This is a genomic window from Pseudarthrobacter raffinosi, from assembly GCF_023913835.1.
GTDB lineage: Bacteria > Actinomycetota > Actinomycetes > Actinomycetales > Micrococcaceae > Arthrobacter > Arthrobacter raffinosi.
The window spans coordinates 1-57671 of the sequence record NZ_JAMXBG010000003.1 but is presented as its reverse complement, the minus strand read 5'-3'; the positions used below and the strand labels follow the sequence as shown (position 1 = coordinate 57671).

At 66.1% G+C, this 57671-nt stretch carries 53 protein-coding genes and 1 pseudogene (1 of these 54 running past the window's edge); 37 read left to right on the top strand and 17 right to left on the bottom strand.

Features of this window, described 5'->3' with window-relative positions; translation table 11 throughout:
- On the bottom strand, nucleotides 1-422 hold the 5' portion of the coding sequence (locus tag NG697_RS03865) for a MarR family winged helix-turn-helix transcriptional regulator (protein WP_252613657.1). It extends 148 nt beyond the left edge of the window; 422 of the gene's 570 nt are visible here — the first part of the coding sequence; the start codon lies at nucleotides 420-422; its stop codon lies off the left edge, out of view.
- A gap of 41 nt (nucleotides 423-463) precedes the next feature.
- On the opposite strand from NG697_RS03865, the gene NG697_RS03860 reads away from it, so the two are divergent.
- From NG697_RS03860 to dapF, 6 genes are all read left to right on the top strand, one after another.
- A complete protein-coding gene (locus NG697_RS03860) occupies nucleotides 464-688 on the top strand; it encodes a DUF3046 domain-containing protein (protein WP_252602102.1) in 225 nt (74 codons plus the stop codon).
- A gap of 233 nt (nucleotides 689-921) precedes the next feature.
- Nucleotides 922-1980 carry a recombinase RecA gene (gene recA / locus NG697_RS03855; RefSeq protein ID WP_056342912.1) on the top strand — a complete coding sequence of 353 codons (1059 nt, stop codon included), beginning with the start codon at nucleotides 922-924 and terminating at the stop codon, nucleotides 1978-1980.
- Nucleotides 1981-2167: 187 nt separating this feature from the next.
- Nucleotides 2168-2671: a regulatory protein RecX gene (locus NG697_RS03850; protein WP_308293075.1), complete on the top strand. Its 504-nt coding sequence runs from the start codon at nucleotides 2168-2170 to the stop codon at nucleotides 2669-2671.
- 77 nt (nucleotides 2672-2748) lie between these two features.
- Nucleotides 2749-4296, top strand: a complete 1548-nt coding sequence (gene miaB / locus NG697_RS03845; RefSeq protein WP_252613656.1) for a tRNA (N6-isopentenyl adenosine(37)-C2)-methylthiotransferase MiaB — start codon at nucleotides 2749-2751, stop codon at nucleotides 4294-4296.
- A 3-nt stretch (nucleotides 4297-4299) separates the two neighbouring features.
- The gene (miaA, locus tag NG697_RS03840; RefSeq protein WP_252611211.1) at nucleotides 4300-5196 is read left to right on the top strand and encodes a tRNA (adenosine(37)-N6)-dimethylallyltransferase MiaA; all 897 of its coding nucleotides are present in this window, start codon (nucleotides 4300-4302) and stop codon (nucleotides 5194-5196) included.
- Between the two features lie 9 nt (nucleotides 5197-5205).
- The gene (gene dapF, locus NG697_RS03835; protein WP_252611213.1) at nucleotides 5206-6150 is read left to right on the top strand and encodes a diaminopimelate epimerase; all 945 of its coding nucleotides are present in this window, start codon (nucleotides 5206-5208) and stop codon (nucleotides 6148-6150) included.
- Here the strand turns inward: dapF and NG697_RS03830 are convergent.
- Nucleotides 6131-6745: a class I SAM-dependent methyltransferase gene (locus tag NG697_RS03830; protein WP_252611214.1), complete on the bottom strand. Its 615-nt coding sequence runs from the start codon at nucleotides 6743-6745 to the stop codon at nucleotides 6131-6133. The two genes, dapF and NG697_RS03830, sit on opposite strands and share 20 nt — an antisense overlap.
- A gap of 440 nt (nucleotides 6746-7185) precedes the next feature.
- Here NG697_RS03830 and hflX point away from each other — a divergent pair, with 440 nt between their 5' ends.
- A complete protein-coding gene (gene hflX / locus NG697_RS03825) occupies nucleotides 7186-8751 on the top strand; it encodes a GTPase HflX (protein WP_252613655.1) in 1566 nt (521 codons plus the stop codon).
- Nucleotides 8744-10801, top strand: coding sequence for an ATP-dependent DNA helicase (locus NG697_RS03820; protein WP_252613654.1), 2058 nt, complete (start codon nucleotides 8744-8746; stop codon nucleotides 10799-10801). Before hflX ends, NG697_RS03820 begins: the two co-directional genes overlap by 8 nt.
- 13 nt (nucleotides 10802-10814) lie before the next feature.
- Here NG697_RS03820 and lexA read toward each other — a convergent pair whose 3' ends face one another.
- Nucleotides 10815-11561, bottom strand: a complete 747-nt coding sequence (gene lexA, locus NG697_RS03815) for a transcriptional repressor LexA (protein WP_252611220.1) — start codon at nucleotides 11559-11561, stop codon at nucleotides 10815-10817.
- A gap of 349 nt (nucleotides 11562-11910) precedes the next feature.
- Between lexA and NG697_RS03810 the strand changes: the two genes are divergently transcribed.
- From NG697_RS03810 to NG697_RS03775, 8 genes are all read left to right on the top strand, one after another.
- Nucleotides 11911-12351 (top strand): LysM peptidoglycan-binding domain-containing protein, encoded by a 441-nt coding sequence (locus NG697_RS03810; protein ID WP_252613653.1) that lies wholly within the window; start codon nucleotides 11911-11913, stop codon nucleotides 12349-12351.
- A 78-nt stretch (nucleotides 12352-12429) separates the two neighbouring features.
- Nucleotides 12430-13548, top strand: a complete 1119-nt coding sequence (locus NG697_RS03805; protein WP_252602087.1) for a histidinol-phosphate transaminase — start codon at nucleotides 12430-12432, stop codon at nucleotides 13546-13548.
- 81 nt (nucleotides 13549-13629) lie between these two features.
- The gene (gene hisB / locus NG697_RS03800; protein WP_058932709.1) at nucleotides 13630-14256 is read left to right on the top strand and encodes an imidazoleglycerol-phosphate dehydratase HisB; all 627 of its coding nucleotides are present in this window, start codon (nucleotides 13630-13632) and stop codon (nucleotides 14254-14256) included.
- Nucleotides 14253-14984 (top strand): imidazole glycerol phosphate synthase subunit HisH, encoded by a 732-nt coding sequence (gene hisH / locus NG697_RS03795; protein ID WP_252613652.1) that lies wholly within the window; start codon nucleotides 14253-14255, stop codon nucleotides 14982-14984. Before hisB ends, hisH begins: the two co-directional genes overlap by 4 nt.
- A complete protein-coding gene (locus NG697_RS03790; RefSeq protein ID WP_167349814.1) occupies nucleotides 14985-15143 on the top strand; it encodes a CG2302 family histidine operon protein in 159 nt (52 codons plus the stop codon).
- A gap of 57 nt (nucleotides 15144-15200) precedes the next feature.
- Entirely contained in the window at nucleotides 15201-15947 is a 747-nt protein-coding gene (gene priA / locus NG697_RS03785; RefSeq protein ID WP_252611228.1) for a bifunctional 1-(5-phosphoribosyl)-5-((5-phosphoribosylamino)methylideneamino)imidazole-4-carboxamide isomerase/phosphoribosylanthranilate isomerase PriA, read from the top strand.
- 8 nt (nucleotides 15948-15955) lie between these two features.
- Nucleotides 15956-16852, top strand: a complete 897-nt coding sequence (locus tag NG697_RS03780) for an SseB family protein (protein ID WP_252564719.1) — start codon at nucleotides 15956-15958, stop codon at nucleotides 16850-16852.
- A 55-nt stretch (nucleotides 16853-16907) separates the two neighbouring features.
- The gene (locus tag NG697_RS03775; protein ID WP_252613651.1) at nucleotides 16908-18212 is read left to right on the top strand and encodes an MFS transporter; all 1305 of its coding nucleotides are present in this window, start codon (nucleotides 16908-16910) and stop codon (nucleotides 18210-18212) included.
- A 157-nt stretch (nucleotides 18213-18369) separates the two neighbouring features.
- Here NG697_RS03775 and NG697_RS03770 read toward each other — a convergent pair whose 3' ends face one another.
- Nucleotides 18370-18756, bottom strand: coding sequence for a DUF1844 domain-containing protein (locus NG697_RS03770; RefSeq protein WP_056342948.1), 387 nt, complete (start codon nucleotides 18754-18756; stop codon nucleotides 18370-18372).
- Nucleotides 18757-19008: 252 nt separating this feature from the next.
- Between NG697_RS03770 and infC the strand changes: the two are divergent.
- The 4 genes and pseudogenes from infC to NG697_RS03750 form a co-directional block, all read left to right on the top strand.
- A pseudogene (gene infC / locus NG697_RS21320) lies at nucleotides 19009-19593 on the top strand (translation initiation factor IF-3); the annotation flags it as partial.
- Nucleotides 19594-20324: 731 nt separating this feature from the next.
- A complete protein-coding gene (gene rpmI / locus NG697_RS03760) occupies nucleotides 20325-20519 on the top strand; it encodes a 50S ribosomal protein L35 (protein ID WP_009358635.1) in 195 nt (64 codons plus the stop codon).
- Between the two features lie 119 nt (nucleotides 20520-20638).
- On the top strand, nucleotides 20639-21085 hold the full coding sequence (gene rplT / locus NG697_RS03755) for a 50S ribosomal protein L20 (RefSeq protein ID WP_252611235.1): 447 nt from the start codon (nucleotides 20639-20641) through the stop codon (nucleotides 21083-21085).
- Between the two features lie 49 nt (nucleotides 21086-21134).
- Entirely contained in the window at nucleotides 21135-22028 is an 894-nt protein-coding gene (locus NG697_RS03750) for a TrmH family RNA methyltransferase (RefSeq protein WP_252602073.1), read from the top strand.
- Nucleotides 22029-22106: 78 nt separating this feature from the next.
- On the opposite strand, the gene NG697_RS03745 is transcribed toward NG697_RS03750, so the two are convergent.
- Entirely contained in the window at nucleotides 22107-22382 is a 276-nt protein-coding gene (locus NG697_RS03745; RefSeq protein WP_056342958.1) for a GlsB/YeaQ/YmgE family stress response membrane protein, read from the bottom strand.
- A gap of 203 nt (nucleotides 22383-22585) precedes the next feature.
- On the opposite strand from NG697_RS03745, the gene NG697_RS03740 reads away from it, so the two are divergent.
- Nucleotides 22586-23590: a cation diffusion facilitator family transporter gene (locus NG697_RS03740; protein ID WP_252611237.1), complete on the top strand. Its 1005-nt coding sequence runs from the start codon at nucleotides 22586-22588 to the stop codon at nucleotides 23588-23590.
- A gap of 59 nt (nucleotides 23591-23649) precedes the next feature.
- On the opposite strand, the gene NG697_RS03735 is transcribed toward NG697_RS03740, so the two are convergent.
- On the bottom strand, nucleotides 23650-24858 hold the full coding sequence (locus NG697_RS03735; protein WP_252602071.1) for an MFS transporter: 1209 nt from the start codon (nucleotides 24856-24858) through the stop codon (nucleotides 23650-23652).
- A 67-nt stretch (nucleotides 24859-24925) separates the two neighbouring features.
- On the opposite strand from NG697_RS03735, the gene NG697_RS03730 reads away from it, so the two are divergent.
- Nucleotides 24926-25378, top strand: a complete 453-nt coding sequence (locus NG697_RS03730) for a (deoxy)nucleoside triphosphate pyrophosphohydrolase (protein WP_252611239.1) — start codon at nucleotides 24926-24928, stop codon at nucleotides 25376-25378.
- 10 nt (nucleotides 25379-25388) lie between these two features.
- Here NG697_RS03730 and NG697_RS03725 read toward each other — a convergent pair whose 3' ends face one another.
- The 3 genes from NG697_RS03725 to NG697_RS03715 all read right to left on the bottom strand — a co-directional run bounded on the left by NG697_RS03725 (nucleotide 25389) and on the right by NG697_RS03715 (nucleotide 27845).
- Nucleotides 25389-26504, bottom strand: coding sequence for an Rv2578c family radical SAM protein (locus tag NG697_RS03725; protein WP_252602068.1), 1116 nt, complete (start codon nucleotides 26502-26504; stop codon nucleotides 25389-25391).
- A gap of 199 nt (nucleotides 26505-26703) precedes the next feature.
- Complete coding sequence (locus NG697_RS03720) at nucleotides 26704-27360, bottom strand: SIMPL domain-containing protein (protein ID WP_252611241.1); 657 nt, start codon at nucleotides 27358-27360, stop codon at nucleotides 26704-26706.
- 2 nt (nucleotides 27361-27362) lie between these two features.
- Nucleotides 27363-27845: a hypothetical protein gene (locus tag NG697_RS03715; RefSeq protein ID WP_252611242.1), complete on the bottom strand. Its 483-nt coding sequence runs from the start codon at nucleotides 27843-27845 to the stop codon at nucleotides 27363-27365.
- A gap of 202 nt (nucleotides 27846-28047) precedes the next feature.
- Between NG697_RS03715 and pheS the strand changes: the two genes are divergently transcribed.
- From pheS to NG697_RS03700, 3 genes are read left to right on the top strand one after another with little or no spacing between them, the layout of a single operon-like run.
- Entirely contained in the window at nucleotides 28048-29109 is a 1062-nt protein-coding gene (gene pheS / locus NG697_RS03710; RefSeq protein WP_104063385.1) for a phenylalanine--tRNA ligase subunit alpha, read from the top strand.
- 2 nt (nucleotides 29110-29111) lie between these two features.
- Nucleotides 29112-31655 (top strand): phenylalanine--tRNA ligase subunit beta, encoded by a 2544-nt coding sequence (gene pheT / locus NG697_RS03705; RefSeq protein ID WP_252613650.1) that lies wholly within the window; start codon nucleotides 29112-29114, stop codon nucleotides 31653-31655.
- A 12-nt stretch (nucleotides 31656-31667) separates the two neighbouring features.
- Entirely contained in the window at nucleotides 31668-32369 is a 702-nt protein-coding gene (locus NG697_RS03700) for a 4'-phosphopantetheinyl transferase family protein (RefSeq protein ID WP_252602062.1), read from the top strand.
- Between the two features lie 43 nt (nucleotides 32370-32412).
- Here NG697_RS03700 and NG697_RS03695 read toward each other — a convergent pair whose 3' ends face one another.
- From NG697_RS03695 to NG697_RS03680, 4 genes are all read right to left on the bottom strand, one after another.
- The gene (locus NG697_RS03695) at nucleotides 32413-33792 is read right to left on the bottom strand and encodes a M1 family metallopeptidase (RefSeq protein ID WP_252611246.1); all 1380 of its coding nucleotides are present in this window, start codon (nucleotides 33790-33792) and stop codon (nucleotides 32413-32415) included.
- Between the two features lie 52 nt (nucleotides 33793-33844).
- Nucleotides 33845-37801 carry a Pls/PosA family non-ribosomal peptide synthetase gene (locus tag NG697_RS03690; protein ID WP_252613712.1) on the bottom strand — a complete coding sequence of 1319 codons (3957 nt, stop codon included), beginning with the start codon at nucleotides 37799-37801 and terminating at the stop codon, nucleotides 33845-33847.
- A 187-nt stretch (nucleotides 37802-37988) separates the two neighbouring features.
- Nucleotides 37989-38951, bottom strand: a complete 963-nt coding sequence (locus tag NG697_RS03685; RefSeq protein WP_252611248.1) for a quinone oxidoreductase family protein — start codon at nucleotides 38949-38951, stop codon at nucleotides 37989-37991.
- 161 nt (nucleotides 38952-39112) lie between these two features.
- Nucleotides 39113-40204, bottom strand: a complete 1092-nt coding sequence (locus NG697_RS03680) for a fatty acid desaturase family protein (RefSeq protein ID WP_104063390.1) — start codon at nucleotides 40202-40204, stop codon at nucleotides 39113-39115.
- Between the two features lie 176 nt (nucleotides 40205-40380).
- Between NG697_RS03680 and argC the strand changes: the two genes are divergently transcribed.
- The 9 genes from argC to NG697_RS03635 all read left to right on the top strand — a co-directional run bounded on the left by argC (nucleotide 40381) and on the right by NG697_RS03635 (nucleotide 50097).
- On the top strand, nucleotides 40381-41412 hold the full coding sequence (argC, locus tag NG697_RS03675) for an N-acetyl-gamma-glutamyl-phosphate reductase (protein ID WP_252602056.1): 1032 nt from the start codon (nucleotides 40381-40383) through the stop codon (nucleotides 41410-41412).
- The gene (gene argJ, locus NG697_RS03670) at nucleotides 41409-42575 is read left to right on the top strand and encodes a bifunctional glutamate N-acetyltransferase/amino-acid acetyltransferase ArgJ (protein WP_252613649.1); all 1167 of its coding nucleotides are present in this window, start codon (nucleotides 41409-41411) and stop codon (nucleotides 42573-42575) included. Before argC ends, argJ begins: the two co-directional genes overlap by 4 nt.
- Nucleotides 42576-42619: 44 nt before the next feature.
- The gene (gene argB / locus NG697_RS03665; RefSeq protein ID WP_252611258.1) at nucleotides 42620-43579 is read left to right on the top strand and encodes an acetylglutamate kinase; all 960 of its coding nucleotides are present in this window, start codon (nucleotides 42620-42622) and stop codon (nucleotides 43577-43579) included.
- Nucleotides 43576-44850 (top strand): acetylornithine transaminase, encoded by a 1275-nt coding sequence (locus NG697_RS03660; protein ID WP_252611260.1) that lies wholly within the window; start codon nucleotides 43576-43578, stop codon nucleotides 44848-44850. The genes argB and NG697_RS03660 overlap by 4 nt, the downstream gene beginning before the upstream one ends.
- Nucleotides 44847-45884, top strand: a complete 1038-nt coding sequence (gene argF / locus NG697_RS03655; protein WP_252602045.1) for an ornithine carbamoyltransferase — start codon at nucleotides 44847-44849, stop codon at nucleotides 45882-45884. Before NG697_RS03660 ends, argF begins: the two co-directional genes overlap by 4 nt.
- Complete coding sequence (locus NG697_RS03650; protein WP_056343008.1) at nucleotides 45884-46420, top strand: arginine repressor; 537 nt, start codon at nucleotides 45884-45886, stop codon at nucleotides 46418-46420. Before argF ends, NG697_RS03650 begins: the two co-directional genes overlap by 1 nt.
- A gap of 107 nt (nucleotides 46421-46527) precedes the next feature.
- The gene (locus NG697_RS03645; protein ID WP_252613648.1) at nucleotides 46528-47733 is read left to right on the top strand and encodes an argininosuccinate synthase; all 1206 of its coding nucleotides are present in this window, start codon (nucleotides 46528-46530) and stop codon (nucleotides 47731-47733) included.
- A gap of 6 nt (nucleotides 47734-47739) precedes the next feature.
- Complete coding sequence (argH, locus tag NG697_RS03640) at nucleotides 47740-49179, top strand: argininosuccinate lyase (protein ID WP_252602035.1); 1440 nt, start codon at nucleotides 47740-47742, stop codon at nucleotides 49177-49179.
- Between the two features lie 150 nt (nucleotides 49180-49329).
- Nucleotides 49330-50097, top strand: a complete 768-nt coding sequence (locus tag NG697_RS03635) for a maleylpyruvate isomerase family mycothiol-dependent enzyme (RefSeq protein WP_252602033.1) — start codon at nucleotides 49330-49332, stop codon at nucleotides 50095-50097.
- A 2-nt stretch (nucleotides 50098-50099) separates the two neighbouring features.
- Here NG697_RS03635 and NG697_RS03630 read toward each other — a convergent pair whose 3' ends face one another.
- On the bottom strand, nucleotides 50100-50621 hold the full coding sequence (locus NG697_RS03630; protein ID WP_252602031.1) for a methylated-DNA--[protein]-cysteine S-methyltransferase: 522 nt from the start codon (nucleotides 50619-50621) through the stop codon (nucleotides 50100-50102).
- Nucleotides 50618-52141, bottom strand: coding sequence for an AlkA N-terminal domain-containing protein (locus NG697_RS03625; protein WP_252613647.1), 1524 nt, complete (start codon nucleotides 52139-52141; stop codon nucleotides 50618-50620). Before NG697_RS03625 ends, NG697_RS03630 begins: the two co-directional genes overlap by 4 nt.
- Before the next feature lie 78 nt (nucleotides 52142-52219).
- Here NG697_RS03625 and NG697_RS03620 point away from each other — a divergent pair, with 78 nt between their 5' ends.
- Nucleotides 52220-52870, top strand: a complete 651-nt coding sequence (locus NG697_RS03620) for a DNA-3-methyladenine glycosylase (RefSeq protein WP_252602025.1) — start codon at nucleotides 52220-52222, stop codon at nucleotides 52868-52870.
- Here NG697_RS03620 and NG697_RS03615 read toward each other — a convergent pair.
- A complete protein-coding gene (locus NG697_RS03615) occupies nucleotides 52840-53475 on the bottom strand; it encodes a GNAT family N-acetyltransferase (protein WP_252602022.1) in 636 nt (211 codons plus the stop codon). The genes NG697_RS03620 and NG697_RS03615 overlap by 31 nt on opposite strands.
- A gap of 155 nt (nucleotides 53476-53630) precedes the next feature.
- On the opposite strand from NG697_RS03615, the gene NG697_RS03610 reads away from it, so the two are divergent.
- Nucleotides 53631-55859: a HelD family protein gene (locus NG697_RS03610; RefSeq protein ID WP_252602019.1), complete on the top strand. Its 2229-nt coding sequence runs from the start codon at nucleotides 53631-53633 to the stop codon at nucleotides 55857-55859.
- Between the two features lie 79 nt (nucleotides 55860-55938).
- Nucleotides 55939-57252: a tyrosine--tRNA ligase gene (gene tyrS, locus NG697_RS03605; RefSeq protein WP_058929431.1), complete on the top strand. Its 1314-nt coding sequence runs from the start codon at nucleotides 55939-55941 to the stop codon at nucleotides 57250-57252.
- 17 nt (nucleotides 57253-57269) lie between these two features.
- Here the strand turns inward: tyrS and NG697_RS03600 are convergent.
- A partial coding sequence (locus NG697_RS03600; protein WP_252613646.1) for a hypothetical protein occupies nucleotides 57270-57671 on the bottom strand: 402 nt, incomplete at its 5' end.

The following is a 57671-nucleotide window of genomic DNA, read 5'->3' as shown; positions in this document are numbered from 1 at the left end:
TCCTGGACCTGATGCATTTTTTCCTCGCCCTTTTCGGTGAGGCGGATCGACTGCGCCCTTCCGTCCAGGGGGTCAGCTTCCTTGAACACCAGCCCGATGCTTTCCAGGAAAGCGATCTGGCGGCTGACGGATGGCTTGCCCACTCCGATGTTCAGGGCAAGGTCTGTCAACCGGATGGGTCCCTCGCGCCGGATGACCGAAAGCAGGCCGTAGGCTGCCGGTTCCATGTCCGGGTGCACCTGCCGCGAGAGCTGATGGGACACCGACCGGGCGCGCCGCCAAAAGAGACTGATTTGGTGTTCCACGGTGTTCAGGGCCTCATCGACGGTGTCCTTGTCGGTACCTGTCCCCGCAGGGGACGTTGCCGGAAGGCCGGTTTCGGGAAGGCCTGTCGCAGGAGGGCCGTCGGCAGGGTTGCTCATGGCAACAATTCTAGGGTCCGGGACCGTGAGAGACTCTATTGGTGCGGATCAGTGACTATTGGCGGCTTATGGACGACGAATTCGGGGCTGGCTACTCCCGGGTCTTGAGCAGCACCCTGGTCCTGGCCGGGGCCGGCGGGCGGACCGCCGACCAGGCCCTCGCGGCCGGAATGAGCCCCCGGCAGGTGTGGCTGGCCATCTGCGATGTCCAGGATGTGCCGCCGGAGCGGCGCCTGGGACGCGACGTGAAACCCCTGCGCGGCTGACGCCGCCACCAACCGGACAGCGTTCCCCGGGCTCGCGTGCGCCCTTTCTGCGCTGACACGCCGCCGGATCTGTTCGAATACCTGTTCGGGTAAAGCTATGCTTTTCGTAGTGGGTTATCCACATAGGCGATGTCATCCGGCCAGAATGTCAGCGGGTGCCATTAGCGTCAGAGATGACCAAGAAATGGCCGCTGAGGCCACTCCAAAGCGAGAAAGCATTAGAGGTGTGAACCATGGCGGCAGCCCCGGATCGTCAAAAGGCGCTCGACGCAGCGCTGGCACAGATTGACAAGCAGTTCGGCAAAGGCTCGGTCATGCGGCTGGGCGATGAAGTCCGTGCCCCCATCGAGGTCATCCCCACCGGATCCATCGCGTTGGACGTGGCCTTGGGAATTGGCGGCCTGCCCCGCGGCCGCGTCGTGGAGATCTACGGCCCGGAATCTTCGGGTAAGACCACCGTGGCCCTGCACGCCGTTGCCAACGCGCAGCGCCTGGGCGGCATTGCCGCCTTCATCGATGCCGAGCACGCCCTGGACCCCGAGTACGCCGCCAGGCTGGGCGTGGATACGGACGCCCTCCTGGTCTCGCAGCCGGATACCGGCGAGCAGGCCCTGGAAATCATGGACATGCTCATCGGCTCCGGTTCGCTGGACGTCATCGTCATCGACTCCGTTGCTGCCCTGGTGCCGCGCGCGGAAATCGAGGGCGACATGGGCGACAGCCACGTGGGTCTGCAGGCCCGTCTTATGAGCCAGGCTCTGCGTAAGATCACCGGCCGCCTGAGCCAGACCAAAACCACTGCCATCTTCATTAACCAGCTCCGTGAAAAGATCGGCGTGTTCTTCGGCTCCCCGGAGACCACCACCGGCGGTAAGGCCCTGAAGTTCTACGCGTCCATCCGCATCGACGTCCGTCGGATCCAGACGCTCAAGGAAGGTGCCGACTCCGTCGGTAACCGCACCAAGGCCAAGATCGTCAAGAACAAGATGGCCCCGCCCTTCAAGATCGCCGAATTCGACATCATCTATGGCCAGGGCATTTCCCGCGAGGGCGGCATCATCGACATGGGCGTGGAGCACGGCATCATCAAGAAGTCGGGCTCGTGGTTCACGTACGACGGCGACCAGCTGGGCCAGGGCATGGAGAACTCCCGCAGGTTCCTGCGCGACAACCCAGAGCTGGCGACCGAACTGGAGCGCCTGATCAAGGAGAAGCTTGGTGTCGGGGTAGTCAAGCCCGCCGAAGCCGATGCCAAAGACACGCCGAAGCTGAAAGCTGTTGACGGCTTCTAGGGACGCCCCTGACGTGACGGCCGGGCAGAGCGCCGGATGGCGTGCGGCCGGGCAGGACACCGGATCGGGGCGACGGCAGCGGAGACGGGGCGGACGCCCCGGCTTCGGGCCGGATGGACCCGATCCGGATGCTGCCATCGCCGGAGACGCCGAGGCAAACGCAGAGGCAGAACCGGATCCAGCGTCCGTGGCGCGGGCCATTGTGTTGCGGCAGTTGACCAGTTCGGCCAAGAGCCGGCTGCAGCTGGCGCGGAAACTGGCCGAGCGGAACATTCCGGAGGATGTGGCGGAAGCCGTCCTGGACCGCTTCCAGGAGGTCCGCCTCATTGACGACGCCGAGTTCGCCGACATGTGGGTGCGCAGCCGGTCGCAGTCTCGGAAGCTCGCCAAAGGGGCCCTCCGGCGCGAACTGGCGGACAAAGGAATTGACGCGGACACCGCTGCCGCCGCACTGGAACAGCTTTCCGACGCGGACGAGGAAGTGTCGGCCCGGCTCCTGGTGGAACGCAAGCTCCGGGCAGGCACGGATTTGTCGGACCGCGCCGAGCAGGACAAGATCACCCGGCGGCTGGCGTCAATGCTTGCCCGCAAGGGCTATCAGCCGTCGCAGGCGTTCCGGATCGTCGGCGAGGTGCTCGACGCACATGCGGAGACCCAGATAGACGCACCGGACAGCCTGCTGGATCTGTAGGCCCGGGGAAGCGGTGCCCCCGCCGATAAGGCAACCTGAGCGATCCCGCAACCGTAGCGACCCGGTACCCTTAACAGGTGAGTTTGACCATTCCTTCCCCCGCATCCGGTACCGCCCCGTCAGCCGACCCAGCCCTCCAGCAGCCCCGTACCTATCAGGTGCGCACTTTCGGCTGCCAGATGAACGTGCATGATTCGGAGCGGATGGCCGGCATGCTCGAGGAAGCGGGCTACGTACCGGCCAGCGGTGAACAGGCCGACGTCGTGGTGTTCAACACTTGCGCGGTCCGGGAAAACGCGGACAACAAGCTCTACGGCAACCTGGGCATGTTAGCGCCCGTCAAGGCCGCCAACCCGGGTATGCAGATCGCCGTGGGAGGCTGCCTGGCCCAGAAGGACCGCGAGACCATCCTGAAAAAGGCTCCCTGGGTGGATGCTGTCTTCGGCACCCACAATGTCGGAGCCCTCCCGGCACTGTTGGACCGGGCCCGGCACAACAACGAAGCCCAGCTGGAGATCCTCGAATCCCTGGACGTCTTCCCCTCCACCCTGCCCACCAAGCGTGACTCGGTCTATTCCGGCTGGGTCTCCATCTCGGTCGGCTGCAACAACACCTGCACGTTCTGCATCGTCCCGGCCCTGCGCGGGAAGGAAAAGGACCGCCGCCCGGGCGACATCCTGGCTGAAATCCAGGCCCTGGTGGATGACGGCGCCATCGAAGTCACCCTGCTGGGCCAGAACGTGAACTCCTACGGTGTGGAGTTCGGTGACCGGCAGGCGTTCTCCAAACTCCTGCGCGCGTGTGGGGAAATTAAAGGCCTGGAACGGGTCCGCTTCACCAGCCCCCACCCCGCCGCCTTCACCGACGATGTCATAGACGCCATGGCCGAAACCCCCAACGTGATGCCGCAGCTGCACATGCCGCTGCAGTCCGGGTCCGACAAAGTCCTGAAGGACATGAGACGGTCCTACCGTTCCACCAAGTTTTTGGGCATCCTGGACAAGGTCCGCGAGAAGATCCCGCACGCCGCCATCTCCACTGACATCATTGTCGGCTTCCCCGGCGAAACCGAGGAAGACTTCCAGGCCACCCTTGACGTTGTGGAGCAGTCGCGCTTCGCGACGGCTTTCACCTTCCAGTACTCGAAGCGTCCGGGTACTCCCGCGGCGGACTTGCCGGACCAGCTTCCTAAGGCCGTGGTCCAGGAGCGATTTGAACGCCTGACCGCACTGCAGGACAGGATCGCCGCCGAGGAAAACGCCACGCAGCTTGGCCGCCGGGTAGAAGTGATGGTCACCGCCCACTCAGGGCGCAAGTCCGAAGAAACCCACAGGCTGTCCGGCCGGTCCGAGGACCAGCGACTGGTGCACTTCTCCGTTCCCGAGGGGGCAGAGGTGCCGCGTCCGGGGGACCTGGTCACCGTCACCATCACCGAGGCCGCAGCCTTCCACCTCGTGGCCGACCCGTCGTTGCAGGACTACAGCCTGCGGCGTTCCCGCGCGGGGGACGCCTGGGACAGGTCCCAGGCAGATTCGTGCGGCGCTCCCGTGCCGGCTGCCGCAGGCGGCGCCGGCCGCACCGGAGTCTCGCTGGGGATGCCCACGCTGCCGGTACGGAGCCGCTGACCGGTGGTCCAGCCTCCGGTTATTGCTGTTGTTGGTCCCACAGGGTCAGGTAAGTCCGATCTAGCCGTGAATCTTGCCCTGGAGCTGGACGGCGAGGTCATCAATGCCGACGCCATGCAGTTCTATCGCGGGATGGACATAGGCACCGCCAAGATCACGCCGGCAGAGCGCAAGGGTGTTCCCCACCACCTTCTGGACATCCTGGACGTCACGGAGGAGGCCAGCGTTTCAGACTTCCAGCAGCAGGCCCGGAGCATTGTCAGCGATATCCACGCGCGCGGCAAGCGAGCCATTCTGGCGGGCGGTTCGGGTCTCTACGTGCGGGCCGCCCTCGACGTCCTCGAATTCCCGGGCACGGATCCTGTCCTCCGGCAGCGGCTCGAGGCTGAGCTCGATGAAGCTGGCCAGGATGCCCTCCTGGCACGGCTCCGGGAGGTGGATCCGGTGTCAGCGGGCCGTGTCTCCGATGCGCGCCGGATCATCAGGGCGCTCGAAGTCCATGAGCTCACCGGCCGGCCCTTCAGTTCCTTTATGCCCCAGCGGGAGTATTTCCAGCCTGCCGTCCAGATCGGCCTGGCCGTGGACCGCGACGTCCTCCGTGAACGGCTGGCACTGCGGGTCCACAACATGGTGGACCAGGGGCTGTTGGGGGAAGTGCGCCAGCTGGACACGGCCGGTCTCCGCGGCGGCAAAACTGCGCCGAGGGCCCTCGGCTATGCCCAGTTCCTGAAAGTGCTCGCCGGCGGTTCAACAGTTGGCGAGGCTGCCGAGGACACCATTGTGGCCACGCGGCAGTTCGCCAGGCGCCAGCTCACGTGGTTCCGCGCCGATCCCCGCATCACTTGGCTGGACTGGCAGGCGCCGGACCTTGCGGCCCAGGCCGTGGCTCTCAGCCGGTAATCTAGGACCATGGACGCAACTCCCGCAGAGACCACAGAGCCCGTCTTCCACACCTTGGGCGGACTCCGCTTCTCCAAGGGACACGGCACCGGCAACGACTTTGTGCTGGTCGCCGACCCAGACGGCGTCCACACCATCGACGCCGGCCAGGTAGCCGCGCTCTGCGACCGTCACCGCGGGATCGGCGGCGACGGACTGATCCGGGCCGTCCCCTCCCGGTACCTCTCCGAAGGTCGCGAGCTGCTGCTGAGCAGCCCCGAGGCCGAATGGTTCATGGACTACCGCAACGGCGACGGGTCGCTCTCGGAAATGTGCGGCAACGGGGTCCGCGTATTTGTGCACTTCCTGCGTGCCGAGGGCTTGGTTGACCTGCCCGACGGCGGCGCGCTCACCATCGGGACGCGCGGCGGCGTCAAGACCGTGGTCCGGACAGGGGACAGCTATGCGGTGGACATGGGCGCGTGGGAATTCATTTTCCCCGGCGACGCGACCGCGAAAGCCATGGACTCGCTGGTAACCGCAGACGGCCTGGAAGTGCCCCGCCCGGCCCTGTCAGTGAGCATGGGCAACCCGCACACCGTGGTGGCACTGGCTGAACTGTCCGAATTGGAAGCCACCAGGCTCTACACTGCTCCGAAGGTCGATCCGGTGCCGGCCAATGGAACCAACGTTGAATTCGTCGTGCCTGCCGAACCGCTGGTCCACAAGGGGATCGGCACCATCACCATGCGCGTCCATGAGCGGGGTGTGGGCGAGACCCAGTCCTGTGGAACAGGCGCGTGCGCCGCCGCAGTGGCCATCCGGCACTGGGCCGGGGCGGAAGCGCCGGACTCCTGGCAGGTCAACGTGCCGGGCGGCGTGGTCGGGGTCAAGTTCTTCGCCGGGGCGGGCGGGCACGAGCACGTCGAGCTCAGCGGGCCCGCCGTAATTGTGGCTACTGGGACGCTTTCCTGACCCGAAGGATGCGGAAGGACTTGGACGTGGACTCCCGGCTCACGGCGAAGGATGCATCCAGTTCCGTCGCGAGCCAGCGCTGAAGCGAATCCGAGCCCAGGTTTTTTTGGACCACCAGCCACGCGGAGCCGCCCGGCGCCAGCCGGGGCAGCCACAGCTTCAGGAGGCTGTGGAGTTCATCCTTGCCGATCCGGATGGGCGGATTGGACCAGATCGTGTCAAAGCGCAGGTCCGGGTCCACCGCCTCCGGAGTGCTGGCCAGCACGTTGCCCAGGCCCAGCAGGGACGCATTCTCGTTGGTCAGCGTGATGCAGCGTTCATTGACGTCCACGGCGTAGACCTTGGCGTGTGGCGCCCGCAATGCGAGGGTCAGGGCAATGGGCCCCCAGCCGCAGCCGATGTCAAGGAGGTTGCCTGTGGGGTCCGGGGCCGGGACCTCGGCCAGGAGCACCGCCGTCCCCTTGTCGATGCCGTCGGGGCTGAAGATGCCGCCGGACGTCTGCAGCGTGCGTGTCTCGCCGGCCAGTTCCACGGTGAGCGGCTTGCGGGTGAACGGCCCGGCGGGCGATGCGCTGAAATAGTGTGCGGACTCCATAACTGGCCAGATTAGTTGGCCGGGGTGGACAATGCGAAACCGCGGGCACCGCTTCTGCTAATCTTGAACCCATGTTCTTGATCTTCGAGTAGCCGGCACGGCCGGGTGTCCCTCCCGGACGCCGCCTGTTCCGAAGCCGTGCCCCGCAGCGATGCAGGTATTAACCTTCCGCAAGTGCGCCACATGCCAGGTCTTCCGTATCTGGTATGCCGCCGGGCAATACTCGAGCGATCTGCCGCCGCCGGTCCTTGCTGTTTTGCCCGCGCTTCCACCACTCCACGCATCCCCGGATGCGAAGACTCCCTGCGCGGCCCGGTCCCGACCGGCGCGCAGCAGACCAGGAGGCCCGGATGACTGCAAGCCGTCAGCCCAGCGCGAATACTTCACCACTGAACAACGATCGGCACTATTCTGAAAATGCCGAAACTTCAAAGGAGACCATGACCAGCCAGCCCAACACCGGTTCAGATCCAGCAGCCCAGGACATGAGTCCCGAGGAGATCCAAGCTGTCATCGACCGGATTCTCGCCAAGGACGTACCGGCCAGGAACGTCATCGCCGCAGACGGTGACAAGAGCGTGTTCGGCAGGGCCCAGGCGATCTCCCGCTTGGACGACGAACACACCAGCTACGACGGCGACCAGCAGGACCGGGAGGAACGCCGGGCGCTGAAGCGCGTGGCCGGGCTGTCCACCGAACTCGAAGATGTCACCGAGGTCGAATACCGGCAACTGCGGCTCGAACGTGTGGTCCTGGCTGGGCTATGGTCCGAAGGCACCTTGGCGGACGCGGAGAATTCCCTGCGTGAGCTCGCCGCCCTCGCCGAAACAGCAGGCTCGGAAGTCCTGGACGGGATGGTGCAGCGCCGTGCCAAACCGGACCCGGGCACGTTCCTGGGTTCCGGAAAGGCCCTCGAGCTCAAGGAAATCGTGATGGCCACCGGGGCTGACACCGTTGTGGTGGATGCCGAACTGGCACCGTCCCAGAGGCGTAGCCTCGAGGACATTGTCAAGGTCAAAGTCATTGACCGCACGGCCCTGATCCTGGACATCTTTGCCCAGCACGCCAAGAGCCGTGAAGGCAAGGCCCAGGTGGAACTGGCGCAGCTCGAATACCTCCTGCCACGACTGCGTGGCTGGGGTGAATCGATGTCCCGCCAGGCCGGTGGCCAGGTGGGCGGCGCTGGCGCCGGCATGGGTTCGCGCGGACCGGGTGAAACAAAAATCGAACTGGACCGTCGCCGGATCCGGACCCGCATGGCCAAGCTGCGGCGCGAGATCGCTGCAATGAAGCCGGCGCGGGAGACCAAGCGGGCCAACCGCCGTCGTAATTCAGTGCCTTCGGTTGCGATTGCCGGGTACACCAACGCCGGGAAGTCATCGCTGCTGAACAGGCTGACCGACGCCGGCGTGCTGGTGGAGAACGCACTCTTCGCCACCCTGGATCCCACCGTGCGAAAGGCAGAGACCTCCGATGGCCTCGGCTACACCCTGGCGGACACCGTGGGTTTTGTCCGTTCACTGCCCACCCAGCTGGTGGAGGCCTTCCGCTCCACGTTGGAGGAAGTGGCTGACGCGGATCTGATCCTGCACGTGGTGGACGTGTCCCACCCGGACCCCGAGGGCCAGATTGCCGCTGTCCGCAAGGTCTTCAGCGAAGTGGATGCCCGCAAGGTGCCCGAAATCATTGTCCTGAACAAGGCCGATGCCGCGGATCCTTTTGTGGTGGAGCGCCTCAAGCAGCGCGAGCCGCGCCACATAGTGGTCTCGGCACGCACAGGCCAGGGGATCCCCGAACTGCTGCATGCCATCAGTGAGGGGATTCCGCGGCCCGGCGTGAAGCTGGAGCTCCTTATTCCCTACGACCGCGGTGACCTGATCAGCAAACTGCACGAGACCGATGCCGAGATCCTGAGCCTGGATCACGGCGAGCACGGTACCCGTGTTTTGGTGATGGTGCGTGAGGGCCTTGCGGCTGAACTGGAACCCTTCATCAACCATGACTGAGGTTGCGGCAGGGGAAGTCAAAGGTACGGCCGGCGAGCAGTTCGTGATCGAATTGCTCGACCGCGCCGTGGCCGGCATGGGCGGTCAAAGCCGCAGTGGGCAGCACGAGATGGCCAGGCAGGTGGCCAAGGCCATCGAAACCGGCGACCACCTCTTGGTTCAGGCCGGAACGGGGACCGGAAAGTCGCTGGCCTACCTCATTCCGCTCATTGCGCACTCGCTGGTGAGCAACAAACCCACCTTGGTGTCAACGGCCACGCTTGCGCTGCAGACCCAGATTGTGGGCCGCGACCTTCCCCGGCTGCTGAAGACCATCACCCCTGCCCTGGACCGCCCGGTCAAGGTGGCCCTGGTCAAGGGTCGCTCCAACTATGTCTGCCAGCACAAGCTCGAAGGCGGGTTCCCCTCCGAGGAACCCGCCGAGGGCCAGCTGTTCTCCCTCGGCGAAGACACCAGCGTCCCGCATTTCGCCGCCGCATTGGGCGGGCCCTCGTCCCAGCTGGGCAAGGAAGTGGTGCGCCTGCGCGAGTGGGCGGAGAAGACCACCACGGGCGACCGTGACGAACTCCTGCCCGGCGTTACTGACCGGGCCTGGCGGCAAGTTTCGGTGACGTCCATGGAATGCCTGGGGGCCCAAAAATGCCCCATGGCAGCCGAATGCTTCAGCGAACTGGCTCGCCACGACGCCGCCGAGGCCGACGTTGTGGTCACCAACCATGCCATGCTCGCTGTCAGCGCCTTTGAAGGCCTGGCAGTGCTTCCCGAATACGACGTTGTGGTGGTGGACGAGGCCCACGAACTGCAGGACCGGGTCACCGGTGCGGTATCGGGGCAACTCTCCGTGGCAATGGTCCACGCTGCGGCGTCGGGCGCTCGGAAACACACGGCCATCACTGTGGATGCCCTCAACGCAGCTGCCGCCAACCTGGAACTCGCCTTGGCCGGCGTGCCCAACGGGCTGCTCCCGAATGGCCTCAACGACGAACAGCTGGATTGTGTGGACCAATTGCGTGAGGCCTGCCGCGCCGCGCTGTCCGATTCCAAGGGGGACGGCAGCCAAACGGCCGACGGCGGGCGGCAGCTCGCGCGCTCACGCCTGATGCTGATCCTCGAGCTGTGCGAGCGGCTGATCGTGGCCCGTGAAAACCGCGAGGTTGTGTGGTTTTCCCGCGCAAGTTCCTTCGATCCGCAACAGGGCTATGCGCAGCCCGACGACTCTGCGCCGGTCCTGGTCAACATCGCGCCGCTTAGCGTTGCCGGCAAGCTCCGCGAAGGGCTGTTCGCCGGCCACACGGTTGTGCTGACCTCGGCAACCCTGGCCATCGGCTCAGCCTTTGAACCGACCGCCGGCGGCTTGGGACTGGTGGGGGAGGGCGCGCCCAGCTGGAGCGGGATCGATGTCGGATCGCCCTTCGACTATCCCAAACAAGGGATCCTCTACGTCGCAGGGCACCTCCCCAAGCCGGGCCGCGGGGCGTCGCCGGAGGCCCTCGATGAACTTGAGGCGCTGATCCGCGCGTCCGGCGGCGGCGCCCTGTGTCTGTTTTCGTCGCGCCGAGCCGCCGAGGAGGCCGCTGAAGCGATGCGTCCCCGGCTTGGCCTCAGCATTCTCTGCCAGGGCGACTCCACCATGACGGCCCTGGTGAAGCAGTTCGCGGACGAGCCCGATACCTGCCTGTTCGGCACCATGTCCCTGTGGCAAGGCGTTGATGTTCCGGGTGGATCATGCAGGCTGGTGGTGATCGACCGCATCCCGTTCCCGCGGCCGGATGACCCGCTGATGACCGCACGGTCCCGCGCCGTTGCGCAGGCCGGCGGAAACGGCTTTATGGCGGTATCGGCGACCCACGCGGCCATCCGCCTGGCCCAGGGCGCGGGAAGGCTGATCCGTTCCACCAGAGATAAAGGTGTGGTGGCGGTGCTTGATTCCCGGCTGGCCACCGAGCGCTACGCCGGATTCCTCCGCGCCGCTCTGCCGCCGTTCTGGCCCACCACGGACCGCAAGACCGCGTTCGCCGCCCTGGAAAGGCTGGCCGGAAAGGGCGCCTGACTGCGCGCAGGTCCTATAGCGACCGCAGGACCGAGACGACCTTGCCCATGATTGTGGCGTGATCGCCCAGGATGGGCTCGTACTGGGTGTTCTGCGGCAACAGCCACGTGTGGCCATCGCGCTGGCGGAAGGTCTTGACGGTGGCTTCGTCGTCCAGCAGGGCCGCGACAATATCGCCGTTGGAGGCGTCTGCCTGCCGTCGGACCACTACCCAGTCGCCGTCGCAGATGGCAGCATCCACCATGGAGTCGCCGGCCACGCGCAGCATAAAGAGCTCACCCTGGCCCACGAGCTGCCGGGGCAGGGGCATCACATCTTCCACCACCTGGTCAGCAAAGATGGGCCCGCCGGCCGCGATCCGGCCCACCAACGGCACCATCGCGGTGTCCATGGCAGAGGGAAGTTCGGTGACCGTCCCGCCGATGCCGTGCAGGACTGAGGGCTTGGTTGTCCCGTTCGCCTTAGGGGACCCGCCGTCAAGCGTCAACGGCATCAGGACTTCCATGGCGCGCGGACGCTTGGGGTCCCGGCGAAGGTATCCCAGCTTCTCCAGTTGCGAGAGCTGGTGGGTCACGCTCGACAAACTCGCCAGGCCCACGGTGTCACCGATTTCACGCATCGACGGCGGATAGCCGTTGTCATTCACCGAGCGCTGGATGGTTTCAAGGATCTTCTTTTGGCGGGCGGTGAGCCCCTTGGGAGTCCGTGGGGGTTGGCGGCGCTGCGGTGTCGCCTTGCCCTCGGCGGCTGGTGCTGCCATGTTCGCCAATGCCTTTCGGTTGCCCGGCTCCGCTCCGGCCGCTGGTGCCTGGAACGCCCCGGGGCTGGTGTCGGAGTTGATTGTCAGACCCTGCTGATGAACTACAGAGGTGGTTGTTCTTTCATCCAAACGTAGGCCAGCCACAGGGCTTTTTCAAACATTTGTTCTAGCGAGTCTCGACAATATTCGTTGATAAGTGCTAAAAATGAAGAAGCAAAGTTCGAACATGTGTTCTACTCGTTGCTTGCGGATTCGAATATTCGAATCTATGGACGGCTCAGGCCGGTACCGGCAAGTGGACGCGGAGGGCGCGCCGGGCAGCACAGTATGGTCCAGGAGGGCTCATTTCATGTCAGCTTTATCTGCTTCGCAGGACTCGCGTCCGCAGTTCATTTCCGTGCAGGACCTCACCTCGCGGCAGTGGTCCGCACCCGTTTCGACGTCGGGTTCGGCGCCAAGGCAGCGCAGGGAACCGTTGCCGCCGCTGCGCCTGACCCGCAGGGGCCGGATTGTCCTCATCGGCATCCCGCTGGTGATTCTTGCCGCAATCCTGCTTTCCCTGGCAGGTTTCCTCAACGCCCCGGCAAAGGCCGCCGATTTTGCCGCCGACCTGTCGCTAACGCCAACAGTCTCGGTCACGGTGCAGGCCGGCCAGTCACTCTGGGCCATCGCCAGTACCGTTGCGCCCGAGCGTGATCCCCGTGATGTCATCGCGGATATTGCCCAGTTGAACAACCTTTCCGCCGGCGGCGTTGTCCCCGGACAGCAACTCTTCGTCCCCACCAGGTAAAGAGCCTGCGGGCTCGGGCGTGTGCCGCCGCAGGCCGTCACATTTTCCGGCCGTCTGCTTCGGACCTAAACTGTTCAGGTGAATGACCAGCTAGAGCGTCTGAACAGACTTCCCCTCCGGACCAACCTCCGCGGACTGACCCCGTACGGTGCCCCGCAGTTGGATGTACCTATCCTGCTGAACGTCAACGAAAACACCCATGGCGTCCCGGCGGACGTCCGGGCCGCGATCAGCGTGGCCGTGACGGAAGCCGCGGCGGGCCTCAACCGCTACCCGGACCGTGAGTTCACCGAACTCCGGGAAGCGCTGGCCGAATATCTCGGCCACGGTCTTGATGCCACCAACATCTGGGCGGCCAACGGGTCCAACGAGGTCCTCCAGCAGATTCTCCAGGCTTTCGGCGGACCCGGGCGGACGGCCCTGGGATTCCCGCCCACGTACTCCATGTATCCGCTCCTGGCCAGCGGCACGGACACCGGGTACATCGTCGGGCAGCGGGCCGACGATTACGGGCTCAGCGCCGAATCGGCCGCGTTGCAGGTCAAAGAGCTTCAGCCCAACATCGTTTTCCTCTGCTCGCCGAACAACCCGACCGGTACGGGCCTGGGCCTGGACGTGGTGGAGGCCGTGTACGCGGCCGGCGAGGCCAGCCAGACCATCGTGATCGTTGACGAGGCGTACCACGAGTTCGCCCACGACGGAACGCCCAGCGCCCTTACGTTGCTGCCCGGCCGGGAGCGACTCATCGTGTCCCGCACCATGAGCAAGGCGTTCGCCCTCGCGGGCGCCCGCCTGGGCTACATGGCCGCCGCTCCTGAAGTCACGGACGCACTACGCCTGGTCCGGCTGCCGTACCACCTTTCGGCCATCACCCAGGCAACAGCCCTCGCCGCCCTGAAGCACCGCACTGCGCTGATGGCCGACGTCGAGGACATCAAGGAGCAGCGCGACCGCATCGTCTCGGAACTGACCCGACTGGGACTCAAACCTGCCGCCTCCGATTCAAACTATGTCTTCTTCGGCGGCCTCGACAGCCCGCATGACGTCTGGCAGCGGCTGCTGGATGACGGCGTGCTGATCCGCGACGTCGGCATCCCCGGCCACCTGCGTGTCACGGCGGGAACTGAGACGGAGACCACAGCCTTCCTGACGTCGCTGGAACGCATCCTGGCCAGCCAGGCCGGGCTGCCCGCCTAAACTTGAAGTATCGGCGCCGCCGCGCGCCGGCACATCTCCTTCGCTTTCGCACCACTGACTTCGCCTAAAGGACATATGACCATGAGCTTCACCGGATCGAACGCTGCCGCGCCCCGGACCGCACGCATGGAGCGTGCCACCAGTGAATCGTCAGTGCTCGTGGAGATTAACCTCGACGGCACAGGCGTTTCGGACATCGACACGTCTGTCCCGTTCTACGACCACATGCTGACGGCGCTCTGCAAGCACTCGCTCATTGACATGACGGTCAAAGCCACCGGCGACACCCACATTGACGTCCACCACACGGTGGAGGACGTCGCCATCACGTTCGGTGAAGTTCTGCGCACTGCCTTGGGAAACAAGGCCGGGATCCGCAGGTTCGGCGAGGCCACCGTGCCCCTCGACGAAGCCCTGGCGCACGCCGTCGTCGACGTCTCCGGCCGCCCCTACCTGGTGCACGGCGGAGAGCCTGCCGGGCAGGAGTACCACTTGATCGGCGGCCACTTCACGGGGTCATTGACCCGCCACGTCTTTGAGGCCATCACGCTTCATGCCGGCATCTGCCTCCACATGAACGTCATCGCGGGCCGCGACCCGCACCACATTGTGGAAGCGCAGTTCAAGGCCTTCGCCCGCGCCCTGCGTGCTGCGGTAGAGCCCGATCCCCGCGTGGAGGGAATCCCCTCCACCAAGGGTGCCCTGTGAGCGGCCGAATTCTCCGGGACGGCGCCGTCATCGATCCGGCAACCGGCAAGAAGCCTGTGTCGCCCGAAGGCAAGCCGACGGTCACTGTCCTGGATTACGGTTCGGGAAACGTCCGGTCCGCCGTGCGCGCCCTGGAGCGGGCAGGAGCCGAGGTCATCCTCAGCTCCAAGCCGGAGGACGTGCTTAATGCCGACGGCCTGGTGGTACCCGGCGTCGGCGCGTTCGAGACTGTAATGCGCGAGCTCAAGGCCGTGGACGGCATCCGGCTGATCGGCCGGCGCGTGGCCGGGGGCAGGCCGGTCCTGGCAATCTGCGTGGGCCTGCAGGTTCTGTTCGAGGCCGGGGTGGAGCACGGGACAGAAGCTGAAGGCATGGGGGAGTGGCCGGGCAAGGTGGAACTCCTTCCCGCTGAGGTGGTGCCACACATGGGCTGGAACACGGTTGACGTTCCGGAAGGATCCAAACTCTTCGCCGGCGTCGCGGACCAGCGCTTCTACTTCGTTCACTCCTATGGTGTCCAGGACTGGAACTTCGACGTGATCCAGCCGCGGATGACTGCGCCCCTGGTGACCTGGTCAGAGCATGGCGCGCGCTTTATTGCCGCAGTGGAGAACGGACCGCTCTGCGCTACCCAGTTCCACCCGGAAAAATCCGGCGACGCAGGTGCACGGCTGCTGCGCAACTGGGTGGACGGCCTTCGCAAGCCAGCTGCCACGGACGCCGCCTAGATGTGGTCGATTGTCCTGATGGGCCTGGCCGGCCTATTGGTGGGCGGCGCACTGTCCTTCAGGCAGCAGCACAAACCGCTCTGGACCCAGGTGGGCTTCTACGTCCTGGCCGGCATGGCGCTGCTGGCCGCGTACCTGCTGACGCTTCCTGGAACCTAGCCCACGCAACCCCCAGTTCCGCTTCCACGAGCAACCCAACACCCAAAAGGATTTGAGATGACCACCGCAACCGATCTGCCGGTTCTTGAACTGCTGCCCGCCGTCGACGTCGTAAACGGACAGGCCGTGCGGCTGGTCCAAGGCGAAGCCGGCAGCGAGACGAACTACGGCACACCGCTGGAGGCAGCCCTCAACTGGCAGGAGCAGGGCGCCGAATGGGTACACCTGGTGGACCTCGACGCCGCGTTCGGCCGGGGCTCGAACGCCGGGCTGCTCCGTGAATTGGTGGGCCGGCTTGACATCAAGGTGGAGCTGTCCGGCGGACTCAGGGACGACGAATCCCTCGAAGCGGCGCTGGCCCTCGGCGTTGCCCGCGTCAACCTCGGCACAGCGGCGCTGGAAAACCCCGAGTGGACCCGCAGTGCCATCGACCGCTTTGGCGACAGGATCGCCGTCGGCCTCGACGTCCGCGGAACCACGCTGGCAGGCCGCGGCTGGACCAAAGAAGGCGGCGACCTCTGGGAGGTCCTGGGCCGGCTCGAAGAAGCCGGGTGCTCCCGGTACGTTGTCACTGACGTTACGAAAGACGGCACACTGCAGGGTCCCAACGTTGAACTCCTGCGCCAGATGGTGGAGAAGACCGGCAAACCGGTGGTCGCCTCCGGCGGCATCTCCAGCCTGGACGACTTGAAAGTGCTGCGCTCCCTGGTGCCGCTGGGCGTGGAAGGCGCGATCGTGGGCAAGGCGCTGTACGCCGGTGCCTTCACGCTCCCCGAAGCCCTCGACGTCGCCGGCCGCCGCTAGGCGGTTCCGTGGACAGCACGCACAACGCCGATCCGGCAGCGGAATCGCCGCCGCCGCGCCATCTGCCCGGACACATTGCGGCGGCTTTGGCGGGCGCGGGCGGCCGTACTGACTCGGCCGGCCGGCCGTGGGAAGGCCGGAGCCTCGCCGGGGACGAAGGCAGGATCCATAACTTCGAGGACGACGACGGCACGGCCGACGCAGGCTACCTCGCCGCCGTCGCGGCTCTGGTTGACGGCAACGGCGACGAAGCGGCTGTGGTGGCCTCGCTGGCCACCGCCCGAGTCTTTATCCCGATCATCGCCCAGCTCGGCGAGGAAGCGGCCGGCGTCGACGGCCTGACGTCGGACAAACAGGCGGACATGGCGCTGGTCACCCTGAAGGCCGCCGACGGCCGGACGGCCATGCCGGCGTTCAGCTCGGCGAATGCCTTGGCTGCCTGGCACCCCGAAGCCCGGCCGGTGGCGGTATACGCCGCCAGGGCTGCCCTCTCAGCCGTGGCCGAGGGGGCCGAGCTGCTGGTGCTCGATCCGGGCTCGGAGGTCACGTTCGTGGTCCGGCGGCCCGCCGTCTGGGCGCTGGCCCAACAACGGGAGTGGATCCCTTCCTACACAGACGCGGCGTTGGCAGCCGAGATGGCTGAGGCAACGGCCGCCTTCCCTGCGGTGCGCAAGCTTGCCCTCCTCCCGGGTTCCGGCGTCGCCGTCCTCACCGGTACCGGTGCCACGCTCACCGGGGGCGGTGCCGGGCCGGAACTTCAGGTGCTGCTCCACCTTGAGGATGGGTTGGACGCTTTGGCAGTACAGGACCTGGTGTCCGGCCTCCAGCAGGCATGGTCCCGGAATGTATTGTTTGGAGAGCGTGTTGACTCGATCGAAATCAAGTTGCGGCGCGCGGCACAATAGCTGACGGTTGGCGCGGAGATCCCGGGCTGCCGCGGGCAGACCCAAAGGATTTTCCGTGAACTTCGCTCTTTACCGGGAGCTGCTGGCCCACCGGCCCATCCGGCGGCTGCTGCTGGTCGGCATGATCGCCCGCATCCCCCACTCCGCGGCAGGCCTGCTGCTGACCCTGCATATCGTCCTGACCCTGGACCAGGGGTACGCAGCAGCCGGCGCCGCAGCGGCTGTTATGACCATCGGCATTGCCGTTGGCGCACCATGGCGCGGCAGGCGCGTGGACACTGTTGGCCTGCGCCGGGCGCTGATTCCGTCAGTGGTGTCAGAGGCCCTCATCTGGTCCATGGTGCCGCACGTGTCCTACCAGTGGCTGCTTCCGCTGGTGTTCGTCGGCGGCCTGCTGACGTTGCCGATCTTCAGTGTGATCCGCCAGTCCCTGGGCGTCCTCGCGGACGGCGATCAGCGGCGGACCGCTTTTGCGCTGGACTCGATCGCCACGGAGATGGTGTTTATGATCGGGCCTGCCGCCGGAGCCGTTGTGGCCACCAGCGGCTTCACCGCTCTGGGACTCACCGTGGTGGGCGTTTCCACGTCACTGGCCGGATTGTTCCTGATGTGGTTCAACCCGCCCACCCGAAGTGCCACGCAGACTGAGGAGTGCCAGGCAGACCAGCGCCACGCCGCGGAAGTGGCTGTGGTTTCCGCCGCACCAGCACACCTCCAGGAAGCAGCGGCAGACCTCGTCCCGGCCGGGGCAGAACGCATCCGCAGAGGGTCGGCGGGGCTGCGCGGCAAGGTGGCCCACAACTTCGCCTGGCTCACGGCCACTGTAGCGGCCGTATTCGCCGTGGCGGCTGGAACCGGCATGGTGCTCAGCGGCACGGACGTTGGCATTGTTGCTGCCCTGGAAACAGGCGGGCACCAGGGCGAACTCGGCATTGTGTTCCTCTTTTGGTGCGCCGCATCGGTGGCCGGCGGACTGGTCTACGGGGCCATGCACCGTCCAGTTTCGCCGATCCTCCTGCTGCTGGGGATGGCGGCCCTGACTATCCCGATGGGCTTCGCCCAGGACACCTGGACGCTGGCCTTCGTCTCGATCCTTCCGGGCCTGTTGTGCGCCCCTGTCCTGTCGGCCGCCTCCGAACATGTGGCAGACCTGGTGGCGGAGGACCGCCGCGGCGAGGCGATGGGCTGGTACGGCTCTGCGCTGACTGCCGGTGTGGCGCTCGGGGCGCCCCTTGCCGGGATTTTCATCGACGGGATGGGACCATCCGGCGGCTTTGTCTCCGTGGGCGTGGCCGGCGTTCTGCTCTGCCTGGTGGGACTGCTGCTCCAGGCCCACCGACGCCGGAGCGCCGCCGTCTGACGCCGGCCTCCAGAGTTTTTTGTCCAGATATTCCGCCTTTCCAGGTGCGGAAGTCCCGTTATCTGGACAAAAACTTAGGTGAAACACGACGGCGGCGGACGGTCCGTGTGGACCGTCCGCCGCCGTCGTCGTACTTTGTGAAGTTTGCTGGCTGGTTCTAGTTGACGGCGCCGGTGTACTTCTCGCCCGGGCCCTTGCCCGGGGCATCCGGGATGATGGACTCCTCGCGGAACGCGAGCTGCAGGGAACGCAGGCCATCGCGCAACGGGCCGGCGTGCTGGGATCCGATTTCGGGGGCCGCTGAGGTCACGAGTCCGGCAAGGGCGGTGATGAGCTTGCGGGCCTCGTCCAGGTCCTTGAGTTCCTCTGCATTGTCCTCGGCGGCGAGGCCCAGCTTGACCGCTGCCGCGCTCATCAGGTGCACGGCGGCGGTGGTGATGACCTCGATGGCCGGCACCTCCGAGATATCGCGGATTTGCTGGGTCACGTCAGCCTTGGCGGCCGGGGCCTCGAAAACGTGTGAATTACTGTCTGGGGTGCTCATACTGGTAAGCTTGTCACAGACCGACTGGATGTCGTTATTTCGCTGTGGAAGGTCCCACCAACGCTTAGCTGCGTTAGGCGGGATTTGTTCTGTAGAATGACATGCAGTTTGCAAGCGGAGTACTCTCCCACCCGCGTCAGCCGTTTTCCCCGCCGGAAGTAATTCCTGAGGAAGCAAGGTTGCCGGGTACCGGTCGGACAGTTCCATCCGGCATTGAGCCTGGGGAAGTGCGCACTGCCTCTGCTGAGGTCGGTGCATCCGATCATCGAGGCCTTCGATTGCTCCGGCAATTGGGGGCCTTCTCTATTTGCCGGTGAATACCACATCAATCACAGGAGCTTTAACATTAGCGAGCCAAGAATCAATGAGCGTATCCGCGTCCCCGAGGTGCGGTTGGTCGGTCCTGCAGGTGAACAGGTAGGAATCGTCCGTATTGACGATGCCCTGCGTTTGGCTGCCGAGTCCGATCTTGATCTCGTTGAAGTTGCACCGCAGGCCAAGCCTCCGGTGTGCAAGCTGATGGACTTCGGCAAGTACAAGTACGAGGCCGCCGTCAAGGCACGTGAAGCACGGAAGAACCAGACCAACACTGTTCTGAAGGAAATCCGCTTCCGCCTCAAGATTGACACCCACGACTACGAGACCAAGCGCGGCCATGCACTGCGCTTCCTCGGTGCCGGTGACAAGGTCAAGGCCATGATCCAGTTCCGCGGCCGTGAGCAGCAGCGTCCGGAGATGGGCATCCGCCTGCTCCAGCGCTTCGCTGACGATGTCGCCGAAGTGGGCGTTGTGGAGTCCAGCCCCCGTATCGATGGCCGCAACATGGTCATGGTCGTGGGCCCGCTGAAGAACAAGGCCGAAGCCAAGGCCGAGGCACGCCGCGCATCGCAGCGTGCAGAGGCCAAGGCGCAGAACGAAGCGAAAGCTACGGGTGGCGGCCGCATCGACGTGTCCGGCGACGACCAGGCGCCGCTCACGCAGTCGCTGGCTGACCTTCTTCCGGAAGGTTTCGCCATCACCACGGAGCCGGAAACCGAAGCTCCGGCGGCACAGTCTGAAGCTCCTGAGGCGCCTGCTGAAGCCGCTCCGGAAGCCGAGGCCCCTGTCAAGGAAGCGCCAGCGAAGGAAGCTCCCGTCAAGGAAGCCGCCGCGAAGGAAGCTCCTGCAAAGGAAACCGCCGCCAAGGCAGCACCCGTGAAGGAAGCCGCCGTCCAGGAGGCGCCCAAGCAGGCTGCCCCGAGGGCCGCTGCTCCCAAGCGTGAGGCTCCCAAGGCAGCCCCGGCACCCGTCAAGGCTCCTGTCGCTGCCAAGCCCGCCGAAGCTGCGGCTCCGGCAGCTCCGAGGCCGCCGGTGCCGATGCCTAAGCCGATCGCCCGGCCGGCAGCGCCGAAGCCTGCTGCAAGGCCTGCCCCCAAGGCAGCTCCGAAGCCGGCTGGCAAGAAGACTACCTAGTTCAAAGCTGCGGGAGGTTATCCTCCTGCAGTACGCAACCAGCATGCCGCCTGCAGGGGCGGCGGCTCGAAAGAACTGCAGACAATGTCTGTGGACACGTAAGGAGATCGGTTCCCATGCCGAAGATGAAGACCCACAGTGGTGCTAAGAAGCGCTTCAAGCTGACCGGCAGCGGCAAGCTGCGCCGCCAGCAGGCCAACCGCCGCCACTACCTTGAGCACAAGTCCTCCAGGCTGACTCGTCGCCTCGCCGGCGACAAGATTGTCTTCAAGGGTGACGCTAAGGTCATCCGGAAGATGCTCGGCATCTAAGTTCCAAGTTCTCTGACTGATGCCACCTGGCAGCAGTCAACTACCAAAAAGGCTTCTCAGGCCAGCCGGTTGTTCCGGCAGTAGATGCTTGGGATCAGAATTTTCGAAGGAGTACGCACGTGGCACGTGTGAAGAGGGCGGTCAACGCCCACAAGAAGCGCCGGGTTATCCTTGAACGCGCAAAGGGCTACCGTGGACAGCGTTCACGCCTGTACCGCAAGGCTAAAGAGCAGCTGCTGCACTCGTTTGTGTACAGCTACGGCGACCGCAAGAAGAAGAAGGGCGACTTCCGCCGCCTGTGGATCCAGCGCATCAATGCTGCATCCCGCGCCAACGGCCTGACTTACAACCGTCTGATCCAGGGCCTGAAGGCCGCTGAGGTCGAGGTTGACCGCCGTATGCTTGCTGAGCTGGCCGTTTCGGATGCGAACGCATTCGCCGCGCTGGTGAAGATCGCCAAGGATTCCCTGCCTGCCGACACGTCCGCTCCGGCCGTCGAAGCCGCAGCCCCCAAGGCACCCAAGGCCAAGGCTGCAAAGCCTGCCGCTGACGTGGCTGCCAAGTAGCACCCACGCCAGTTCGAGGACTGGTGGCTGAAGCCACTAAGGTTCTTGTATGAACGAAACCGGGCGCCCGCAAGACTTTCCACTCTCCAACCCCCGAGCTGATCGGGTGAGGAAGGTGGCACAGCTTGCCGGGCGCCCGGCCCGTTCAAAGCGCAGCGAGTTTCTGGCGGAGGGTCCCCAAGCTGTCCGTGAGGCCCTCACTCTGCACCAGAAAAGGATTGCAGCGGGCGAGCCCGGCGCCGTCTATGAGGTGTACGCGAGCGAGGCCTGCCTCGACCGGCACCCGGACCTGGAGGCTCTCGCGGAGGGCATTGACGCATACCTCACTACCGACGAAGTGCTGGCCGCGATGGCGGACACGGTTACCCCGCAGGGCATTCTCGCGGTCTGCGGTTTCCTGGACGTGAGCCTTGAGCAGGTCCTCGACGCCGGCCCTCGGCTGCTTGCAGTGCTGTGTCAGGTCCGGGACCCGGGCAACGCCGGCACTGTACTCCGGGCTGCTGACGCGGCCGGGGCGGACGCCGTCATCCTGACCTCGTCCAGCGTTGACATCTATAACCCCAAGGCCGTCCGTTCCACCGCCGGTTCCCTGTTCCATCTGCCCGTGGTCCTGGGTGCCGATATCGCGGAAGTGGCAGCCGCCTGCCGTGCGCGGGGAATTGGCATACTGGCCGCCGACGGTGACGGTGACGTCAACCTGGATACGCTCCAGGACGAAAACGCCGCCCGCCGGATCGCAGGCCCTGGCGTCGAATCGCTGTTCGCCCTGGAGGGTCCCACAGCGTGGCTGTTCGGAAACGAAGCGCAGGGGCTCGCCGAAGATGAACTGGCCTTGGCCGATCACCGGGTGGCCGTGCCCGTATACGGCGCAGCCGAAAGCTTGAACCTCGGCACGGCGGCAACGGTGTGCCTCTACGCGAGTGCCAGGTCCCAGAAAGCGTGACTGAACACGTGACTTAAAAGGCAGGGCCCCGGAAGTTCTCCGGGGCCCTTGCTGTATGAATCAGGTGAGGTAGGGGTATCAGGGCGCCCGTGTGCTCTTGCTGCGTCCTGTGATGGCGCCGTAGACGCCGGCAACTACCAGGCCGCCTACGATGGCCAGGATCCAGGTACCCAGATCAAAGAAGGCAAGGTCACCCTTGCCGAACAGGAGGCTGCCAATCCAGCCGCCTACAATCGCGCCGACAACGCCGAGCACGAGACTCGTCACCCAGCCGCCGCCGACTTTGCCCGGCATAACGGCTTTCACGATGGCCCCTACGATGAGGCCGAGAATAATCCAAGCAAGAAAACCCATGTCTCCTCCTTCATATTCGTCGGGACTAAACGTCCCGATTAGTGTTCAAGCTAACATACGGCCCCTCCGATGTCAGCAGGCTTAGTGGATGTCAGAAGTGCGTCTTCTGCACCCGAAAAGGTACGGTATTCGTGGGCGGAGCCGACTGCGGCGCCGCGAATATCCCTGCTTGTTCTTGAAACCTGTGAAGAGGAGAAGCCTCCGTGGCTGCAAATGGCGGTGCCAAGGCGATCGTCGCGGCCCTAGCCGCAAACCTGACCATCGCCGTCCTGAAATTCGTGGCCTTTTTTCTGACGGCTTCCTCGTCGATGCTGGCCGAAGCCATCCACTCGATTGCCGACTCCGGCAATCAACTGCTGCTCCTGATCGGCGGCAAGCGCGCCAGAAAGGCAGCCAGCCCGAAGCACCCGTTCGGGTATGGCCGTGAACGCTACATTTACGCCTTTATCGTCTCGATCGTGCTCTTCAGCGTGGGTGGGCTTTTTGCACTGTTCGAAGCGTGGGAGAAGCTGCAGCACCCGCACGCCATCGAAGGGGACTTCTGGTGGGTTCCTTTGGCGGTGCTGATCGGCGCCATTGTTGCTGAGTCTTTCTCGTTCAGGACGGCCATCATCGAATCCAACCACGTCCGCGGCAAGCAGGGCTGGGTGAGCTTTGTGCGCACGGCCAAGCAGCCGGAACTGCCGGTCATCCTGCTGGAAGACCTCGGGGCGCTTCTTGGCCTTGTGTTCGCGCTCGTGGGTGTGAGCATGACCCTCGTCACCGGCAACGGGATCTGGGACGCCGCGGGTACCGGCATGATCGGCCTGCTGCTCGTGGCCATCGCTGTGGTGCTGGCTATCGAAACCAAGTCCTTGCTGCTGGGCGAGTCCGCCACCCGGGATGACGTGGCCCGCATCAGTGAGGCCATCGAGGCCGGGGGACACAACCGGATCATCCACCTCAAGACCCTTCACCTCGGACCGGAGGAGCTGCTGGTGGCCGCCAAGATCTCCGTGGGTGCCGCAGAAACCGGCCGGGACATCGCCGCCGCGATTGATGGTGCGGAGTCCCGAATCCGCACCGCCGTTCCGATGGCCCGGGTGATCTACCTCGAACCGGATCTGCACCGCGAGGACAGTCGCACGGACGGGGTCTCAGGCGCCGGTCAGGTTCCCGGTGCAGGCCAGATAGCCGCGGAGGCCGGGGCTCAGGACCCGCAGGCCTGACGTTCCTTCCTCAGCGCACCGAATGCTTCGGTGAAGCCGCTGCCCGCCCGTTCCCAGAATCAGGCGGCCAGCGGCTTTTTGCGTTCCAGGACGCCGCTGGTCACCGCGATGCCAAAGCCCAGGACTGCCAACACGGCGCCCACGAGCGCGGGTGCCACGAAGCCCCAGCCCCAGGCGATCACTAGGCCGCCCAGGAAGGCGCCCAGGGCATTGGCAACGTTGAGCGCGGCGTGGTTGAGCGAAGAAGCCAGGGAGGGGGCGTCCGGCGACGCATCCAACAAACGCGTCTGCAGGGCCGGGATCAGCATGGAGCCGGACGCTCCAACCACAAAGACCATCACCAGGGCTGACCAGGGCCAGTGCACAGCCACCGCGTAAACCACCAGTGCGACGGCGATCCCGGGCAGGACCCAGTACAGCGTCCCCATCACTGACTTGTCGGCCAGCCTGCCGCCGACGACTGTTCCGGCCACCATGCCCAGTCCGTAGAGTGCCACCACAATGGGCAACAGCGATCCCGGAATACCGGCCACCAGGGTCATGGTGTGCGCAATGTAGGTGTAGGTCGCGAAGAAGCCACCAAAACCCACGATGCCGATCAGGATGGCCAGCCACACCTGGAGCCGCTTGAGCGCACCGAGTTCGCGGCGGATGCTCGCGTCAGGATGGGGGGCCTGGTATGGGACATAGCGCCACAGCAGCACCAGTGTCAGCAAGCCAATGCCTCCTACGAGGAGGAACAGCAGCCGCCAGCCGAAGGTCTGGCCCACCCAGGTGGCCGCGGGCACGCCGATAACGTTCGAAACGGAGAGGCCCGCCATCACCATGGAGATGGCCCAACCCCGACGCGTGGGGGAAACCAGAGAGGCGGCGATCACAGCCGCGACCCCGAAGAATGCGCCGTGCGGCAGCCCGGCCGCAAACCGGGAAACCAGCATGCTCCCGTAATCGGGAGCAACATAGGACGTCAGGTTGGCCAGCGTGAAGAACAACATGAGGCCCAGTGCGAGGTATTTGCGTGGCAGTTTGGCACCGACTGCGGCGAGCAGCGGCGCGCCCACCACAACTCCGAGGGCGTAGGCGGAAATGAGGTGTCCGGCCTCCGGGGTGCTGATGCCGAGTCCTTGTTCCACCTCTTTCAGCAGGCCCATCATGGTGAACTCCGTGACACCGATTCCGACGCCGCCCATTGCCAGTGCGAAAATCGCTGCGCCAACGTGTGGAGACTTCGCCTTGGATGCGGTGGAGGTTTGGACGACGCTACTCATGGGCCTGCTTTTCAAAGGGGATGCTGGGGGAGGGTCCGCAAACCATTCTCCCTCATAGACTGGGGCGGTGAGTGGACTGATACAGGTAGTTGGCGGAGCAATAGTGGACTCGTTGGCGAACCCTGCCCGCATACTGGTGGCCAGGCGGACTGCTCCCGAGCAGTTCGCTGGGCTCTGGGAATTTCCCGGCGGGAAAGTGGACGCCGGTGAGGAATGCGAGGCCGCATTGCACCGGGAACTGAGTGAGGAGCTCGGCGTGCGTGTCCGGCTGGGGCTCGAGCTCCCGGCAGCGGCGGCCACCGGATGGCGGCTGAACGACCGGGCAAGCATGCGGGTCTGGCTGGCCGAAATTATCCAGGGCGAGCCGCAACCCCTCGAGGACCACGACGCATTACGCTGGGTCGCGCTGACGGACCACCGGGAAGTGCTGGACCTGCCCTGGATCCCGGCCGATTTCCCCATTGTCGAAGCCCTCCTGCACTCACTCAGCGCGCAGCAGCCAGACACGCACGCGCGTTGAAATCCTGACGTCAGAACAGGGTAGGTTGACGGAGCGCTGTTGCTTCGTCGGCGTTCCGAAAGTCAGCGCCTGTTGTCCCGGGGACAGGCAGGATTCCTTCCGGATACTGGGCTTCCTCGCCTCGGGGATCGTCTGCCAGATCGCGGTGGCTGAAGCCGTGGCCGCTGGTGAAGCCATGCCGGTGCTTGAAATAGCGCACCTTTGCGGCGAGCCAGGTGCGGTATTCCTTCGACGCGTAGGACCCTGTGTCATAGAGGCGCCGGTAGCGGCCAGCCAGTTCCGGATGGTTCTTGGCAATCCACTGCATGAACCACTCGCGTGTTCCCGGCTTCAGGTAGAGGGCGCCGGCGGTGACGCCCGTGGCACCGGCCGCGGCCAACGAAGCGAACAGGGAATCAAGGGCTTCGTCACTGTCGGACAGCCACGGCAGGATAGGCATCGCCATAACACCGCAGGGGAGCCCGGCATCGCGTAAGCGGGAGACCAGCTTCAGCCGCGCCCGAGGCCCTGGCGTGCCTGGTTCCACGGCTTCCGAGAGTGCCTCATCCGTCATGGCCAGGGAAATGCCCACCCCTACCGGCACCTGGGCGGCAGCACGCTTCAGGAGCGGCATGTCCCGGGCGAGCAGCGTCCCCTTGGTAAGGATGGACAACGGCGTACCTGAGTCAGCCAGCGCCGTGATGATTCCCGGCATCAGCTGGTAGCGGCCCTCGGCCCGCTGGTAGGGGTCCGTGTTGGTGCCAAGCGCCACCTGGTGACGGCCCCAGGACGGTTTGGCCAGCTCCTTCCGGAGGACCTCGGCCGCATTGACCTTGACCACCACCTGGCTGTCGAAATCCAGTCCGGCGTCAAAGTCGAGATACGTGTGGCTCTTGCGCGCAAAACAGTAAACACAGGCATGGCTGCAGCCGCGGTACGGGTTCACGGTCCACTCAAACGGCATCCGCGACCCGGCCACCACCTTATTGAGCACCGATTTGGCGGTGACCTCATGAAAGGTGATGCCGGCGAATTCGGGGGTGGTCACAGAACGGACCAACCCGGCAAGGGGAAGCAGGGCAGGTGATGGGCCACTTCCGAGGTCATCGGCGGGCCGGGGCATCAGCGCTTGTTCATCCCATCTCATGCCTTCCATTCGAATATATGTTCGAACTTAAGTCAAGGACCGGGCGCCGCGGAAGTCCGCGCGCCGGGCTCACCGGCGGCAGGGCTCACGTCAGGCTGGTCGCGCCGGACTCACCGCCCGCCGGACTCACTGCCCGCCGGGGGCTCCGCCCCGTGGCTTCGGCCGGTGGCTTCCGCTTGCGTCGGCCCCCGGGAAACCGTCAGTCCAACAATTCCCACACCACGGTGACGCTGGCGTTAATGCCCGCGTGGCCCGCCTCCACGCTGATGGCTTCGCTGGCGGCGGCGCGCTGGATCCGGGCCACCGGAACCGGCCCGGGCGCATCCGGGTGCTCGGCAACGGACATCACCGCGCCAAGCCGCGCGGACGCCAGGGATGCAAACTGTTCGGCTTTGACTGAGGCATCCTGCCATGCAGCGTCCCGGGCGAGGGCGGCGACGGCTGACTCATCCGAGAAGCCAAGTTCCAGTCCGTTCAGGCGCACGTCATCGCCGCCGGCGTCTACTGCGGCGGCAATAACGGCGGATGCCGCGCTGACCTGCCGCAGGCGCACGGTGAGCATGCTGGAGGTCACGTACCCGGTCACCTGCTGGCCCCCGCTGTCGCGCCAGACGAACTCCGGCCGGACGTTCAGTCCGGAGGTCCGGATGTCCGTGTCAGCCAGGCCGTGCCGGCGGAGCGCACCGGATACAGCTGCGGACGCTGTTCCTGCATCCGCATAGGCGGCGCCCACGCTGTCCCGCCGACACTCGACGCCCACAGAAATCGTCAGTAAGTCAGGTGGCGCCTCCGCCGTCCCCGTTCCGGTCACGATAATGGTCCTGTTGCTTGTCGTGGTGTTGGGTTCGCCCGTCATTGTCAGACCTCGATTCCGACGGCGCCATGGGGCGCCGGCTTTGGTGTCCGGATGTCAACATAACCGCCGGCTGCCAGGCCGGCCTGCCGTTCGAAGAAATTCGCCGACGCCGGATTGCCCGTCCGGAGCTGCGACCAGCCGGCGGCCAGGAAATACAGCGGAAGGAAGGGCAACCCCAGGCAGTAGGCGTACTGGCTGCAGTGCTTTTCCTCATGCCCCAGGAGCGCCGGATTGGACGTCAGTTCTTCAGCCCGGATCCGGTAGATGACCACGTTGCCCAGGGTGAAGGCCCCCGCATACGGAATGCGCCACCGGTAGCCGGACGCCATGACCAGCCCGCGGGGGCCTTTGCTGACGGCGGTTCCCGCAGCCGCGGCAACGGCCAGGCCCAGCAGGGTAGTGCCGTTGGCCAGGTTGGCGAGCTGTCGTACGCGCTGCCCCGGCGTCAACAGCTGCGCGGCTGACGGGCCCTGCCCTTGTGTCATGAGGCCATGGTAACCGGAGCCTTCACTTAGACTGGAGGATAGTGGCCGCCAGTTTTTGACCGGTGTGCCCTGACCTGGTCATCGAGTGCATTCAGCAAGCATGGATTCACGGAATGACCTGCCAGTGACGGATGCGCTGCCGGGTAACCGCGCGCGGCTGCACCCCTCACCGGCAGCCCCGACTCGTAGCTAAGAACAGTAGATGACTGAAACTTTGCCGGGCGCCGCCATCCCGAACCCTACGGATGAAGCCGCCATCACTGCCGCTGTAGACCAGGCCATCGCCGCCATTGCCGGCGCAGGCACCCTTGACGAACTCAAGGCGGTGAGGCTGGCGCACACCGGTGAGAAGTCACCGCTCAGCCTGGCCAACCGGGAGATCGGCGGACTGCCGAAAGACCAGAAAGCCGTAGCCGGCAAACTCATGGGTTCCTCACGGGGCCGGGTCAACAAGGCGCTCGCGGACCGCACCGCCGAGCTGGAAGCACAAAACGACGCCCGGATCCTGCTGGAAGAGACGGTGGACGTCACTGCCGCACCCCGCCGTCGTCGGGCAGGAGCGCGTCACCCGCTCTCCACGCTGCAGGACCGCGTGGCGGACATCTTTGTGGGCATGGGCTGGGAAATCGCCGAAGGCCCCGAGGTGGAATCCGAATGGTTCAACTTCGACGCCCTGAACTTCAAGCCGGACCACCCCGCCCGCGAAATGCAGGACACGTTTTTCGTGGAGCCGCCGGAGGCCCACCTGGTGATGCGTACGCACACCTCCCCGGTGCAGGTCCGGTCCATGCTGGAACGCGAGTTGCCCATCTACGTCCTCTGCCCCGGCAAGGTGTTCCGCACCGATGAACTGGACGCGACGCACACCCCGGTCTTCCACCAGTTCGAGGGCCTGGCCATCGACAAGAACTTGAGCATGGCCGACCTCCTGGGCACCCTGGAGCACTTCACCCGGCAGTTGTTCGGCGACGAAGCGTCCGTCCGGCTGCGCCCGAACTATTTCCCCTTCACCGAACCCTCCGCGGAACTCGACATCTGGCACCCGGGCGCCAAGGGCGGCCCGCGCTGGATCGAATGGGGCGGCTGCGGCATGATCAACCCCAACGTCCTCCGCGCCGCGGGCATCGACCCGGATATCTACTCCGGTTTCGCATTTGGCATGGGTATCGAGCGCGCGCTCATGTTCCGCAATGACGTCGGCGACATGCGCGACATGATCGAAGGCGACGTACGTTTCAGCGAGCACTTCGGGATGGAGATCTAACAGTGCGTATCCCACTTTCCTGGCTGCGTGAATTCGCAGCAGTACCGGCCGGAGCAACGGCCGAAGACGTGATGGCCGAACTGGTCAAGGTCGGTTTTGAAGAAGAGGACGTCCACCGTCCCACGGACGCCTTGCAGGGTCCGGTTGTGGTGGGCCAGGTCCTGAGCATCGTCAAGGAACCCCAGACCAACGGCAAAACCATCAACTGGTGCCAGGTCCGGGTTGTCCCCGAAGGCCAGGAACAGACCCTGACCGGCGACAGCATCGACCCGTCCGGGGTGCAGGGGATCATCTGCGGCGCCCACAACTTCGTGGAGGGCGACAAGGTAGTAGTCACGCTGCCCGGCGCGGTCCTGCCCGGCGACTTCCACATCTCCGCGCGGAAGACCTACGGCCACCTGTCCGCCGGCATGATCGCCTCCGTGCGTGAGCTTGGCATCGGCGAGGACCACGACGGCATCCTGGTCCTGTCCCGCATCGGGCTTGATCCGGAAATCGGCACGGACGCCATGGAACTGCTCGGCCTTTATGACCAGGCAGCCGAGATCAACGTGACCCCGGACCGCGGCTACGCGTTCTCCATCCGTGGTGTGGCCCGTGAATACGCCCACGCCACCGGCACGGGATTCACGGACCCCGCTACCAAGGTCCAGGCTCCGGCGGAGCTTTCCGGCGGCTACGGCGTGAAGCTCAACGACGACGCTCCCATCTATGGCAAGCCCGGCTGCGACCGTTTCGTGGCCCGCACCGTCCGCGGCGTCGACGCCACCAAACCGACGCCCCCGTGGATGACCTCAAGGCTCCGGCTTGCCGGGATCCGCTCCATCTCCCTGCCCGTGGACATCTCCAACTACGTGATGCTCGAGCTTGGCCAGCCCACGCACTGCTATGACCTGGACAAGCTGTCCGGCGACATCGTGGTCCGCCGCGCCGTGGCGGGGGAGAAGATCACCACCCTGGACGACAAGGAGCGCGCGCTCGATATCGAGGACCTCCTCATCACCGACGGTTCCGGCGCGATCGGCATTGCCGGCGTGATGGGCGGTGCAGCCACCGAGGTGAGCGATTCGACGTCGAACGTCCTGGTGGAAGCTGCGCACTTCGACGAGGTGTCCATTGGCCGTTCCCGCCGCCGGCACAAGCTGCCGTCCGAGGCGTCCAAGCGCTTCGAGCGCGGCGTCGACTGGCACGTGGCGGACATCGCTGCCCAGCGTGTTGTTGACCTCCTGGTGGACCTCGCCGGCGGGGTTGCCGACCAGGCGGGGACCGACGTCGGGACCGCGCCGGACGCCGTGACCATCGCGCTGCCGGCAGCCTTCGCTTCCCAGCGGATCGGCATCGATTTCACCGAGGAACAGATCACCACTTCGCTGGTGGACCTCGGCGCCGTGGTGGAAAAGAACGACGGCGGCTGGACCGTTACCGCCCCCAGCTGGCGCAACGACCTGGAAACCAAGGAAGACCTCACCGAGGAAATCGCAAGGCTGGTGGGCTACGACAACATCCCCGCCACCCTTCCGGTGGCCCCTCCGGGACGTGGCCTGACCCGCGTGCAGCAGCAGCGCCGTCGGCTCATCCAGTCACTGGCCGACGCCGGTCTGACCGAAGTCCTGGCCTACCCGTTCGTCTCCAAGGCGGCCAACGACACGTTCGGCGTCGCCGAGCAGGGGGCGGCCCGGAGCGCGGTCAAGCTGGCGAACCCGATCAGCGAGGAACACGGCTTCCTGCGCACGTCCATCCTCCCCGGGCTGATCGAGGTGGCCAAGCGGAACTACTCCCGCGGGTTCCGCGACCTGGCGCTCTTCGAGTCGGGCCTCGTTTTCCTGCCGGGCGGGACCGTGGGTACGCCGTCCATCCCGCCGCTGGGCGTCAAGCCTTCCGACGAGGTACTGGATGCACTGTACGACGGCGTTCCGGACCAGCCGCTGCACGTCGCCGCTGTCCTCACGGGCCACGATTCACCCGCTGCCGCCGGCCACACGCCGCGCTTGTGGGACTGGTCAGACGCGCTTGACATTGCCCGGCTCGCCGGGGATGTCCTGGGTGTGGAGGTTGTGGTCAGCCAGGGTGCGCACCAGGCGTTCCACCCGGGCCGTGCCGCGCAGCTCTCGCTGCGGACCGGCGAAGTAGTGGGTTACGCCGGCGAGCTGCACCCGAAGCTCCTGGCCGCGCACGACATGCCTGCCCGTTCGGTGGCGCTGGAGTTCAACGCGGATGCCCTGTTCGAGGCAGCTGCGGATGTGATTGTGGCCCGCCACATCTCCACGTTCCCGGTGGCCACCCAGGACGTTGCCCTGGTGGTGCCGCAGGAGATTCCCGCGGACCAGGTCCTCGAAGCGCTCCGCGAAGGCGCCGGCGAGCTGCTGGAGGACGTGGCGCTGTTCGACGTCTACGCCGGCAAGGGTATTGAAGAAGGCAAGAAATCGCTCGCCTTCGGCCTGCGTTTCCGGGCAACGGACCGGACGCTGACGGCCGATGAGGCCTCGGCTGCGCGCGAAAGCGCGGTTGCCCTGGCTGCAGAGCGCTTCGGCGCCGTCCAGCGCTAAACGCGGATCCGGATGGCAGGGCTGGTGGGGGCGGGGCCGGTGGCGCCAGTGCCGGTCCTGCGTTCCTGCCCTCCCGGCGTATCCGAAGGGCAGGACCCGACGGCGGGCCACCAGTCAGTAGTGCTGGGGCCCGCCGAGCTGGCCCGAGCAGCTGCCCTGGCACCCGGCCCGCGGGCCGTTTTTGTCGCTGGCCGGCGTGCCCTGCGAAGGTTCGCAGCAGAACTGCTGGACGTCCCGGCGTCGGACCTCACCACTCACTTCAGCTGCCCCCGGTGCGGCTCCGGCCCCGAGCTATCGCACGGCAGGCCGGGTTATACGCTCAGGGGAGAGCCGGTGCCGCTCGCGCTGAGCCTGTCCCGGAGTTCCGGATGGATCCTGTTGGGCGCCGTGGTGGATCCACCGGCCGGAGTCACGATGGGCCTGGACCTGGGGGACCCGTCCGGCATGGCCTTTGAGGGGTTCGACGGCGTGGCGCTCACCACCGCGGAGCGCGCGGCCCTAACCGGGCTGGCCGGGCCTTTGCTGCTGCAGGAGCGGGCAAGGCTCTGGGCGCGTAAGGAAGCCTGGCTCAAGATGACGGGCGACGGTCTCGCCACGGCGCCGGACACGCTCGACGTTTTGTCGCGCCCGGAAATCCGGGACCTGGCCGCCGGCGAGGCGGGCCTCCCGCTCAACTTTCGCGCCGCCGTCGCGGTTTCGCGCACCGGCAGCTAGCGACGTTGTTGTCAGCGCACTTGCCCGTCACCGCACTTGCTGGTCAGCGCACCGGCAGCGGCGGAAGGGCGGCCTCGAGCAGCCACGGGTGCAGCAGCGCCTCGGTGTCCAGTCCGGTTGCCCGGTCCGCGGCGAGAATAAAGGCCGCCGTGGAAACTGAACCGTGACGGTGGGCATCTGTCCAGTCGTGCAGCAACGCAAAGAATGCCAGGTCGCCGCACCGGACCCGCAGGGCATGCAGGGCCAAGGCTCCCCGCTTGTAGACGCGGTCATCAAACATTAGCTCGGGCCCGGGGTCGCCCACGATAATGTCCTGGCTGCCGGCGGCCAGTTTCCGCCAGGCTGCGGCGGCCCGGTCCGCGACAGGGAGGACGCCCGCCTCCTCCGACCAGATCCACTCCGCATAGCAGGCGAAGCCCTCGTGGAGCCAGATGTCCGACCATGATGCGGCAGTGAGGGAGTTCCCGAACCACTGGTGCGCGAGCTCGTGGGCGATGAGCCGCTGGGATTCCCACTCCTGCGTCAGGTGGTTCCGGCCCAGAATGGAGAGCGTCTGCGCTTCAAGCGGTATTTCCAGCTCGTCTTCGGTCACCACCACGGAGTATTCCGGGAAAGGGTAGGGGCCGAAACAGCTGGCAAAGGTGCGCATCATCTCAGGCTGCCTGGCCAGGCCTTCGCGGGCCGTGTCGACCAGCAGCGCCGGGACGGCGGCGAACTGCGGAACCTGCCCGTCCACGGGGAAGGGAGTCAGGGCGAGGAACTCATAGCGGCCGATCTGGACCGTGGCCAGGTAGGTGGCCATGGGCTCGGCCTGTTCGTAGACCCAGGTCTCGCGGCTGGCCCTGCTGGTGTGGGAGATCAGGGTGCCGTTACACACGGCCCGGTAATTGGCGTCGGTGGTCACACTGATCCGGTAGCTGGCCTTGTCACCGGGGTGGTCGTTGCACGGGAACCAGGAGGCGGCGCCGTTCGGCTGGCCGGCCACAAGGACGCCGTCGGTGAGTTCCTCCCAGCCCACCTCGCCCCAGAACCCGCGCCGGGGACCGGGGTTGCCTTCGTAGCGGATGTCGAGGGTAAATTCCTCGCCCGCGGGCAGCGCGGCCTCGGGCACAATGACCAACTGCCCGGCGCGCTGGCTGAACTTTTTTACCCGGCGCCCGCTGAGCTGGATCTTCGTGGCCCGGAGCCCGATCAGGTCCAGTACGAGGGCCGCCGTCGCGTACTGGGTGACGGCGGTCAGGACCGCGCGCCCGTTCAGGCGGTTACTGCTGAGCTTGTAGTCAAGGTCCAGTTCGTAGCGGCTGACCTTGTACGCGTTTGTGCCATGGCCGGGCATATAGGGGTCGGGCGAAGATGCGCCGTGCTCCGAGGTGCGTGCAGGGCCGTTACTGGCGGCCGTGGGGCTCGGTGCGGGGGAACTCATAAGACGGTCTTTCCGATCAGCGTAGGGCGGCAGGACAGCTGGTACTGCGGGGCTAGCGTGGTTTGGGAGCGGACGCTGCGGGACCGCTCCAGGGGCTCACCGGGTTGCCCATCCAATAGGTCGCGGCGGGAACGGATTCGCCCCGCATCACCAGCGAGGCCGGTCCTACAGTTCCACCGCTGCCGATGCTCGCCTGCGGCAGGATGACGCCGTGGGGGCCCATGGTTGCTCCGTCTTCGAGGGTAACAGTGTCCAGGCTCATGACCCGGTCATGGAACAGGTGGGTTTGGACCACACAGCCACGGTTGACGGTGGAGTTCCGCCCGAGGGTGACCAGGTCCGCTTCGGGAAGCCAGTAGCTTTCGCACCACGTGCCGCGGCCGATCCGGGCGCCGAGCGCCCGGAGCCACCAGACCAGGGCCGGGGTCCCGGTGGCTGCCCGCGCGAACCAGGGGGCGCTGACCATTTCGATAAACGTATCGACCACCTCGTTGCGCCAAATGAAGGAGCTCCAGAGCGGGTGCTCGCCGGCACGGATCCGGCCCACGAGGACCCACTTGGCGACGACGGCGCTGCCGGCGGCAACCGCGCCCGCCAGCAGCATCACGACGCCGCCCAGGGCTGCGGCAATCCCGTAGTTGTAGGCGGCGGCCAGCCAGTCAAAAGCAAGCATCACGCCGGCGGCGATCGCCACCGTTACCACCACGGGGATGAAGCGGCCCAGTTCCCAGAGGCAGCGGGCAAACTTGAGCCGCAGCGGCGGCTGGTACGTGCGGGTGTCGTCCGAGGCGATGGCGGTGCGCCGGAGCCGCACAGGCGGGCTGCCCAACCAGGAGGTCCCGGACTTGGCTTTGGCCGGTGTGGCCGACAGGACGGCGACGAGTGAGTTCTTGGGGACATTCCTGCCGGCAGCGGTCATGCCCGAGTTGCCCAGGAAGGAGCGCTTGCCGATCTTCGCGGGCGCAATCCGCAGCCACCCGCCGTCGAGCTCGTAGGAGGCCACCATGGTGTCGTCGGCCAGGAAGGCGCCCTCGCCCACGGTGGTCATCTTGGGGATGAGCAGGACCGTGGAGGCTTCGACGTTCTTGCCGATCTTGGCGCCCAGCAGGCGCAGCCAGACCGGAGTGAAGAGACTGGCATAAACGGGGAAGAGCAGGTCGCGGGCCAGGTCCAGCACACGTTCCGTGGCCCAGACCTGCCAGCCGATCCGGCTGCGGACGCGGTAGTAGCCCTCCGCCAGGCCGGTGCCGAGCATCCGGGTGGTGACCAAAATCAGCAGGAGGTTGACGACGAACCACACGAGGGCCGCGGGTGCGAGGGCCTGCAGGAGTTGCGGGACGGCTGCGGAGAGCGATTCGCTGCCTTGGATAAAGGCAAAGACCACCAGTGCCGCGGCGGCGGCGGAGACGTAAGGGATCAGGGCCAGCACGGCTGAAGCCATGGCGAATCCGGCGAACCAGAGCCGGCCAATCAGCCGATGTTCGGCAGGAGTGTCCGGCAGCGAGTGCTTGGCCTTGCCCCGGCGCTCGGCGGGGGAGCCGGCCACGTGGTGGCCGGCCTTTACTTTGCCGAGGACGGCCGAGCCGGGCTCCACCTGGGCTCCGGCGCCGATGGAAGCGCCGGGCATCAGCGTGCTGCGCGCCCCGACGCTGGCTCCTGCCCCGATATGGACGGCCCCGATGTGGACGATGTCCCCGTCGATCCACCAACCGGAAAGATCCACTTCAGGCTCGACGTTGGAGCCGCTGCCGAGGGAAAGCATCCCGGTGACAGGCGGCAGTGAGTGCAGTTGGACGTTGTTGCCGATCTTGGCGCCCAACGCCCGGGCGTAGTACGGCACCCATGGTGCGCTGGCGAGGCTGATGGCCCCGGCGAGGTCCTGGATCTGTTCGGCCAGCCAGAGGCGCACGTGCACCCGTCCGGAGCGCGGGTACGTTCCCGGCCCCACCTTCCGGAGCAGCATCCGGGCCGCGGCCACGGAAATCAGCATACGGCCGGCCGGGGAGACGAAGACGAGCCAGGAGGCGGCCACCCACCACCAGGAAACTGTGGGGGCAGCGCTGAAGCCGGCCAATGCGGCCAGCACGTTGTTAGCCGCCATGAGGTAGGTCAGCCAGCGCATCCCCACCAGGATGTGCAAGGGAATGCCCATCAGCGTCTGGAAGACCTGGGACTTAAACGCGGTGGGGCGTACAGTCCGGGACGGCGCCGGCCCGGTGGCCACTCCGTCGGGAAGGGTCTGGCGGGCCGCATCAATCAGAGCACCGATCCTGGGTGTGGCATAAATGTCGGCGACCGTGATGGTCGGGTACCGGACCCTGAGGGCGGAGACCAGCTGGGCAGCGGACAGGGAGCCGCCGCCATAGGCGAAAAAGTCGGCGTCGAGGCTTGTTACGGTGCTGCCAAGGACTGCAGTCCACTGTTCGGCCACCCAGGAGGCATCTTCGGGGAGGTTCAAGGGGGCAGCGTCGGCCTCCGCCGCACCGGTCCCGCTCAGCGGCCAGGGCAGGGCGTGGCGGTCCACCTTGCCGCTGGTCTTGGTGGGCAGGGAGTCGACGACGGTCAGCAGCGGAATGAGGGGCGCGGGGAGGCTCTCTGCCAGGAGCTCGCGGGCGGCCGCCAGATCCAGGTCAGCGTCCGCGGCGGCCAGGTAGCCCACCAGGATCTGGTTGCCCGCAGCGGTTGTCCGTACTGCCGCGGCAGCTCCGGCAACGTGCGGGAGGGCCTGCAGGGCGGCGTCAATTTCGCCCAGTTCGATCCGGCGGCCACCGAGCTTGACCTGTTCGTCGGCGCGGCCCATAAAGATCAGTCCGGCGGCTTCGTAGCGGACCAGGTCGCCTGAACGGTAGGCGCGATCCCAGCCGAAGGACGGCATGGGCGCGTACTTCTCCCGGTCCTTGTCCGGGTCAAGGTAACGGGCCAGTCCGACGCCGCCGATGATCAGTTCGCCGATCTCCCCTTCGCCGACGGGCAGTCCTTCAGCATCCACCACGGCCAGGTCCCAGCCGTCCAGGGGCAGTCCGATCCGGACTGGACCGGGGCCACCCAGGGGAGCCGCGCAGGCCACTACCGTGGCCTCCGTGGGGCCGTAGGTGTTCCAGACTTCACGGCCCGGGATGGCAAGCCGCTCGGCCAGCTCGGGCGGGCAGGCCTCGCCGCCGAAAATCAGGAGCCGGACGCTCTCCAAGGACTCGGCCGGCCAGAGGGCAGCCAACGTAGGAACGGTGGACACTGCGGTGATGCCGTGGCTGATGAGCCACGGGCCGAGGTCCGTTCCGGTCCTGACCAGGGCCCGCGGTGCGGGCACCAGGCAGGCGCCGTGACGCCAGGCAAGCCACATTTCCTCACACGAGGCATCAAAGGCGACCGAAAGCCCCGCCAGTACCCTGTCCTGCGGGCCGAGGGGCTCCGCCTGCAGGAAGATCCGGGCTTCGGCGTCAACAAAGGCGGCGGCGGAGCGGTGCTGGACCGCGACGCCCTTGGGCGTGCCGGTGGAACCGGAGGTAAAGATCACCCACGCGTCATCGCCGGGCTCGGCGGAACGGCCTTCGGCATCACGATGCTCGGCTTCACCGCGTTCCGGGGAGTCAGGGACGGAGACCGCGGCCCCACCCGTGAGCACTGCGGCTACGCCAGCCTCACCCGCGAGCACTGCGGCTACGCCAGCCTCACCCGTGAGCACTGCGGCTACGCCAGCCTCACCCGTGAGCACTGCGGCTACGCCAGCCTCACCGAAAACGAGCCGGGCACGTTCCTCAGGGTCGTCAGCGTCCACAGGAACGTAGGCGGCACCGATGTGCAGGATAGCGAGAATCGAGATGTAGAGCTCGCTGGTCCCGGACGGAATGCGCACACCTATCCTGTCGCCGGCGCCCAGCCCGGCGGCCTGGAGCTCCCGTCCTTTGGCCCGGACCGCGGTCATCAGGTCGGCGTAGCTCAGCGAACGCCGGCCGTCGTCGAGCGCTGAGGCCTCCGGGAAACGTGCCGCCGAGTCCGCCAGGATGGCCATGAGGGTCCGCTCGGGCGGGGCCAGAGGAAAACCGGCCAGCTGGGGGCGGTAGGGATCCTCCGGCAGGGATGCTACGACGTTTGACTGATGCTCACTCACGGACGGATTCTGCCTGAGTAGAGTGAACGCAAGGTGTCCAGAATTAGTTGAATATTCATGTTCTGTTCACGCGCGCTGCCTGTATCCATTAGGGAACCAGCAGGACCTTGCCCGTGGTGCGCCGGCCCTCGAGGTCCTCATGGGAACGCCGTGCCTCGGCCAGTGGGTAGGTGGCGCCGATCCGTACGTTCAAGTGCCCCTTTTCTGCGGCGGCGAAGATCTCCGCCGAGCGCCAGCGGCGCTCCTGCTCGTTGAGCAGGAAGTGGGCTAGGGACGGACGCGTCAGCGTCAGCGAACCGCCGGCGTTGAGGCGCTGCGGATCCACCGGCGGAACGGCCCCGGAGGCTGCCCCGAACAGGACCAGCATGCCTCGTGTGCGGAGGCAGGAGAGGGACCCGTCAAAGGTGTTCCGGCCGACGCCGTCGTACACCACGTCCACGCCCTTCCCGTTGGTGAGTTCGCGGACATGGTGGGGGAAGCCCTCGTACCGCAGCACATGGTCGGCCCCGGCGTCGCGGGCAAGTTCTTCCTTGGCCTCCGAGGAAACCGTAGTGATGACACGGGCGCCCCTCTCCTTCAGCAGCTGGATCAGCAGCAGGCCGACGCCGCCGGCACCCGCGTGCGTCAGTACTGTGTGGCCCGGTTCGACCTTGAAGGAGGAATTGATGAGGTAGTGGGCGGTCATGCCTTGGAGCGGCAAGGCAGCCGCCGTTAGGTCGTCGACGCCGTCCGGCACCGGAAGTGCCTTGGCCGCATCGAGCACCGCGTAGCCGGCGTAGCATTTAGTGGCCTCGGCCGTGGCCACCCTGCTGCCGACTGCGAAGTTTTCGGTGCCTTCGCCGAGCTCTTCTACAGTCCCAGCGGCTTCCGAGCCAGGCGTAAAGGGGAACGGGACCTGGTACATGCCCCCGCGCTGGTAGGTGTCGATGAAGTTCACCCCGGCTGCCGCCACCTTGATGAGCAACTGGCCGGGACCCGGCGTCGGTCGGTCCACCTCGGCGATCTCGAGGACTTCCGGACCTCCGGACTGGCGGGCAACGATGGCTTGCATAAAAAGGTCTCCTCTCCGGGCGGGGGTTTCCCGCGGCCGGTGTCTCTGACCATCCTAGGGATACCGCTACCGACGACGAAGCGACGGCCGGTAGCCGGCCGTCGCTTCGGGTCATACGGGGCAGAGTCATTCGGGGGAGCCCGCGTGGCTCGGGGTGCGTGCTAGAACCGCCGGGTCACCGTTGCCATGGGGCACTCGAAGTGGCGTCCTGCAGCAAGGCCTACATCGTTCAGGTATCGGACGATGATGCCGTAGGACTGCAGCAGCGTGGTTTCCGTGTAGGGAACCTGGTGCTTCTTGCAGTACTCGCGGACAATCTTGGCTGCCTTATCCAGCTGGGGGCGTGCCATGTCCGGGAAGAGGTGGTGCTCAGCCTGGCGATTCAGGCCGCCGAGCAGGATGTCCATAAACCGGCCACCGGAGATGTTCCGTGACGTCAGGACCTGGCGGCTGAAGAAGTCCACGCGGCTGTCCGCGGGCAGGACCGGCATGCCCTTGTGGTTCGGCGCGAAGGAAGCACCCATGTAGAAACCGAAGACGGCGAGCTGCACGCCGATGAACGCGAACGCCATTCCGAGCGGCAGGAACGTGAAGGCCAGCACGGGCAGGAGGCTAAGCCGGACCAGCAAAATGGGAAGCTCTACCCATCGGTGTGTCACCTTGGCCCGGCGGAAGACGAACTTCACGGAATCGATCTGCAGCCCCAGGCCAACAAGGAACAGTAGCGGGAAGAAGAACCAGCCCTGCTTGCGGGTCAGGAACGAAAACCTGCCCTGCCGCGTGGCGGCACCTTCGGTGTGGAAGGCGATGGCCCCCGTGGCAATGTCAGGATCCTTCGAAATGACGTTGGGGTGGTTGTGGTGGGCGCCGTGCTTCTGCTCCCACCAGGAATAGCTCATGCCGGCAACCGAGGTGGCCAGGATCCGGGCGGTCCAGTCGTTGGCCCGGCGCGACGCGAAGATCTGGCGGTGCCCGGCCTCGTGGGCCAGGAAACTCAGCTGTGTGCAGAGGACCCCGACGGCCGCGGCGATGAGGAGCTGGAACCAGCTGTCGCCGATCAGGGCAAAACCGAACCAGGTGGCGGCCATGAGGAGTACCAGGCTGGCAAAGAGCGTGATGTAGAAACCGACGCGGCGTTCCAGCAGGCCTTCAGCCTTGACGCTCTTCAACAGCTCCGAATAGCTCAGGACAACGGCGTTGGGCTGCCGGACACGCGATTTTGGGCGCTCTGACGTGGGAAGGGTGGTGGTCATGGAGCGGGGCCTCGTAACTGTTTCGGGCAACGCTGCAGCCGACATTCGGACTGCACGGTCATGATCACCCTCACCCCATCTTACGCCTGCTTGTCCAGCGGCCCCCGGGGAATCGATGCCGACATCGATGCATAAATATCGGGCACACTGAATACTTTTGCTGTAAGATTCACGGCATGACTATTTCTGTTGCCGTCTCCGGTGCCAGCGGCTACGCCGGGGGAGAAGTCCTGCGGCTCCTGGCGGGACATCCGGACGTGACCATCGGTGCCATCACCGCGCACAGCAACGCAGGCTCCCGCCTTGGCGAGCTGCAGCCGCACCTGCACGGACTGGCCAGCCGCATCCTGGAAGACACCACCGTGGAGAATCTCTCCGGGCACGATGTGGTGTTCCTGGCACTTCCGCACGGTGCTTCCGCCGAGATCGCGGCACAGCTCCCCGAAGGCACAGTTGTGATCGACGCCGGCGCAGACCACCGCCTCGAGGATCCAACCGCGTGGGAAAAATTCTACGGCTCGGCCCACGCCGGAACGTGGCCCTACGGTCTGCCGGAGCTCCCCGGCCAGCGCGAGGCCCTCAAGGGCGCCACGCGGATCGCCGTCCCGGGCTGCTACCCGACGTCGGCCCTCCTGGCACTGGCGCCCGGGTTCGCCGCCAAAATGCTCCAGCCCGACGACGTCGTGATCATTTCCGCCTCCGGCACCTCGGGTGCGGGCAAGGCCGCGAAGGTGAACCTCATCGGTTCTGAGGTGATGGGCTCCATGAGCCCGTACGGCGTGGGCGGCGGCCACCGCCACACCCCCGAGATTGAACAGGGCCTCTCCAATGCTGCCGGCGAGAGTGTCACGGTGTCCTTCACCCCGACGCTCGCGCCTATGAGCCGCGGCATCCTCACCACTGCCACCGCGAAGGTCAAGCCCGGCACCTCGGCGGCGGACCTCCGCCAGGCGTGGGCTGATGCCTACGACGACGAACCGTTTGTCCACCTCCTGCCGGAAGGGCAGTGGCCCGCCACCAAGTCGGTCCAGGGCTCCAACCACGCGGCCATGCAGTTGGCGCTGGATGAGCACACGGGCCGCGTGGTTGTGACATGCGTCATTGATAACCTGACCAAGGGAACTGCCGGCGGCGCCGTGCAGTCCATGAACATTGCCCTTGGCCTGCCGGAAACCGCCGGCCTCAACCTGCAGGGAGTTGCACCGTGACCGTTACCGCCCCCCTGGGATTCCGCGCCGCAGGCGTCACCGCCGGCCTGAAGACGTCCGGTAAGCCGGACTTCGCCCTGGTCGTCAACGATGGCCCGTCCAAGGCGGCGGCCGCCGTCTTCACCAGCAACCGTGTGGCCGCGGCTCCCGTCCACTGGTCCCGCCAGGTCGTCTCGGACGGCCGTGTGGACGCAGTGGTCCTCAACTCCGGCGGTGCCAATGCCTGCACCGGTCCCCAAGGGTTCCAGAACACCCACAGCACGGCCGAAAAAGTGGCCGCGGTCCTCGGCATCTCGGCGACGGACGTGTTTGTCTGTTCCACCGGCCTGATCGGCGAGCAGTTGCCCATGGACAAGATCCTCCCGGGCGTCGAAGCTGCCTCGGCAGCGCTCAGCACGGACGGTGGGCCGGATGCGGCCAACGCCATCATGACCACAGACTCGGTGCCCAAGTCCGCGCTGTTCATCGGCACGGACGCCGACGGCCAGGAGTTCACCATCGGCGGCATCGCCAAGGGCGCGGGCATGCTGGCACCCGGTCTGGCCACCATGCTGGTGGTCCTCACCACCGACGCCGACGTCGAAGCGGAAATGCTCGACGTCGTCCTCCGCGATGCCACGCGCGTCACCTTCGACCGGGCTGATTCGGACGGCTGCATGTCCACCAATGACACCGTGGTGTTGCTGGCTTCCGGCGCTTCCGGCGCCGTCCCGTCCGCGGAAACCTTTGGTGCCGGGCTGACCCAGGTGTGCGCCGAACTGGCGCGCAAGCTGATCGGGGACGCCGAAGGCGCCAGCCATGACATCGCCATCCGTACCTTCAACGCGGCCAGCGAGCGGGACGCCGAAACCGTCAGCCGCTCCGTGGCCCGGTCCAACCTGTTCAAGGCAGCCATCTTCGGCAAGGACCCCAACTGGGGCCGCGTATTGTCCGCCGTGGGCACCACGGACGCCGTGTTCGAACCGGACCAGCTGAACGTGGCCATCAATGGCATCCAGATCTGCCGCAACGGCAGCATCGGCGACGACCGCAACCTGGTGGACCTCGAACCCCGCGAAGTCCTGCTGGAAATTGACCTGCAGTCCGGTGACGCCGAAGCCACCATCTGGACCAACGACCTCACCCACGACTACGTCCACGAGAACAGCGCCTACTCAAGCTAATCCTCACGCCAGATCCCACCAGCAACCCTGGAGATACTGCACGCATGAACACCCAGACCCGTGAAACGACGTCCATGAGTGATGCCCAAAGCAAGGCCGGCACGCTGATCGAGGCGCTGCCCTGGATCCAGCGGTTCGCCGGCACCACCATGGTGATCAAATACGGCGGCAACGCCATGGTTAACGACGAACTTCGCCGCGCCTTCGCCGAAGACGTAGTGTTCCTGCACCATGTGGGCATCCACCCCGTGGTGGTCCACGGCGGCGGTCCGCAGATCAACTCCATGCTGGCGCGGCTGGGTATCGAGTCCGAGTTTAAAGGCGGCCTCCGCGTCACCACCCCCGAAGCCATGGACGTGGTCCGGATGGTCCTCACCGGCCAGGTGGGCCGCGAACTGGTGGGCCTGATCAACTCCCATGGCCCGTATGCCGTGGGCATGTCCGGTGAAGACGGCGGCCTGCTCCGCGCCGTCCGGACCGGCACTGTCATTGACGGCGAGGAAGTGGACCTGGGCCTGGTGGGCGAAGTTGTCGGCGTCAACCCCGAGGGCATCCTGGACATCCTGGCCGCCGGCCGCATACCCGTCATCTCCACCGTGGCACCGGAAATCGAGTCCGACGGCCTCGAGACGGCAGCCGGAGAGGTCCAGACCACCGGGCAGGTCCTCAACGTCAACGCGGACACCGCCGCGGCCGCCCTCGCCGAAGCCCTGGGGGCCTCCAAGCTTGTGATCCTCACCGACGTCGAAGGACTGTACGCCAACTGGCCGGACCGGTCCTCCCTCATCTCCTCCCTCACGGCCTCGGAGCTGCGCCAGCTGCTGCCCTCCTTGGAATCGGGCATGATCCCCAAGATGGAGGCATGCCTCAAGGCGATTGACGGCGGAGTGGAACGCGCGCACATCGTGGACGGCCGTCTGCCGCATTCCATGCTCCTGGAAACATTCACGACGGCGGGCATCGGCACGCAGGTCGTGCCCGACGAGGAAGTGAAAGCATCGTGACCGACACAGAACTAAGCCATTCCGTTGCGGAGGCCGCCGCAAGCGCGCTCGTTGGCCACACCAGCGGAGCTGATTGGCTAAAGCGCTACGCCACGTCCCTGATGGGCGTTTTTGGTACCCCGCAGCGTGTCCTGGTCCGCGGTGCCGGCTGCCTGGTCTGGGACGCCGACGGCAAGGAATACCTGGACCTGCTCGGCGGTATCGCCGTCAATGCCCTGGGCCACGCCCACCCGTTTGTCACCTCAGTGATTTCCAGCCAGCTGGCCACGCTGGGGCACGTCTCCAATTTCTTCACCAGCCCCACCCAGATCGCGCTGGCCGAAAAGCTGCTGTCACTGACGCACGCCCCGGCGGGCTCCAAGGTTTTCTTCGCCAACTCGGGAACCGAAGCGGTCGAGGCCGCCTTCAAACTGGCGCGGCGCAATGGCACGGGCCCGGACGGCGCCGCGGGCAAGCGCACCAAGATCATCGCCCTGGAAGGTGCCTTCCACGGCCGCACCATGGGTGCCCTGGCCCTGACCGCCAAGGAAGCCTACCGCGCACCGTTCGAGCCGCTGCCCGGCGGTGTGGTCCACATCCCGTTCGGAGACATTGACGCCCTCGAAGCCGCAGTTGACGAGACCGTGGCCGCTGTCTTCCTGGAGCCCATCCAGGGCGAAGCCGGAGTACGTCCACTGCCCCCGGGCTACCTGAAGGCAGCCCGCGAGGCCACCACCAAGGCCGGCGCCCTGCTGATCCTGGACGAGGTCCAGACCGGAATCGGCCGCACCGGCAAATGGCTCGCTACGGAGGACACCGGGATTGTTCCCGACGCCATCACCCTGGCCAAAGGCCTCGGCGGCGGCTTCCCCATCGGCGCGCTGCTCACGTTCGGTGAGCAGACGTCGTCGCTGCTGACTGCAGGCCAGCACGGCACCACCTTCGGCGGCAACCCGGTGGCGACGGCGGCCGCGCTGGCCACGCTGCACGCGATCGAAAGCCAGCGGGTACTGGAAAATGTTGCTGCCGTGGGGGACTACCTCCGCGCCGGACTCGCCGCCGTCGACGGCGTCACCGAAGTCCGAGGCGAAGGCCTGCTCATCGGCTTCGACCTGGACTCCGACGTGGCCCCCGTCGTGGTGACCGCCGGCCTTGACGCCGGCTTCATCGTCAATAGCGCCGGCCCGCGCACCATCCGGCTTGCCCCGCCGCTGATCCTCACCCAAGACCAGGCAGGCACCTTCCTTGCCGCCCTCCCGGCAATCCTCCAGACAGCTAAGGACGCGCAGTGACCCCTTTAGTTTCTTCCGCCGGTACAGCACCCAACAGCACCCGCCACTTCCTGAAGGACACGGACCTCAGCCCCGCTGAGCAGGCCGAAGTCCTGGATCTTGCCGTCCGCATGAAGGCAGCGCCCTACAGCGTGCAGCCTTTCGCCGGAGAGGGGAACGGCCGCAAGACCGTGGCCGTCATCTTCGACAAGACCTCCACCCGGACGCGCGTTTCGTTCGCCACGGGCATCGCGGACATGGGCGGCAACGCCCTGATCATCAACCCCGGCGAGGCACAGATCGGCCATAAGGAATCTGTCGAGGACACCGCCAAGGTCCTGGAGCGCATGGTCTCCACCATTGTGTGGCGCACCGGGGCGCACTCGGGCCTGGTGGCGATGGCGGAAAACTCCAAGGTGCCGGTCATCAACGCCCTGTGCGATGACTACCACCCCTGCCAGCTCCTCGCCGACCTGCTCGCCGTGAAGGAGCACAAGGGCGAACTCAAGGGCCTCACCATGACCTACCTGGGCGACGCCGCGAACAACATGGCCAACTCGTATCTCCTGGCGGGCGTCACCGCGGGGATGCACGTCCGCATCGCCGGGCCGGAAGGCTACCTCCCGGCCGCGGACATCGTGGCCGCGGCCGAGGAACGAGCCGCCCAGACCGGCGGTTCCGTGCTGGTCACCACCGACGCCGCCGCTGCCCTCAAGGGTGCGGACGTTGTGGCCACGGACACCTGGGTCTCCATGGGCCAGGAAACCGAAAAGGAAGCCCGGCTGCAGCTGTTCCGGGAGTACTCCGTCGATGAGGCGGCCATGGCACACGCGGCGGACGACGCCGTCGTGCTTCACTGCCTGCCCGCGTACCGCGGCTACGAGATTTCGGCGGGCGTCATCGACGGCCCGCAGTCGATCGTGTGGGACGAAGCCGAGAACCGGCTGCACGCGCAGAAGGCCCTGATGGCCTGGCTGATGCACCAGTCCGGGCTCGCCGTCGTCGAAGGCCTGGCCCTGGTGGACGGGCTGGCGCCACAGGAGGTTGGCAACTAGTGTCCGTCCCGCCGGCATCGCCGGGCTCCAGCCCGGCCACCAAAACGGCCCGCCAGGCGCGCATCACCGCCATCCTGACGGGTGAATCGGTGCGCTCCCAGGCGGAGCTGGCCGCTTTGCTGGCGGACGACGGCGTACAGGTCACCCAGGCCACGCTGTCCCGGGACCTCGTGGAACTCGGCGCCGTCCGGGTCCGCGGCAAGGAAGGCGTGCTGGTTTACGCCGTCCCCGGCGAGGGCGGCGAACGTGCGGCCAAGAGCGGGGTCAGCCAGGAGATCCTGGATGCCCGGCTTGCCCGGCTGTGCAGTGAACTCCTGGTCACGGCGGAAGCCTCGGCCAACATCGCGGTGCTCCGGACCCCGCCCGGTGCGGCCAACTTCCTGGCCCTGGCCATTGACCACTCGGTGATGCCCTCCATCCTGGGGACCATTGCCGGTGACGACACCGTGCTGCTGGTTTCCCGGGATCCGCAGGGCGGGCAGGACCTCGCGGTCCGGTTCCTGCAGCTCGCCGAGGAAGCCGGCGGCGGCCAGTAGGCCCACACTGCCCGAACACGCTCCCGGTGTGACAGGCTTTCCCCAGAACGTTTTTCCCTGAAGAATTTCCCCGATCAACATCTACAACCCCAATTAGGAGCATTTTCGTGACTGAGCGCATTGTTCTGGCCTACTCCGGTGGCCTCGATACTTCCGTGGCCATCGGCTGGATCGGTGAAGCCACCGGTGCCGAGGTCATCGCCGTGGCGGTCGACGTCGGACAGGGCGGCGAGTCGCTGGAGACCATCCGCCAGCGCGCCCTCGGCTGCGGCGCCGTCGAAGCCTACGTGGCCGACGCGTCCGACGAGTTCGCCAACGAATATTGCATGCCCACGCTGAAGGCCAACGCCCTCTACCAGGGCCACTACCCGCTGGTTTCGGCCATCTCCCGGCCGGTCATCGTCAAGCACCTGGTCAAGGCCGCCCGTGAATTCGGCGCCACCACCGTGGCCCACGGCTGCACCGGCAAGGGCAACGACCAGGTCCGCTTTGAGGTGGGCATCCAGACCCTCGGCCCGGACCTGAAGTGCATCGCACCGGTCCGCGACCTCGCCCTCACCCGCGACAAGGCCATCGCCTTCGCCGAGGAAAAGGGACTGCCGATCGAGACCACCAAGAAGAACCCGTACTCGATCGACCAGAACGTCTGGGGACGCGCCGTCGAAACCGGTTACCTCGAAAACATCTGGAATGCGCCCACCAAGGACATCTACGACTACACGGCGACGCCGGAGTTCCCGCCGGCTCCGGATGAGGTCACCATTTCCTTCGAAGCCGGCGTGCCGGTAGCGATCGACGGCGTCCGGGTCACCCCGCTGCAGGCCATCAAGGAACTGAACCGCCGTGCCGGCGCGCAGGGTGTGGGCCGGATCGACGTCGTCGAGGACCGCCTCGTGGGCATCAAGTCCCGCGAAATCTACGAAGCCCCCGGTGCGATGGCGCTGATCACCGCGCACAAGCACCTTGAGGACATCACCGTCGAGCGCGAGCAGGCCCGCTTCAAGGCCTCTGTTGGCCAGCGCTGGGCCGAGCTGGTCTACGACGGCCAGTGGTTCTCACCGCTCAAGCGCTCCCTGGACGCGTTCATCGAGGACACCCAGAAGTACGTCACCGGCGACATCCGCATGGTGCTGCACGGTGGACAGGCGATCGTCAACGGCCGCCGCTCCGAGACCTCGCTCTACGACTTCGACCTCGCCACCTACGACACCGGCGACACGTTCGACCAGTCCATGGCGCGCGGCTTCATCGAGCTGTGGGGCATGTCCGCCAAGGTTGCCTCAGGCCGCGATATCCGCGTCGCAGGAAAGTAAATATCGGTGGTTGAGCCTGTCGAAACCCCGAAATCCGACGCGACCAACACCGGCGCACTGTGGGGCGGCCGGTTCGCCGGCGGCCCCGCGGACGCCCTCGCGGCCCTGAGCAAGTCCACGCACTTTGACTGGCGGCTGGCCCGCTACGACATCGCCGGCTCCAAAGCGCACGCCCGCGTGCTGCACAAGGCCGGGCTGCTGGACGACGCCGAACTCGACGGCATGCTGGACGCCCTGGGCCGGCTGGATGACGACGTCGCCTCCGGCGCGTACCTGCCGGCCGAGTCCGACGAGGACGTGCACGGGTCACTGGAACGCGGCCTGATCGAGCGCGCCGGCACCCAGCTGGGCGGCAAGCTCCGCGCCGGCCGGTCCCGCAACGACCAGGTGGCCACGCTGGGCCGCATGTTCCTGCGTGACCACGCCCGGATCATCGCGCGCGGCGTGCTGGCAACCATCGAGGCCCTGGTGGAGCAGGCCAAGGCCCATCAGGGTGTGGCTATGCCCGGCCGCACACACCTGCAGCATGCCCAGCCCATCCTGCTCAGCCACCACCTGCTCGCCCATGCCTGGGCGCTGCTGCGCGATGTGCAGCGGCTCCAGGACTGGGACAAGCGTGCGGGGGTTTCGCCTTACGGCTCCGGCGCCCTCGCGGGCTCGTCCCTGGGCCTCGACCCGGAGGCCGTCGCGGCAGACCTGGGCTTCTTCTCCGCCACCCACAACTCGATTGACGGCACCGCATCCCGCGACGTCTTCGCCGAGTTCGCGTGGGTTACGGCCATGATCGGCGTGGACTTGTCCCGCGTCTCGGAGGAAGTCATCCTGTGGGCCACGAAGGAGTTCTCCTTTGTGACCCTGCACGATTCCTACTCCACCGGTTCCTCGATCATGCCGCAGAAGAAGAACCCCGATGTCGCCGAGCTCGCCCGCGGCAAGGCAGGGCGCCTGATCGGCAACCTGACCGGGCTGCTGGCCACGCTCAAGGGCCTGCCGCTCGCGTACAACCGCGACCTGCAGGAGGACAAGGAGCCGGTCTTCGACGCCGCCGACACCCTGGAGCTGCTGCTTCCGGCTGTCTCGGGCATGATCGCGACGCTGAAGTTCAACACGGAACGGATGGAGTCGCTGGCACCGCAGGGCTTCGCGCTGGCCACGGACATTGCCGAGTGGCTGGTCCGCCAGGGCGTTCCGTTCCGCGAGGCGCACGAGCTCTCCGGAGCAGCGGTCAAGCAGGCCGAAAGCCGCGACGTGGAGTTGTGGGACCTGACGGATGAGGAATACGCCGCCATCTCGGAGCACCTGACACCGGAGGTCCGCACGGTCCTGTCCACCGAAGGGTCGCTCAACAGCCGCAACTCACAGGGCGGCACCGCACCCGCCGCCGTCGAACGCCAGCTGCTCGCGCTGGAAGGCGAGCTCGCCGGCGTGCGGGACTACGCAGCCTAACCCCCAAACGCTCTCTCAGTTGATGCAGCATTTTGGCCAACGCTCTCTCACTTTCCTCAAGAAAGTGAGAGAGCGTTGCCGATATTCATACATTAACTGAGAGAGCGTTCTGCGCTAAGAGTCGTTAACTCTGTCGGCTACCATGGCGCTATGACTGAGATCACTACTTCAGAACTACTGGCCGAACTGCATAAGGCCGCCGACGCCGTGGCCTCGACCGCCGCGAAATTCACCGATGAGGATGTCAAAGCAACGTCGGGACTGCCCGGCTGGACTCGCGGGCACGTCCTGGCGCATCTCGCCGGTATCTCCAACGCCATGGCGCGGCAGCTGGAATTTGCCGCCCGCGGCGCCACTGTTGAGCTGTACGACGGAGGCCAGGACGGACGCACGAAGGCCATCGAGATGGCCGCCGGCCACAATGCGGATGCGCACCGGGCTGACCTGCAGGCCGGCCTGGACCGGGCATTGACGGCTTTTGATTCGCTGGAAGGAGACGCCGGCTGGCAGGCATCCATTGCCTACCGCGGCGGAGTGGTCTTCGACGGCGGCCTCGCGCTGTGGCGTGAGCTGGTGATCCACGCAGCGGACCTGGACGCGGGCCTCGGGCCCGAGACGTGGAGCCGGAAGTTCTGCGAGCACCTCTTCGACTTCCTGGCGGCACGTGTCCCGCCGGGGGAAAAACTCGTGCTGCAGCCACTCGGGCTCCCGCCCGTGACCCTTGGACTCGGCCGTTCCACTGTTATCAGCGGGATGATCACTGACATTGCCGCCTGGCTGGCCGGCCGTGAACCATCGCTCGGCAGCCTGCGGGCAACAGCCGCCGCGGACGGCGTGGACCTCCCGGAACTGCTGCCCTGGCCAGCCGGGACGCCGGCTGCCGGAGCCACGCCATCCGGGACACCCGCAGCGCGGTAGCCCTATCCGGCTTCGCGGGCCAGCAGGCTTTCTGTTGCCTCGCGGGCCAGCAGGCTCTCCTTGATGGCCAGGCCCCAGCGGAAACCGCCCAGGGAACCGTCGGTGCGGATGACGCGGTGGCACGGCACAAACAAGGCAGCCGCGTTGAACGCACACGCGCTGGCCGCGGCCCGGACCGCCTTCGGATTTCCGGAAAGCTCGGCATACTCGGTGTACGTCACCGGTGACCCGGGACGAACGGTCCTCAGCACATCCCAGGCGTGCGACCGGAACGGCCCAGACTTCTGGCGCACGGGGACGGTCATGGCAGGCTTGGGATCGCCGGCATAGAAGGCCTCCACGGCCCGGGAGATGCTGCCCAGGTCCGTGACCGCTTCGACGTCGCCCGGCCGCAGCTCGGGGTGGATCTGGCCGGTCAGCTCACCCGGCTCGGCGGTCCAGCCCGAGGCGAGGACCACGCCGTCCTGGGCAAGGATGGTGAACGGTCCGTCCGGGGTGGACATCACTAACAGCTGGGCTTTCATAGCATCGCTTTCTCTGGAACGGCTTGTATAGGTTTGGAGGATTTGGACTCCGCGGCGCGCCACAGGTGCATGGTGGCGTAGGACCGCCACGGGCTGACCTCGCGGAAATCGGGGCTTGGCGTAACGCCAGGCGCCTTAACGCCGCCGCCGTTTTGGTTCGTGAGGGCTGGGGCGAGCGCCCGGATGCCGTTTCGCACCGCGGCGTCGTTGGCCAGAAACACGTCCGGCGCGCCGAGGACACGCATTGCCACGTACCCCACGGTCCACGGGCCCACCCCGGGAAGGGGAATCAGCTTGGCGCTGAGCCCGGGCAGATCGTCCCCGTAGCCAAAATCCAGTTGACCACCAGCCAGGGCCGACGCGGCGGAACGGATGGCGTCAATCCGGCGTTGCGGACCGCGCAGCAGCGGGTAGCCGGCCTCGGCGATTTCGGCCGCGGTGGGAAACAGCCGGTCAAGGCCCTCGCCGGGAACCGCGCTGGGACTGCCGGCAGCGGCCAGCTGCGTCAGTGCGGTCCGGGCCGCAGCCACGGTGATTTGCTGCCCGATCATTGCCCGGATGAGCAGCTCCTGCGGATCCAACGCGCCGGGCATCCTGATGCCCGGCGCACTGGCAACCGAGGTGGCCAGGCGGGGCTCCTGGGACAGGGCACTGTCGATGGCTACCGGATCGGCGTCGAGGTCGAAGAGCCGGCGTACCCTGCTCAGCAGTGCGGGCAGGTCCCGGAGGTCCACCGCGCCGATGGTGAGGGTCAGCGGCCGTCCGGGAGCGCCGTCGTCGTAAGTCACGCTGAAGCGGGCATCGCCATGCGGAAGCTGCAAAGTACGGGCGTACGACGTCGGCGTCCCCGCCTCAATCCCGGGGATCGCCCTGACGGCGAGGAAGGAAAAGATGCCGGGATCGAACGGTTCGCGGTACGGCAGGCTCAACGCCAGCGACGTCGCGGCGGCAGGGGAGCGGTGGTGCCTGGCGGTCGCGCGCAGGGCAGTGGGCGTCATGGCAAACACCTCCACCATGGTGTCGTTGAACTGGCGGACGCTGCTGAAGCCGGACGCGAATGCGATGTCCGCCAGCTTCATCGCTGTGGACACCAACAGGGTGCGGGCGGTTTGGGCGCGGCTGGCCCGGGCCAGGGAGAGCGGGCCGGCGCCGAGTTCGTGGCTGAGGATCCGGTTGAGCTGGCGGGAGGAGTATCCCAGCCGGGCGGCGAGGCCCTCCACCCCGTCCCGGTTGATCACGCCGTCGTTGATCAGGCGCATCGCGCGGCCCGCAAGGTCCTGCCGGATGTTCCACGCAGGCGTGCCTGGCACTGCTTCGGGGAGGCAGCGCTTGCACGCCCGGTAGCCGGCGTCGTGCGCTGCGGCAGAGGTTTCGTAGAAGGTGACGTTCACGGCTTTCGGGGTCCTGGCGGGGCAGGACGGGCGGCAGTAGATGCCGGTGGTCCGGACAGCAGTGTAGAACTGCCCGTCGAACCGGGTGTCCCGCGCGTCAATCGCGCGGTAGCGCTGCCAGAAGTCCATGCCCTCCATCCTGCCAGCCAGCGACCGGGACTGCTAGCGGAAATCGGACACGGCCGTGGCGTTCGATAGAGTCGGACCATGACCGCCAGCCTGAGTCCCGCCAGCCCGGATCAGCTCCGCGAACTGCTGTCCGGCGACGCCCGGAGGGTCGCTCCGCGGCTGCTGGGATCCGTACTGACCCACCACAGCCACGAGGGAACTGTGGCTGTGCGGATCACCGAGGTGGAGGCGTACATGGGTCCCGGCGACTCGTCGCATCCGGATCCCGGCTCCCACACTTTCCGTGGCCCCACGGCCCGCAACGCGCCCATGTTCGGCCCGGCCGGCCACCTCTACGTCTACTTCACGTATGGCATGCACTACTGCGCCAACATCGTCTGCGGCCCGGCGGGCACCGCATCTGCCGTCCTGCTGCGGGCGGGCGAGGTGGTGGAGGGGCAGCACCTCGCGATGGTGCGGCGTCCGACGTCGAAATCGGCCCTCGACCTGGCGAGCGGCCCTGCCCGGCTGGCCACCACGCTGGCCCTCACTACAGCCGACAGCGGCCGGGATGCGCTGGCTGACCCCTTCGAGCTGCGGCTGCCTTCGGTACCCGCTCCCGTGTTCAGTTCCGGGCCGAGGGTGGGCGTCTCCGGCGACGGCGGCTCCGCGACGTATCCCTGGCGCTTCTGGCTGCCAGGGGATCCCACCGTGTCCCGCTACAAGGCGGCGAAGGTGCGCCGGGCATAATCCGTCCCGCCCGGGTGGTCTCCCGCCAGGGCGAACGGTGCCAACCGGTGCTGGAGGCGCTGCTGGACCGCGGGCCATTCCTGCCCCAGGACCGAGAACACAGCGGAATCCGCCCGTGTGCCGTCAGGCGCCAGGCGGTGGCTGCGCAGCAGGCCCTCGAACGTTGCCCCCAGCCGTTCGATGGCTGCGGCGCTGCGCACATTACGTGCGTCGCAGCGAAACGCAACGCGCTGAACCTGAAGGCCGTCGAACGCAAAGGCGAGCAGGGCGTGTTTGCTGGCGGGATTTACGTGCGTGCCCCAGAACTGCCGTCCAAAGAAGGTGCCGCCAACTTCCACGCGCTGCTGGGCGGCATCGAACGCATTCAGCGCGGTTGTGCCCAGGAGGGCCCCGGTCCGCTGGTCCGTCACGGCGAAGGCCAGGCTGGCCGGGTCCTCAATCCTGGCGGCAAACAGCCCTGAAAGCTCGTGCGCCGTGGCCGGCAGGGCCGCGGCCATTCCTGCCCACATCGCGGCGTCCACGAAGTCAAACAGCCCTTCGGCATGGTGCGGTGCCAACGGAAGGAGGGAAAGCCCGTATCCGGTCAGGACGTTCTCGTGGTGCATTGCAGTATTGAATCACTCACGGGGCGGAACGGCTACGGAAGTGTGCGGCCTGAAAGTGAACATTGGGTGACTTCCGGGGCAGGGGACCGGCGGGCGCGTTAACCGAAATGGTTGTAGAATGGACGGTCTGTCTTTTGCGATAGGGGAACGTTTAAATGCTCGACGCCGATTTGGCCCACGAACGGAACTATGTTGCCGGCCTGTACGCGCGGCTGGAAGAGCTCCGCACGGAAAAGCGCCAGCAGTTGGCACAGGTCCGCCGGGCCGGTGCCGTGGGCACCATGCAGAATGTCTCCGAACGCGACGCCTTCGCCGCGCTCTACGAGGACCGCCTCGCCCAGCTCGACGCCGTCGACGACCGCCTGGTCTTCGGCCGCCTCGACCTGGATTCCGGTGAGGCCCAGTACATTGGGCGCATCGGCCTGACCACCGATGACCTCCAGCGGCTCATGGTGGACTGGCGCGCGCCCGAAGCCGGCCACTTCTACCAGGCAACGGCGTTTGACCGGCAGGGCGTCCGCCGCCGGCGGCACCTGATTCTGCAGGGCCGGGAAGTCAAGGCCATCGAGGACGACGTCCTTGATGCGGACATGCTCGCGGACGACGCCTCGCTGCAGGGCGAAGGAGCATTGCTGGCGGCTCTGGATTCCAAGCGCACGGGCCGGATGTCCGACATCGTCGGCACCATCCAGTCCGAGCAGGACCGCATCATCCGGTCCTCCATTTCCGGTGCCCTCGTAGTGCAGGGTGGTCCCGGTACCGGTAAGACTGCTGTGGCGCTGCACCGGGCCGCGTACCTGCTCTACACGCACCGGGATCGGCTGAAGACTGCTGGCGTGCTGCTCGTGGGCCCGTCGTCGTCCTTTATGAAGTACATCGAACGTGTTCTTCCCTCGCTCGGTGAGACCGGCGTGGTCATGGCCAGCGTGGGTCGCCTGATGCCCGGGATCAAAGCGGTTGCCGAACCTGAGGCAGAGGTCGCGGCCATCAAGGGGCGGCTGGACATGGTGAAGGTTGTGGCCAATGCGGTGGCGAACCGGCAGCGGATCCCCGCCGAGGACCGTGTCCTGGACGTCGACGGCCGCAAGCTGGTGCTGACGCGGCGGCAGGTAAGCCGTGCGCGCGAACGTGCCCGGTCCACCGGCAAGCCGCACAACGAGGCGCGCCTGACGTTTATCAAAATTCTGCTCCGCGAACTGACCGAGCAGATGACCGATCTCGTGGAGGCCGGGAGCATCGGCAACAATGCCGACCGCTCGTATCTGGCAGAAGACGTCCGCACGGCCCGCGACGTCCGGATCGTCCTGAACCTGTGCTGGATGCCGATGACTCCGGAGAAGCTGATCAACGAGCTTCTGAGCAAGCCCGCAGTCCTGGCGGCCTGCACACCGAACCTGTCCCTTAGGGAGCGGTCGCTGCTGCTGCGCCCCGCCGGTGCGCCCTGGACCGAGGCCGACGTCCCGCTGCTGGACGAGGCCGCGGAGCTCCTTGGCGAAATGGACCCGGCGGCGGGACGTGGCCTTGCACAGCAGGAGCACGACCGCGCCCGGGACCTTGCCAACGCCAAGCAGACACTGGTGAACATGGGGGACATGGGTGTCGATGTCCTCATCTCCGCGGAGGAACTCGCCGATCAGAACCAGGAGCGCGAGAACCGCCTGACGGCCGCCGAGCGCGCCACCAGCGACCGCACGTGGGCATTCGGCCACATCGTGGTGGATGAGGCGCAGGAGCTTTCACCCATGCAATGGCGCCTGCTGGTCCGCCGTTGCCCGCTGAAATCCTTCACCATCGTGGGCGACATCGCGCAGACCAGTTCAGTCGCCGGCGCCAACTCCTGGCAGGGGGCCCTGGCGCCCATGTTCGGTGACCGCTGGCAGCTGGAGGAGCTGACAGTCAACTACCGGACGCCCTCCCAGATCGCTGAGGCCGCCGCCCGCATGGCCAACGCGGCCGGACTCGTGGTTTCCGCGCCGAAGGCCGTCCGCGAGGGACGGTGGGCCCCCGTCATCGACAAGGTTGACCGCGGACAAGTGGTGAACCGTTTGGTGGAGGTGCTCCCCGAGGAACTGGCAGCGCTCGACGGCGGCCTCCTCGCCGTGATTGCCGACGGCGACCTTCTGCCGGCTGCAACGTCAGCCCTTCGTGCCGTGTACGGCCGGCGCATCGGCAACGGCGCGGGCAGCTACGAACAGGACATCGTGGTCATCAGCCCGCGCGAGGCCAAGGGCCTGGAGTTCGACGGCGTTGTGGTGCTTGAGCCGTCCGTCATGCTCAACCGCGAGCATGGCCGGGTGGGCGATCTGTACGTCGCCATGACCCGGCCCACCCAGCGGCTCCGGCTCATCGCCGCGGAAGGTATTCCGGCAGGCATCGAAGACTGAGCCGGTCCGCTTTGCCCCTTGACGCCCGGCGCCGTTCATTTCGGCGCCGGGCGTCGCCGATCCTGCTAACTTAGAAGTCGTGTCAGAACTCAACGATCTCGAATCCCAGCAGAACGACCCCACCTTCGCCAATGTCTGGCAGGAGCTGAAGTGGCGAGGCCTGGTCCACGTCTCCACCGATGAAGAGGAACTGGAAAAGCTCCTCGCCGGTGATCCGATCACCTATTACTGCGGATTCGACCCCACCGCGCCGAGCCTGCACCTGGGCAACCTGGTCCAACTCCTCGTTATGCGCCGTTTGCAGCTCGCAGGGCACAAGCCGCTGGGACTGGTGGGCGGATCCACGGGACTGATCGGCGATCCGCGGCCCACCGCCGAGCGCACGCTGAACACCAAGGACACCGTTAACGAATGGGTGGGCTACCTGCAGGCCCAGGTCCGCCGCTTCCTTAGCTTCGATGGCGCCAGCGCCGCCCGCATGGTCAACAACCTCGACTGGACCGCGCCGTTGAGCGCCATCGACTTCCTGCGCGAGATCGGAAAGCACTACCGGGTCGGCACCATGCTCCGCAAGGATGCTGTTGCGTCCCGCCTCAGTTCGGACGAGGGCATCAGCTACACCGAATTCAGCTACCAGATCCTGCAGGGCATGGACTACCTCCAGCTGTTCCGGGACTACGGCTGCATGCTGCAGACCGGCGGCTCGGACCAGTGGGGCAACCTCACCAGCGGCACTGAACTCATCCGCAAGGTTGAGGGTAAGAGTGTGCACGCCCTGGGCACGCCGCTGATCACCAACTCGGACGGCACCAAGTTCGGCAAGAGTGAAGGCAACGCCATCTGGCTCGACGCCGGCATGTGCAGCCCGTACGCCTTCTACCAGTTCTGGCTGAACACCGCCGACTCTGACGTTGTGGACCGGCTGAAGGTCTTCACTTTCCTGAGCCGCGCTGAAATCGAAACGCTGGCAGCTGCCGTTGCCGAACGTCCCTTTGCCCGGGAAGGCCAGCGGAAGCTGGCGTTCGAAGTGACTTCCCTGGTCCACGGTGTGGAGGCAACGGAGAAAGTCATCGCGGCGTCCGCTGCACTTTTTGGCAACGGTGACCTGTCCGCCCTGGACCGGCCAACCCTGGAAGCAGCCACGTCGGAGCTTCCGTCCGCCCGCATCCAGGTGGATGGCCTCGGGATCATTGACCTGCTGGTGGCATCCGGCCTGTCGGAGAGCAAGTCCGCGGCCCGGCGGACCGTCGGCGAAGGCGGCGCCTATGTAAACAACGAGAAGGTTTCCGACCCGGAAGCTGTCATCTCCGAATCGGAGCTGCTGCATGGCCAGTACCTGCTCCTGCGCCGCGGAAAGAAGAATCTCGCGACTGTCGAAGTCCTGGTTCCTTAGCCTTCCCAAGCCCCCATTCACGCTCCTCCGCAGCAGATTTGCACGGACTCGGGGGAGCGTGTATTGTTTTCTGAGTCGCCGCCGTTGAGTGGCGACAAACCCCCTTCACAAGAGAAGCAATTCATCGTGTGCAAAGCACGAAAATGATGAAAAGCTTCACTTTTTGATGGGCGGATTCGTTCCACAGAGTGAATATCGGGAAAATAACCCGGATTTGCAAAGTGAATAAGAATGAAATAAGCTATAAACATCGCAGCGAAGAAAAGCGAAACAAAATAATTCATTTGAATATGAATTGTTTCGGGAATTATTCGAATGTGTCTGTTGTTTGAGAACTCAATAGTGTGCCAAGTTTGTTGATACCAATTTATTGTATTGAATTGGTTGAATTGACTGGATCCGCCACCCCGTGGTGTGGT

Coding starts and splice junctions, on each gene's coding strand:
- NG697_RS03695 (WP_252611246.1), bottom strand. CDS start 33,792: ATGAGTTCCCCCGCACCGAGCCCCACGGCCGCCAGTAACGGCCCTGCA.
- NG697_RS03830 (WP_252611214.1), bottom strand. CDS start 6,745: ATGGAGTCCGCACACTATTTCAGCGCATCGCCCGCCGGGCCGTTCACC.
- NG697_RS03725 (WP_252602068.1), bottom strand. CDS start 26,504: ATGAGATGGGATGAACAAGCGCTGATGCCCCGGCCCGCCGATGACCTC.
- hisB (WP_058932709.1), top strand. CDS start 13,630: ATGAGCTTCACCGGATCGAACGCTGCCGCGCCCCGGACCGCACGCATG.
- NG697_RS03735 (WP_252602071.1), bottom strand. CDS start 24,858: ATGAGTAGCGTCGTCCAAACCTCCACCGCATCCAAGGCGAAGTCTCCA.
- NG697_RS03690 (WP_252613712.1), bottom strand. CDS start 37,801: ATGGCCATCCTGGCGGACTCGGCGGCACGTTTCCCGGAGGCCTCAGCG.
- NG697_RS03720 (WP_252611241.1), bottom strand. CDS start 27,360: ATGACGGGCGAACCCAACACCACGACAAGCAACAGGACCATTATCGTG.
- NG697_RS03790 (WP_167349814.1), top strand. CDS start 14,985: ATGTGGTCGATTGTCCTGATGGGCCTGGCCGGCCTATTGGTGGGCGGC.
- NG697_RS03620 (WP_252602025.1), top strand. CDS start 52,220: ATGACCGCCAGCCTGAGTCCCGCCAGCCCGGATCAGCTCCGCGAACTG.
- hflX (WP_252613655.1), top strand. CDS start 7,186: ATGACCAGCCAGCCCAACACCGGTTCAGATCCAGCAGCCCAGGACATG.
- NG697_RS03750 (WP_252602073.1), top strand. CDS start 21,135: ATGAACGAAACCGGGCGCCCGCAAGACTTTCCACTCTCCAACCCCCGA.
- NG697_RS03820 (WP_252613654.1), top strand. CDS start 8,744: ATGACTGAGGTTGCGGCAGGGGAAGTCAAAGGTACGGCCGGCGAGCAG.
- NG697_RS03615 (WP_252602022.1), bottom strand. CDS start 53,475: ATGCACCACGAGAACGTCCTGACCGGATACGGGCTTTCCCTCCTTCCG.
- argC (WP_252602056.1), top strand. CDS start 40,381: ATGACTATTTCTGTTGCCGTCTCCGGTGCCAGCGGCTACGCCGGGGGA.
- NG697_RS03680 (WP_104063390.1), bottom strand. CDS start 40,204: ATGACCACCACCCTTCCCACGTCAGAGCGCCCAAAATCGCGTGTCCGG.
- NG697_RS03610 (WP_252602019.1), top strand. CDS start 53,631: ATGCTCGACGCCGATTTGGCCCACGAACGGAACTATGTTGCCGGCCTG.
- NG697_RS03810 (WP_252613653.1), top strand. CDS start 11,911: ATGTCAGCTTTATCTGCTTCGCAGGACTCGCGTCCGCAGTTCATTTCC.
- NG697_RS03700 (WP_252602062.1), top strand. CDS start 31,668: ATGGCAGGGCTGGTGGGGGCGGGGCCGGTGGCGCCAGTGCCGGTCCTG.
- NG697_RS03770 (WP_056342948.1), bottom strand. CDS start 18,756: ATGAGCACCCCAGACAGTAATTCACACGTTTTCGAGGCCCCGGCCGCC.
- NG697_RS03635 (WP_252602033.1), top strand. CDS start 49,330: ATGACTGAGATCACTACTTCAGAACTACTGGCCGAACTGCATAAGGCC.
- rpmI (WP_009358635.1), top strand. CDS start 20,325: ATGCCGAAGATGAAGACCCACAGTGGTGCTAAGAAGCGCTTCAAGCTG.
- NG697_RS03625 (WP_252613647.1), bottom strand. CDS start 52,141: ATGGACTTCTGGCAGCGCTACCGCGCGATTGACGCGCGGGACACCCGG.
- NG697_RS03745 (WP_056342958.1), bottom strand. CDS start 22,382: ATGGGTTTTCTTGCTTGGATTATTCTCGGCCTCATCGTAGGGGCCATC.
- recA (WP_056342912.1), top strand. CDS start 922: ATGGCGGCAGCCCCGGATCGTCAAAAGGCGCTCGACGCAGCGCTGGCA.
- priA (WP_252611228.1), top strand. CDS start 15,201: ATGACCACCGCAACCGATCTGCCGGTTCTTGAACTGCTGCCCGCCGTC.
- pheS (WP_104063385.1), top strand. CDS start 28,048: ATGACTGAAACTTTGCCGGGCGCCGCCATCCCGAACCCTACGGATGAA.
- NG697_RS03685 (WP_252611248.1), bottom strand. CDS start 38,951: ATGCAAGCCATCGTTGCCCGCCAGTCCGGAGGTCCGGAAGTCCTCGAG.
- dapF (WP_252611213.1), top strand. CDS start 5,206: ATGGACGCAACTCCCGCAGAGACCACAGAGCCCGTCTTCCACACCTTG.
- argB (WP_252611258.1), top strand. CDS start 42,620: ATGAACACCCAGACCCGTGAAACGACGTCCATGAGTGATGCCCAAAGC.
- lexA (WP_252611220.1), bottom strand. CDS start 11,561: ATGGCAGCACCAGCCGCCGAGGGCAAGGCGACACCGCAGCGCCGCCAA.
- NG697_RS03715 (WP_252611242.1), bottom strand. CDS start 27,845: ATGACACAAGGGCAGGGCCCGTCAGCCGCGCAGCTGTTGACGCCGGGG.
- NG697_RS03630 (WP_252602031.1), bottom strand. CDS start 50,621: ATGAAAGCCCAGCTGTTAGTGATGTCCACCCCGGACGGACCGTTCACC.